We start from the raw sequence: 56,916 nt of genomic DNA, 5'->3' as shown, positions 1-56,916 counted from the left end.
TTAAAAGTCATGTGCTCTACCGACTGAGCTAGTGAACCATGTTTAAATGGCTGGGATGGCAGGATTCGAACCTACGCGTAACGGAGTCAAAGTCCGTTGCCTTACCGCTTGGCGACATCCCACTGTGCCTAAGTTGCCTTAGTACTTTTTAGTTTTAAAATAAATGGTGCGCCATCACGGGTTCGAACCGGGGACACCCTGATTAAGAGTCAGGTGCTCTACCAACTGAGCTAATAGCGCATATATGGAGCAGGTAGTGGGAATCGAACCCACCTTGCCAGCTTGGAAGGCTGGAGTATTACCGATATACGATACCTGCATATTATCTTGTATTTTTTAAATGGAGCGCGAGACGGGACTCGAACCCGCAACTTCCACCTTGGCAAGGTGGCACTCTACCATTGAGTCACTCACGCGTCTTAATGGTGCAGATGAAGGGAGTCGAACCCCCACGCCGTAGGCGCTAGATCCTAAGTCTAGTGCGTCTGCCAATTCCGCCACATCTGCATTTGGTGGCTCACCCGGGAATCGAACCCGGGACACCATGATTAAAAGTCATGTGCTCTACCGACTGAGCTAGTGAACCGAATATAATTGGCTGGGATGGCAGGATTCGAACCTACGCATAACGGAGTCAAAGTCCGTTGCCTTACCGCTTGGCGACATCCCAAGATGGGGTGAACGATGGGACTCGAACCCACGACAACCAGTGCCACAAACTGGCGCTCTACCAACTGAACTACGTTCACCACATGGTGCGTTTTAAGGGATTCGAACCCCTGGCCCACGCCTTAGAAGGGCGTTGCTCTATCCAGCTGAGCTAAAAACGCATATGTTAGACAAACTTACGTTTGTAATGGAGCAGGTAGTGGGAATCGAACCCACCTTGCCAGCTTGGAAGGCTGGAGTATTACCGATATACGATACCTGCATACTATATTATTTTATCAAAAACCATTTTTAAATGGTCGGGGTGACAGGGATCGAACCTGCGACCTCAACGTCCCAAACGTCGCGCGCTCCCAGCTGCGCCACACCCCGGTTTAAATGGTGCGTTTTAAGGGATTCGAACCCCTGGCCCACGCCTTAGAAGGGCGTTGCTCTATCCAGCTGAGCTAAAAACGCATACTGTCTTGTTACAAGACCTTTATCATTATAAACCTTTATTAAGTTTATGTCAAGTTTTTGTTTTTCAGAACGTTTATTATTTTAAACTTTCTTTCGAACTTTGTCAAGACTTTTTTCAAACGTCTCTGCCGCAAAGCCTCTGCTTGAATATCTTGAAATGGAGCAGGTAGTGGGAATCGAACCCACCTTGCCAGCTTGGAAGGCTGGAGTATTACCGATATACGATACCTGCATATTGAAGATTAATCATTCAAGATTAATGGTCGGGGTGACAGGGATCGAACCTGCGACCTCAACGTCCCAAACGTCGCGCGCTCCCAGCTGCGCCACACCCCGTTGTACTCTCTTCAATATCTTTTATTTTGTTGCTGTACTCATCAGCGACAAGATTTATTCTACAATATCATTTACGTTTCGTCAACACTTTTTTTTAATTTTTTTTATAAACTTTTCTACCCCTAGTAATAATGCCACTTTCACCAGTGTTTTTTTCTGATATTTGATAAAAATCCTCTCTGTTTTAATAAAAAATATTCTAAAAATATCTTATAAAATACATTATTTATTGTTAATTTTAAGATAATAGGTTTTAGATTTATTGAAAAATTATCAATATTATTTTCTAGTTCAAATTATCAATACAACTTAAAAATATAATTCTTTATCTTACAAAAATACAAATAAAAAGAGTACATTCTTAAAATGCACTCCTTCTTATTCTATCCTTTAATTTCCTTTAGATATGTATCAATTTCACCTTCATCATTAATGTCAATCATTCCAACATATCTTCCTCTTAATCTTGGAAGAGATACGCTTCCTGGATTCATAAGTATAAGATTATCAGTTTTCTCTATTCCCTGCTCATGTGTATGACCAAATAAAACTATATCTGCTCCAAGCTCACACCCTCTATAATATATATTATTTATTGTGCTCTTCACTCCATATAAATCTCCATGAGTATAGAATATCTTTCTTCCATTTAACTCTAATATACCTTCCTTAGGATATTTTGCTGAAAAGTCACAGTTTCCTGCTACAGCATATACCTCCCCACTAAATCCTTCTTTAAGAAGTTCTACATCATCAATATTATCTCCTAAGTGAATTAATATATCAGCATCCTTTATAGCATCCTTTGCTAAATTTATGTATCTTTTAACTCTATGTGTATCACTTACAACTGCAATTAACATTTTATAGTCCCCCTGTTTACAATAATATATTATTAACTTTACTATTAAACTAATTTAATAATTATATCTTTTACTTGTTTTAGAGCTTCTCCTCTATGGCTGATTTTATTTTTAGCCTCTGCACTTAACTCTCCAAATGTTTCATTTAAAGGCTCATAAAAGAATAATGGATCATATCCAAATCCTCCTTCTCCTTGTAACTCTTCTATAATTCTTCCCTTAACTTCACCTCTAGCTGTATAATAATCTCCATTTTCATCAAATATAGCTACTTGGCATACAAATTTAGCACCTCTTTTTTCTTCAGGTACATCTTTTAATTCTTTTAAAAGCTTTTTATTATTTTCAGAATCATTCCCATGCTCCCCTGCATATCTAGCAGAATAAACTCCAGGAGCACCATTTAAATAATCTACCATAAGCCCAGAATCATCTGACAAAACTATAAAATTCTTATCTCCTCTATTAATTAAAAACTCTCTAATTTCTTTAGCTTTTTTCTTTGCATTTTCTTCAAACGTAGCTCCATCTTCAACAACATCAATATTTATATTTTCATCTTTTAAAGATTTAACTTCAATATTTACATCCTTTAATATTTCTTTTATTTCCTTGATCTTCTTTTGATTATTACTTGCTAAAATGAGTTTTTTCATTGATATCTTCCTCCATTGACTGTTTATTTATAGTTATTAATTAACTATAAATAACTTATACTATTTCATTTTTATTTTATGAACTTGCTGATTTACTACTATTACAATTTTAATAAGTACATATTTAAGAAAATATAACTTTTAAAGAATTAATTATAAATTTACTATACTCTTTTCAGTAATATATAATACAAATAACTTGTCCTATATCCTAAAATCTTGTGTTTATAATTCCACTTTCATGTAGTTATTATTATTTCTATGCACTTTTTTAACTATTTCCTCATATTAATGAATAAGATGAGAATTTTATGAGAGGTGTATACATTGAGATATATTGGACCATTTTTTAGAATGAATAGTCTTTCTCAAAATGAAATAAGCGGCCAGCTTTTTTACTTATCAAAAGAATCAGTAAAAACACTAGTCCTTAACTCAAAATGTGGTCTACTTGCACAAATTAGAAGTTCAAAAAAATCTTCTATAAATGATATTAGCATACTAAATAACTTTTCTCCACTATTATGCTTATATAGAAAAGCTTCACCTATGTTCATCCACAGCAAAACAAGTCATGGATTTGATGAATCATCTTTTAGGAAAGAAATCAACCCATCAACTAATGCTTTTATGACACTTTGTCTTCTCGAATTGAGTAATTACTATTCAAACTATTCTAATGATAACCGTAATGTAATTTCACTAGAAAAACCTTACTTGTATCTAGCAAAGGAGCAACTCCAGTTCTATTCTGAAAATTTAAGAAATGATGAAGGTCTTTTCGTAAGTAAAAAGAATACTTCTGAAGCAAATTCAAAGGGTTATTCATTAATAAATAAAGATGATAAATTCAAATTTTCTGATCAAGCTTTTATGATGGATGCTTATTTTCTATACTCATATTTGAATAAAAACGATACTGAAAGCATTGAATATTCTAAGTTTGCAAATGAAATATTAAGTTTGTTTATAGATTATAAAGATGAATTATACAACTTATCATTTGCTGAAAATATTCAAATCTTATTAGCATTAAATATATATTATAAATATTCAAAAAATCATGCTGCAAAGGAACTTATAATTGATTTAGGAGACTTTTTAATAAACAAGTTTGATGAGAAAGATTATTATATTGATAATTTAGATGATTGTGCTCTATTTTCTATATGTCTTATAGAATCTTATAAACATACAGGAATTATTTCATTCAAAGATAGCTATAGAGACGTAAGCGAAAAATTATTAAGCTTATATAATTCCGATAAAAATATGTTCGTAAAAATTTCTGATAAAAAAGAAATTAAATACTCGTGTTTAGAAATAAATCTATATCTCTTATGTCTTTTAGTATATTCATATGAGGAAGATAAAACTAACGAATTAAAACCAGTCCTTTCTGCATTCTATAGAAAATTCTATGTAAACAGTGGCCTCTTAGCAAGCTGGCCAGATGCACCTACTTTAGATGAAGTAGAAAGATATAAAAACTTAAGTCTTCGAGCTGATGATATGCTTGAAGAAACTTATTTTAGAATGCCTATGCTTCCTACTCCAAAGAGTTCAGGAATCGCATCAATATTTATAAAAAACCTTACTTATTCAAAGAAAAAAGATACATTTACAGCAAGCAAACTTTCTTTTGATAGCAACAAAAATATGTTTAGCTTTTATTTAATAATTTATCTTTTAAAAGATAAAATCAAAAAGATTATGGGCTTTGGATTACCTGGTACAAAAAAATATTCAAATAATCAAGAAACAAATATTGAAAACCGTAAAACTCCTAATAATAACTCAAACAATAATAATTCTGATAATATATTAAAATTAGATAATAACATTAATAAAAATTTAAAACATGATAAAAAAGTTTTTTCAAACAATTTAGATAATCCAAAAAAACTCGATATAGATGAAAATAATATATCTTCTATAGAACTTACCCAAGTAGATGAAATTCCCGTTACAGAAGTTATACCTGTTAATGAAAAAATCAAATTAAATGCTTCTCTTCCTAAAACCGAAAAAAATCAAAAATCAAAAAAATCAAAGAACAAATAACTTTAAAAATTATTATTTAGTATGAGAAACTTTTTCATATACAAAAATTTAAAACTAATTATAACTGAAGACCCGGATTAAATACTATCCTGGTCTTTTATTTGTTGAATCAATTAAGTATTTTTACTCTATGTTGCTAAAATCAATATTCCCATTACCATCAAAGTTAATAGATGTAATCTTATTCGATAATGCTATATTTTCATTTTGAAAACATAAAGGAAGTATATTGTAGTTATTAAATAAACTTTCTTCTAATGGATAATAGCTTTTATTACTATCCTCAGCTCTTATTTTATCTAATATTTTTTTATCTGTATCATTAAAATATTTTTCAAAATTAGTATAGAATTTTTCTCTATCAGAATATATTGCACTACTACTCATAAGTATCATGTCATATTTCTTTGTAAAATAATAATCACTGAATTCTTCATCTGATGCAAGATTATACTTTACTGTAATTTCTGTATTCTTTGCAAACCATTCTTTTATAGTTCTGCATAATATACGATTTAATTTATCATCCTTAGCAATTATAGTTAATACTTGAGGTCTTGACCAACTACCTTCTTTATTAGAATTAACTTTTCTTATCTGAATAACATTTAAATTCTCCTTATCTTCTCTAAAGTAACATCCTTCTGCTAAATCAAATTCACTGCTATTTAGATTTTGATACTCTCCTATAGATTTATATATATTATTATATATTTCTCTTCTTCCCTGCATAGGAATACTCCCATCATTATTAATAATAAGATATACTCCTAAAGGTTTTGGAATAGTAATAAGGTTATTTTCATCCTTAAGCTTATTTAATTCACTTGATGGAGGATTTATAACTATATCACGTCCACCAATCTCATATGAAGCCATAGATTGTTCTGTACTTGAATCCTTAATTATATTTATAACATCTAATTTAGCATTACTATTATCATTTTTTCTAAGTGTAATATTTTCACTTCCTACACTTTCAATTTTATAATCTCCAGAATATATCAATGAATCATAATTCCTTTTTATATCTCTCCATAATATAAGATACTTTCTTATTCTGTATTGAGGTTTTGTAAGCTCCTCTAAGAATTTATCATCCCTTTGGTTAAGCCTTATAATTATTGAATTATCTTGTGCTTTTATTGCAACACTTTTATCAAAAGTATTTTTACCATTTTTATAATCTCTAGCTCCATATACATTCAAAATTGAAGTTATATTTTCGTCCTTTTCTTCTTTTATAAGCTGCCTAAAATATTCAATAATATCCTCTGCAGTTATTTTAGAATTGTTACTCCAATAAATATCATCTCTTATTTTAAATTCATATTGAATCCCATCTGGGCTTACTGTATATTCACTTGCTAATGATGGAACAATTTCACCTTTTGCATTTTTACAGACTAATCCTTTACTAGTAGCGCATATTATATCTGTATCATAACTATTGAGATTAGATATAGTAGTTAAGTCATCTGGTATATCCTCAACCCCATATGTTATACTTTTTGCAACATTAGTACTTGATACATTACTATCATTTTTATCAATAAAATTCACGCCTAAAATTATTACAATTATAAATATAAATAGAACTATAAAATATTTTTTTATAAATTTGCGCACTCTTACTCACCTTTTCACCCATATTTTCAACATTACTTTTTATTAAATTTGTAATATACTTTATATGAAAAGTATTAACACATTAATTAAAAGTTAATCACAATCAGCCAAAAATCATTCACAACTTTTGATTAATTTTTCACATCCCATGTATAGTAAATTTTATTTTGTATATAATTAATAACTGTTAGCATGGATGTGTTATAATTGAATTATCTTTTTGAGGAGGTTTTTTAATGCATTACTTAGCAGGCGCCTTTATAATAGTTTCAATATTATTTATGTGCGTATTTATGTTTATTGGAATATGGAGTTTTATTGTATTCTTAAAGTCATATCGTCAAACACGATATCAAAATTACATATTAGAAAAGATAAGTCAAAAGTTAAATTCTATTGCTAATTCCATGCCTAAAAAAGAAGATAGTGAGGATAAATATGCTTATCTTACAGGCGAAGAAGACTTTGAATTTACTGAAGACAATGATGATAGATTAAGCAATGTAACAAATATTAATAAACAGCATTAAAATAACTGTATAAAAAATTTAATGCAGGTATTTCAATTTCAAAAGATACAATACAAAACACTAAAACAAATAAGTAGTGTCCTCAAAATAACATGATATTTCTTATGAATACCATATTATTTTGAGGACATCTAGCTATATATTAAAATTATAATATTTCCTATAATACCTATAATAATAGTAACTGTTGCTCTTCATATTAGATTGAATATGCCCAATAGGTGTTCTTTTTCCAAATAAGAATACTTATTCCCACCTTATAATTTTTAACAAAAAAACTAACAGCAACCAAAAATTCAATTACTGTTAGTTCTTATATATAAATTAATTATCTCTTTTCAACTTCTTGTCTAACTAATTTATTAACGATTCCTGGGTTTGCTTGGCCTTTAGCTGCTTTCATAACCTGACCTACTGCAAATCCTAAGATTCTTTCTTTACCAGCTTTAAATTGTTCTATTACTTGAGGATTTTCATCTAAAACTTTATTAACCATTTCAAGGATTGCTCCTTCATCATTGTTAACTTTTAATCCTCTTTCTTCAATTATAGTTTTAGGTGATTTTCCGCTTTCAAACATAGCTTCTAATACTTGCTTACCTATTGCTGATGATATAGTACCATCTTTAATAACTTCTATTAATTCAGCTATATCTTTTGGAGTAAATTTAAGTTCTTCAATCCAAGTGTTATCAATCTTCATAAGTCTTGATACATCACCCATGATCCAGTTTGATGCTGCCTTTGGATCTCCTGAAATCTTAGCTGCTTCATCAAAGAAATCTGCCATAGAAGTAGTTAAAGTTAATACATGAGCATCATACTTAGGTAATCCATATTCATTTCTGAATCTATTTTCCTTTTCATGTGGAAGTTCTGGAATTGTCTTTCTTATTTCTTCTATCCATTCATCAGAAACATTTAAAGTAACTAAGTCACCTTCTGGGAAGTATCTATAGTCATTAGCTTCTTCTTTGCTTCTCATAACTACAGTTAAATTGTTTGCTTCATCCCATTTTCTAGTTTCAACAAACATTTCTTCCCCTTCAGTTACAGCTTTTACTTGTCTTTCAAATTCATAATCTAAAACTTTTTCTACTGATTTAAATGAGTTAACATTTTTAATTTCAGTTCTTACTCCAAGTTTTTCAGTTCCCTTTTCTCTAACTGAAATATTAACGTCACATCTTAATGAACCTTCTTCCATCTTACAGTCTGAAATTCCAGCTGCTGATAGTATGCTCTTAAGTTTTGTTAAGTATAAAGTAACTTCTTCCTTAGTTCTTAAATCTGGTTTTGTTACAACTTCTATTAGTGGAACTCCAGCTCTGTTAAAATCTATTAATGCTCCTCTTTTAGTATGTAATATCTTAGCAGCATCATCTTCTATATGAATTCTTTCAATTCCTATTCTCTTGATTTCTCCACTTTCAAGTTCAATATCAACATATCCATTTCTGCAAAGTGGGAATTCATCCTGAGTTATTTGATAGTTTCTTGGACAGTCTGGGTAGAAATAGTTCTTTCTATCCATTCTTCCTATTCTAGTTATTTCACAATTTAAAGCTAAACCTGCTTTAATTCCTAATTCAACAACGTGTTTATTTAATTGTGGAAGTGAACCTGGAAGTCCTAAACAAACTGGACATACATGAGTATTCGCTTTTCCACCAAATTCAACAGCACAACCACAATACATTTTAGTATTAGTTAAAAGTTCTACGTGTGTTTCTAATCCAATGACTGATTCAAATTCCATTTGTTTTCACTCCTTCTCCCTATAAGTTTGGATGCATTTCATGCCAGTTAGTTGATTGTTCATAGCTGTAAGCTAAATTGAATAATGTATCTTCTTTAAAGTAGTTACCCATAATTTGAAGTCCTACTGGAAGTCCATCAGCTAAACCACATGGAAGTGAAATTGCTGGAATACCTGCAATATTAACTGGTACAGTATATATATCACCTAAGTACATTTCTAATGCATTATTTTTCTTTTCTCCTATTTTATAAGCTGGAGTTGGAGCTGTTGGTGATATTATTGCATCGAAATCTTTGAATATTTCTTCAAATTCACCTTTTATAAGATTTCTAACTTTTAATGCTTTCTTATAGTATGCATCATAGTATCCTGCTGATAATGCATATGTACCAAGCATTATTCTCTTCTTAACTTCTTTTCCGAATCCTTCGCTTCTTGATTTGAAGTATAAATCTACTGCATCTTCAACATCTTTAGCTCTTCTACCATATCTAACACCATCAAATCTAGCTAAGTTTGATGAAGCTTCTGCACATGCTACTAAGTAGTATGCTGATATAGCATAATCTGCAAGTGGAAGTGAAACTTCTTTAACTTCAGCACCATTTGCTTCAAATACTTTTAATGCATCATAAACTGCTTTTTTAACATTTTCATCTAATCCATCTTTAAAGAATTCACTAGGAATTGCTATTTTCTTTCCTTTGATATCTGTATTTAATGAATCAAAGTAATTTGGAACTTTAATATCAGCAGTTGTAGAATCTCTATGATCCATACCAGCAATTGCTTGAGTAAGCATAGCACAATCTTTAACATCTCTTCCTAAAGTACCAACTTGGTCAAGTGTAGAACCATATGCTACAACCCCACTTCTTGATACTCTTCCGTATGTTGGTTTAAGTCCAACTATACCACAAAATGAAGCTGGTTGTCTTACAGATCCACCTGTGTCTGTTCCAAGAGCTAATGGAACTTCATTAGCTGCAACAGCTGCTGCAGATCCACCTGATGATCCTCCTGGTACTCTATCTAAATCCCAAGGATTTCTTGTGATTTTGAATGCTGAATTTTCAGTTGATGAACCCATTGCAAATTCATCCATGTTTAATTTTCCTAAGATTACTCCACCTTCTGATTTAACAGCTTCTGAAACTGTAGCATCATATGGTGATATGTATCCTTCTAATATTTTAGATGCACAAGTGTTTTGCATTCCCTTAACACTTATATTATCTTTAACTCCTAGAGGAACTCCCCCTAATACTCCTAGGTCTTCTCCTCTGCTTAATTTTTCATCTAAAGCTTTAGCATCATTTAGTGCTTCTTCTTTAGCAACATATAAAAACGCATCAACTTTTGAATCTACGCTTTCAACTCTATCTAAATGAGCTTTTGTAACTTCTTCTACAGAAGCTTCTTTTTTAGCTATTAAATCTTTTAATTCATGAGCTTTATATTTTGAAAACTCCATTAATTTACCCTCCAATCAAGACTAGCCTTTAATGATAGCTGGTACTACAATATATTCTTCTAATGTATCCGGTGCATTTTTAGTTACATCTTCAAGTTTTAACGATGGAACTACTACATCTTCTCTAAACCTATTTTCAATATAATAAGGATTTACTATTATATCTTCATTTTCAGTATCTAATTCTCCAAGCTTTTCAACATAAGCTAGTATTTGATTTAAGTCTTCTGCTAAACCTTCTTTTTCACTTTCATCAAAGCTTAATCTTGATAGTTCAGCAACATAATCTACATCTTTAATGCTAACTGCCATATTAAAATCCTCCTTTTCATATTAAAACTATTTAAAACGCATTATTTTGCGATAATTAAACCTAATTTAAACATAATAAATTCTATCATAAAATTAACTTTTTTACTATTTTTCCATAAGCAAAGTTTACTCAGTTAACAGTTAACAGGTAACAGTTAACAGTTTAAGGTGAAAAATCCTATGGCTTTTTATTATATTATATATTATTCAATAAATTTTGCTACGCAAAATCCATAGTCATTAATTTCAAAATTTTACGTCAGTAAAATCATCCACATCTGTTAACTGCTAACCGTTAACTGACAACTGAAGAAATGCTGTTAACTGAAAACTGAAAATTCATCTTATATAATTTATCATAAAAAATAATAATACAATTGATATAGAAAAACTTACTGCTGAATAAAATATTCTTCTACGTCCTGTTTCATTAAAAAGAAATCTGAATGCTAAAATTGCCATTGTAATACATATTCCAAGTTGTATAGGCAAATATGAATTAAATATCTGGCCTACATAAAAGAATTGATATGTAGTTAAAAATGTGCAGATTATAATGATACTTGTTATAAATGCTGATACAAATGATAACAGATTTATTAACTTTTTCACTACATTACCCCCTTAATATTTCTTCAAATTCCTCTTCTGAAAGTACTTTTACTCCAAGTTCTTGAGCTTTTGTCAATTTAGAACCTGCCGCTTCTCCTGCTATTACATAATCAGTCTTTTTACTCACGCTTCCAGCAACCTTAGCTCCTAAGCTTTCAAGTTTTTCTTTTATTTCACTTCTTGAATAATTCTGAAGAGTTCCTGTAGCTACTACTGTTTTCCCCATAAATGGATTTTCAGTAACTTCTACTTCTTCAAATCTAGGATTAACTCCAAGTTCTAATAATTCATCTATTGTTTCCAAAACTTTTTCTTCCTTAAAGAAGGATACTACATCTTGAGCAACAACATCTCCAACATCAGGAACTTCTACTAATTCTTTAAACTTAGCATTTTTAAGACCTTCAATTGATTTAAATTTATTAACTATATCTTTTGCAGTTTTAACTCCTACGTTTGGAATTCCAAGTGCATATATAAACGAATGAAGTTCACAGTCCTTGCTCTTTTCGATAGCTTCTAAAAGATTTTGAGCTTTCTTAGGCCCGAATTTTTCTAACCCTACAAGTTCTTCTTCTTTTAATTTATATAAATCTGAAATAGATTTAATATTAAGTTTTTCAAATAGCTGTTCTGCTGTTCTTTCTGAAAATCCTGCAATATTCATAGCTTCTCTTGATGCATAGTGAACTATACTTTTAACCATTTGTGGCTTACATGATAATGTATTTTCACAGAAATAATGTGCTCCATCTACTATGATGTGACTTCCACACGCTGGACATTCTGTAGGTGGTACAATATCCTTAGCACCTTCTAATGTTTCAGGTACAGTTCCCATAATTTCTGGAATAACATCATTACTTCTTCTTACAAATACGTCCGCACCTATCTTAACGCCTTTTCTTTGAATATCATCCATATTGTTCAAAGTAGCTCTTTTAACTGTAACTCCTGCAAGTTCAACCGGTTCAAGTATAGCTGTTGGTGAAACTCTACCACTTCTTCCTACATTCCATTCTACATCTAAAAGTTTAGTAGTTGCTTCTTGAGCTTCAAACTTATATGCAATAGCCCATTTAGGGAACTTAATAGTATATCCCATAAGTTCTCTTGTTCTCATATCATCAATTGCAATTACAAGTCCATCAATATCATAATTTAAATTAAATCTAATATCTTTTATATAATCAATTTGTTCTTGTATTTCATCAATTGTTGTACATACTTTTAAGTAATCATCTACTGGGAATCCTTTCTCTTTTATGAATTCCATCATTTCTAAATATGATGTAAAAGGAGTTCCTTCTTTATATCCTATGTCATAAAAGAATGCTGAAAGATTTCTCCTAGCTGTTTCCTTTACGTTAAGATTTCTAAGAGCTCCAGCTGCTCCATTTCTTAAATTTTTAAGTGGAGTAGTTGCAGTTTCATTGTATTTATCAAATGCTTCTTGAGTCATTACAGCTTCTCCATGAATTTCAAACACATCATCATTTGAAACTTTAAGAGGAATAGATTTTATAGTCTTAACTTGAGCAGTTACATTTTCACCAATTGATCCTGTTCCTCTTGTGGCCGCACTTTCAAGTATACCTTCTCTATTATATGTTAAGTTTATAGTCAAACCATCAAATTTCTTTGTAAGCACATATTTAAGATCTGGAAGATTTTCTCCTCTTGCTCTAGCTTCATTCACAAACTTGATATTTCTGTTATGCCAATCAATAATTTCTTGAAGACTTTGAGCTTTATCTAAACTCCAAAGTCTTGCCTTATGTGTATATTTTTCGAACCCATCTAATACTACATCCCCTACTCTTTGAGTTGGTGAATAAGGAAGTACATATCCAGTTTCTTTTTCAAGTTCAACTAATTCATAGTATTCTGTATCATACTGTTTATCTGTAACAGATGGTTTATCTAAAGAGTAATACTCATAAGAATATCTATTTAGTTTTTCAACTAAGTCCTCAATTCTTTCTTTTTTATCCACAATAATCTCTCCTCAAATTCATTATAGCATTTTAAGCTTTGCAAAAGATAATAATAGTATTTTTACACCCTGCTTATCAAAAGCAATTGTAAGCTTTTTATCATTTCCCGAATCCTGAACTGAAACTATAGTACCTACACCAAACTTATCATGTTTAACTTTTCTACCCATAGTAGCTTCAGCTGCAGTAATATACTCTCCACTACCAGTTGAAACATGAGCAGCTGCTGCATTTATTCCATTTACTCCAGAGCCCATAACACCTTCTCTACTTCTTGAAAGTCCACTTCCTGAAACTGTTCTATTCATACTATTTCTAAGACTATGAGGGTTGTTATATGAACTTTTATTAATAAAACCTTCTCTACTCTTCATTCCAGCTTTTTCTACAGCAACATATTCTTTAAGCTCTGGTTTTATTTCATTAATAAAATCTGATTGTGGATACGCTACAGTTCTACCAAATACTCTTCTTACTTCTGCTGAAGTCATAAATAAGGTTTCCTTAGCTCTTGTTATACCAACATAACATAATCTTCTTGACTCTTCCATTTCAGATTCCTTTTCAAATGATGCACTTCCAGGGAATATACCATTTTCCATTCCCACCATAAATACTACTGGAAATTCAAGCCCCTTTGCACTATGAACAGTCATAAGTACAACTGCATCATCCTCTTCTTCCATCTTATCTGTATCTTGAACTAAAGATACTTTTTCAAGATATGCAGATAATGATTTATCTTCACTACTCTTTTCAAAATCAACAGAATCTGAAACTAATTCTTTTAAGTTTTCAATTCTACTCTTATCTTCTATTTCATTAGATTTCTTAAGAGCATCCATATATCCTGTATCTTCTAGAATAGTTTCTATAAGCATAGATACAGGTGTTGTCTCACTAATTTCCATAAAGTTTTCCATAAGCTGAACAAATGGTTCTATACATGTAACATTTCTTTTAGTTAATGTAGGTATACTTCTTATTTCTGAAAGTGCATCCCACATATTTAATTCAAAGCTTTCTGCAAATTCCTGAACTTTAGCTACAGTTGCATCTCCTATACTTCTCTTAGGAACATTAATTATTCTTTTTAAACTTATATCATCTTGAGGATTTACTATAAGCTTTAAGTAAGCAAGAATATCTTTTATTTCTTTTCTATCATAGAATTTTGTTCCTCCTACGATTTTATAAGGTATTCCCTTTCTTCTAAAACTTTCTTCAAAAATTCTTGACTGTGCATTTGTTCTGTAAAGGACAGCAAAATCACTATATTTCTTATTTTCATTTCTTTTTATATCTACAATCTGCTTTCCTACAAAGTCACCTTCATCAGAATCAGAATAAGCTCTATATATTTTAATTTTACTTCCAGATTCCTGTTCTGTTCTAAGAACTTTATTTTTTCTATTAGCATTATTTACTATAACTTCATTAGCAGCATTTAATATATTTCCTTTAGATCTGTAATTCTGCTCAAGTTTAATAACTTTCGCTTCTGGATAATCTTTTTCAAAGTCCAATATATTTTTAATATCTGCGCCTCTCCATTGATATATGCATTGATCATCATCCCCTACAACACAGATATTTTTATATTTTGAAGCAAGTAGCTTTACAAGTTCGTACTGTGCCCCATTTGTATCTTGATACTCATCTACCATTATGTATTTAAATTTTCTCTGATAGAATTCTAATGTTTCAGGATTATTTTTAAATAATTCTACTGTTTTAAAAATTAAATCATCAAAATCTAAAGCATTATTTTCCTTAAGTCTCCTTTGATACATTTCATATACATCTGCAATTTTATTTTCTCTAAAATTAGACTCATTTTCTAATTTAAAGCTTCGTGCACTCTGCATTCTATCTTTTGCTTTACCTATTTTACCCATGATTTCTTGTTCTGTTATATCTTTATCATTAATATTTAAAGCTTTCATACATTCTTTAATTAATGTTTTTGCATCTGATGTATCATATATAGTAAAGCTTGATTTATAGCCTATTTTATCTATTTCTCTTCTTAGTATTCTTACACAAGTTGAATGGAAAGTTGATATCCACATGCTTTCAGCCTGTTCACCAATAAGCGCTTTAACTCTATCTTTCATTTCTTTAGCTGCTTTATTAGTAAATGTTATTGCCAAAATGTTATACGGTGCAATTTCCAAGTCTTCTATCATATGTGCTATTCTATGAGTCAAAACTCTAGTTTTACCTGAGCCTGCTCCTGCTAAAATTAGTACTTGACCATCAATGGTAGTTGCCCCTTCGTACTGTTCTTTATTAAGTAATTTTCTCAAATCCATATTACTTTTCCTCCTTTCCCAATCCTTAAATATTATATCATATATGAATATATTGCAATCTTAAGACACTATAAGCTGCAACATAAATTCATTTAAAATTTCTATTATTTTTCATAAGACTACTTATAATATTGCCTATATAAATAGATATAATTCAATCTTTAAAACCTATAAATAAATTTATCTAATACTAAAAAATGAATAATATTATTCATACTACATTTTTTGTTGAATAATATTATTCACTTTCTAGTTTTTTATGTATTAAACATAATTTTTATGTGAAATAAATTTTGATAAAAATTTTTTTATAAATAATCCTTAAACTTTTATTAATTTTTCAATTTTAAACATTTTCATTTTTTATAAACAAAAAAACGCAACCCTTGGGGCTAGGTTGCGCTTTAGCAATAAGCAATAAGCAATAAATAAAAAGGGGGCTATATATTCCTTTTATTTATCCTTGCAAAATAATTATAGGATATTATGTTCAATAATGCAAGTCATTTATAGAAAAAATTTAATTTTTTGCAATAAAATGAATGTTTTTATTGCAAAATTAAATAACATTCGTTAATAACTCTTTAAAAGTGCAATTTCCTCTTCTGAAAGTTCTCTATATTCGCCTTCTTCTAAATCTGGATCTAAAGTTAAGCCTCCAAACTCTTCTCTCTTAAGATATACTACAGATTTGTTAACTGCTTCAAACATCCTCTTAACTTGATGGAACTTTCCTTCTTGAATTGTAATTCTAACTTCTGAGCCTTCATCACTTGCAGATATTATATCAAGTTTTGCTTCCATACACTTGTATCCATCATCTAAAGTTATTCCATTTTTAAATGCTTCAACGTCTTTTTCAGTAACCTTCTTATCTATTTTTGCATAATAAACCTTATCTACATGCCATTTAGGTGATATTAATCTATGATTTAATTCACCATCATTAGTTAATAAAAGAAGACCAACTGTATCTTTATCTAATCTCCCAACTGGGAATGGATTAAATACTTGATGATCTATATATAATAAATCAATAACTGTTTCATCTCTGTTATCATGAGTTGCAGATATAACCCCACTTGGTTTATTCATCATTAAATATATGTATTTACGATATAGTATTTCTTCACCATTTATCTTTATAACTGATTTTTCTGGATCAACAGACATACCATTATCTTTTACAACTACTCCATCAACTTCAATTAAGCCTTTTTTTACAAATGATTTTACATCCTTACGGCTTCCATATCCTAAATTAGAAATAATTTTATCTAATCTTTCCACTATTATTCACTTCACTTTCCTAAGTTTATCTTAATTTCTTCTTCATATATAGTATCTGATATTTAGTAATAAAGTAAATATTATTTATAAAATTTACTTGCTTTTAAATATAATTAATTATTCACATATACAAAAAAAAATAATCTTACTTTTTATACAATTATTATTTTACTTTTTTTATTATTGATTAAAAACGAAAAAACTGAAATCATATTTAATGATTTCAGCCTCTATTTTAATTATTATTTACCCTTATAATTATATTATGGTTATAAAGCTAGTCCCTATTATAATTTAATATAATTCCCACAAATATAAATTATCTAACTTTATTAATTACTTATAGTAAAAATACTTTTAGTTCCCCTATTTAACTACGTACTTTACTTTGATAATATCCCATAACCTTAGGAACATAATTTTGAGTTTCTAATGGCATTTTATAAAGATCACTAACAGAACTTACCCCTCTTCTCTGCATAGTTCCTGGACCTCCATTATAAGCCATAAGAGCCATTTGAATATTTCCATTATATTTATCCAAATATTCTTTTAAAAGCTTAGTCCCGCCATTTATATTCTGCTCAACATCATATGCATTAGTTATCCCTAAATAACTAAAATTACCAGGCATTATCTGCATAAGTCCAGCTGCTCCAGCACTAGAAGTACATGTTGAATCAAAATCTGATTCCTGTTTTATAATCGCATAAATTAAATTTTCATCAACTCCATATTCCTTTGATGCCTTATTAACAGCAGAATAAATTCTTTCAAGTTCACTTTTACTTGTATTACTTGGAGTATAATCTATACTTGGTGTAGGAATAGTGTAATTAACACTTAATCTATTCACTGCTAAAGGTATATCAAGCAGATTTTGACCTGCTAAATACTTCTGTTGAATTTGTTTTACAGCCTGCATACTACTTACTACATTTGCTAATTCACTTAAATCATTATCAACAGATTCTTGTAAATTATCCTGACTATTTTCAGCTGTACCTACTACTGTGTCTACTGAACCATTCTGGCTACTTTCCTTAACAGAATTCTTTGCTTTTTCTAAATAATTCTGCATTATTGCTTGAAATGCAAAGTTCACTTCATCACTTGATGTATAACTAGAACTTGTTATTGAATCATTTGTCAGCTGTCCATTTCCCATCATAGACATAGCTAAAAGCTGTTCCATTGACATTGATCCTAATCCGTCTATAGGCATTGTGACTAATCCCCTTCCCAAAAATTCATCCTTAGTTATTTTCGGTTATATTTAATTTTTCTTTAACTTCAAAGGTTATTTGTGCATAGTCTTCATAATTTACTTTTCTGTAATAGCTCTTTGCCAATGCTAAAATCTTATACTTCCCAGCTGTAAATGGTATAAAACTATAGAATTTCTTTCTACTATATACTTGAACTCTTCTCCAAGTATTATTTTCCATCAAATAAAATTCATAACATACATCTTTTCCACCTCTACTCTTCATTTCTATAGTAAATTCTTCATTTACTACCGGTTCTAAAGTATTAGGAATAATTTTTGTATTTATAACAGGAAGTGCTTCATTTACATAAATATTTACTTGCTTCTTTGAATCATATTCTTTATTACATTTAATATTTTTAGCATAAACTTCAATTGTATATTTACCAGCTATTTTAGGAGTAAACCTTAATTTTCTATTATTAGAAAACTCAGTTTCTTCTATAGCATGGCCATTAATCTTAGTTTCATATCTTACTAAAACTTCAGGAGTATTTTGAATTATACATTCAAATTCTATAGTATCACCTATAAGATAATTTTCCTGACATGGAAGTATTATATAATCTATTTCTCCCGGCATATATTCAAGACATTTTAAATACACTATAGTATTAGCATCATATTCTTTATCTGAATATTTGTCCTTAACATATATTTCAACTTCATAATCTCCAGTTTCCCTTGGAGTAAAATCAATAAAATTATGCTTACTATATTTTATCTTCTTTATTTCGGAAGTACCTTTTTTTACTGTAAATGAATATAAAAGCCTAGTACCACCTTCAGCATCTACCATTATGTTGACTGGTTCATTAATAATTATCCTCTTTTCTTTATCAACAACCACATCTAATATCTTTATAGGTTTTTTTCCTCTTTTTTCAACTGTAAATGCAATCTTATTTTTATCTTCATATTCACCATCATAATCAAAATTCTTAACAAGCAGAATTATCTCATACTCTCCTGCTTCAATAGGATTCCACATAAATATAGGTGATTCAATATAATCCGTATCAATTTCGATAGGTCCCTTTACTTTATATCTATATAAAAGCTTATTTCCACCCTCTACTTCAGATGTAAATTTAATATCTGTTTCAGTGGCTTGTGGTGAATTTAAATTTGCAACAAAACTATTTATTTTTATATCTTTATATGGCTTAACATCATATACTACAATTGCCCTATCATCATATTCCTTATCGGATAAGACAGTCTTTACAAGACATAACATTCTATATTCACCTTGTTGCTCTTCTGTATATTCAACTTCATTCTTAGTTGAATAATCCTGCAAACATGTTGATCTTCCATTTTTATTTATCTTATAAAATTTAAATAGTTGTATAAGATTTTCTTCATTATTCTGCTTTTCCTCAAAGTTTGTATCAATTATAAATTTAAGTTTATTCCCTGCTATCAATTCATCATTAACACATCTTATATTGGTTATTTGAAGCTTTTCTCGTTCTTTAACATTTATATTTACTATTTTATAGTCATCAAAATTTTCAGTTGAATCAATTTTTTTACATTGAACTAGAAATTCTTTTTTCCCACTATCATTTGCAGTATATTTTAATTGATTACTACTTTCATAATCTCTTATAATAGACCACTCTTTTCCTTTTTTAATATAGAATCTATATAAATACTTTCCTGGTTTAGATGTTTTTACATTTATAGTGCATTTATCTCCAACTATCATTTCCTGAATATCAAGTTCTATTTCATCTATAATATGATTATCAATACTTTTCAAAAGAGGCTCTTTGTCTTTATAAGCTTTTTCCTTATTTTCCTCTGCTATATTCATTACATTCACATCAACCTTTTTCTTTGATTCAGTATCTTTTTCATCGGTTAAAACTTTTATATTATAATTTGATAAATCAACAGCTTCTTTTGAAACAGCTACTTCATCTTTTGCTCGTGAGAGTTCTCTAATTAACTCTTTTTTTTCATCTTCTGTTACATTTGCTGCTTCAAAAAACAAACTACTATTATCATATTTTTCATTTTCAATGTAATTCTTGAAATTATTTATAATATCATCTTTTGGAGTTGTACTATTATGTTCATTATTTTTCAATTCGTCATTGATAGTTTTATTATTCACGATATTCTTATCCATATCATCTATAACCTTTCTTTTGACTATTAAATAATCCTCTTTAGCTAAATAGTCTATTGGTCTTAACTTATTTTCTGCCCTGGCTTGCACCATCAATATGTAATCTCCATCCTCATTAGGAACCCAGATACACTCACTCTTTGGTGAAAATTCTTGAATTGCAGTCCAGACACCGCCTTTGCCGACAATAAATTTATATTCTAAATCTACGTCATTGTCAGCTTTTGCTATTATCTTTATATCCGTACCAACAGATTGTGGCTTTTGTTTATCAAAAATAATTTCCATATCCTTTAGCTGAAGTCCCTTCACAAAGCCTGCCCCCTCTCATTCATAACATAACCTAATACCATAATTATCATAATTATATTATACTCAGTTACCATTTTTTGTAAATACTTTCAACTACTCTTACTAAAATTATATCATATCTGCCTTAAGCATATAATATATATATTATTTTAAGATAAACTTTTTTAAAAAAATAACAACGAATTTAATAATTTCCAAAACCTATTTTTATCCTGTTATCTATATAAAAGCCCAATAAAAAAGAAGCAATTATTACCTTATGCTTCTAAATTGAAATTATATTCTATTAATTTTTGTAAATTACACTGAAGTCTAAGATCATCTTCCTTAGTCCTTTTCTTAGGATTTGATGTTCTTCCTCCACTTCTTCTAATTTTCTGCGATAAATGTCTTTCTTCTAGCATTCTTTCTATATTGCTTTCATTATAAATATATCCTTTTGGATTTATTACACTACACTTTTTCGATAAACATATAGCTGCAACTCCATAATCCTGTGATACAATTATATCTCCTGCTTTTGCTTGATTTATTACATACATATCTACACTTTGAAATCCACTATCTACTGTTTTTACAATACTATAATCACTTTGTATAAAATGATTATAATCACAATATACTATTACTTCTATTGAATATTTTTTTGCTATATTTTCAATAATGGAGATACCCGGACAGGCATCTCCATCAATTATAATTTTCATATGAATTAAAGTCTCTTTTCTAATTCAGCCTTCATATCTTCATATCCTGGCTTTCCTAAAAGAGCAAACATGTTCTTCTTGTATGCTTCAACACCTGGTTGGTTAAATGGATTTACTCCTAAAAGATATCCACTGATTCCACATGCCTTTTCAAAGAAGTATACCATGTATCCAAAGTAGTAAGGAGAAATTTCTGGTACATTTAATACCATGTTAGGAACTCCACCATCGTTATGAGCTAAAACAGTTCCGTGGAATGCTTGCTTATTAACTAAGTCCATAGTTTTTCCAGTTAAGAAGTTTAATCCATCTAAGTTTTCAGCATCTTCTTCGATTTCTATTTCATATTTTGGTTTTTCGATGTTAACAACTGTTTCGAATAAAATTCTTCTTCCTTCTTGGATATATTGTCCCATTGAGTGAAGATCAGTTGTGAAGTCAACAGCAGCTGGGAATAATCCTTTATTGTCTTTTCCTTCTGATTCACCATATAATTGCTTCCACCATTCGTTAAAGTAATGTAATGATGGTTCATAGTTAACTAATACTTCTATTACTTTTCCTTTATTGTATAAAGCATTTCTTACTGCAGCATATTTGTAAGCATCATTTTCTTTTAATGATGGATTTGAGTACGCTTCTCTTGCATCCGCAGCTCCTTGCATCATTTCATCTATGTTAATTCCAGCAGCAGCTATTGGTAATAAACCAACTGCAGTTAATACTGAGAATCTTCCTCCAACATCATCAGGAACTACAAAAGTTTCATATCCTTCTGCATCAGCTAAAGTCTTTAATGCTCCCTTAGCTTTATCAGTTGTAGCATATATTCTCTTTCTAGCTTCATCAACACCATATTTCTTTTCTAAGTATGATTTTAGAATTCTAAATGCAATAGCAGGTTCAGTAGTAGTACCTGATTTAGATATAATATTTAAACTTACATCTTTTCCTTCAATAGCTTGTAATAATTCAGCCATGTATGTTGAACTTATGTTATTTCCTACATAAAAAATTTTAGGTGCTTTTCTCTTATCATTGTCTAAAGAATTATGGAAATTGTTTGTTAACATTTCTATAGCAGCTCTAGCTCCTAGGTATGATCCACCTATTCCTATAACTACTAATACTTCTGAATCAGATTGAATTTTTTCAGCAGCTTTCTTAATTCTAGCAAATTCTTCTTTGTCATAATTAACAGGAAGATCAATCCATCCTAAAAAGTCATTTCCTGCACCAGTTCCATTATGTAATGTATCATGGGCACATTTAACCATATCTTCCATATAGTCTATTTCGCTTGTAGCTAAATAAGGTGCAACTTTTGATAAGTCTAATGATATAGCTTTGTTCATTTTATAATTCCCTCCATATACAATAAAAAATATTCCTCATTGTTTTATTATAGCATAAATAATCTTATTATTGACTATGCTTTACATTTTTATTATTTATAAAAATTTACTTTACTTATTTATAATATAAAACTTATTAAAATTAATGTAAATATTATCATTAATATTATACCAAAAAAGAGAACTAAATTATTAGTTCTCTTTTTCTTTAAATAGAATATTATCAAATTAATTTATTAATATGAACCTCTCTATTTATCTAGCTTTTATGCTTCTTTGCTTATCTAAGTTATAAGTCATTTCACATAAAATTTATATAATGTTTCAAATCTTTTGTAAGAATATATAAATCTGAGATTACATATATCTGCATCTACATCCACATCTTCTATTTCTCTTATTTATATAATCGATAACTTCTTGTTTTGCTCTTTCATATCCTGCTTTATCTCCATCCTCAAAGCCACATTTATATCCTTCTCTATATCCTTCCTTATATCCTTTTTCATATCTGTGATTGCACTTTTCTTTCTTTCCATCATCAAAGCCCTCTGAATAACCTTCTTCCATTCCACCAAGGAAGCATTCATCACATTTATTTTTATTAAAATCATTTTTATTATATTTATTACTATAATATTTATCATCATATGATGAAGAGTAGTAATGACTAATATCATCAATATCTTCTATATCAGAAATATCATCTTCATCATAACTTTCACAATCACATTCATCATAGTCTTCTGATTCTTCATACTCATAATAATCATCTGGGTCATGACTCATTCTACTACTGATTTCAGAAAATTCATGTCTAGAGTCGTTATGGTCATCATAAGAATCATAATCACTTTCGTAATCATAAGAATGATTTTTTTTGCTCATATCTTCTTCATAATACATTTCATCATCATAACGTCTCTTATCATTATTTATTTTATTTTCACGGCTCATATTTCTTTTATCGTTTTTCATGCTCTATTCCCCTCCGTAATTAACCATAGTTTATTTTTAGAACAATTAGATGCTCTACGGCAAAAGCATATGCTATATGCTTACAAACTTAATAATTACCTGATACTATACTATGCAGTAAATTAACATTTGTTATTGATTTATTATATAATTTCATTTAGCTATTCCTTTAATAAATTGGTAATTTAAATAGAAAGAAACCGCATAAATAAAAATAATTATTTATACGGCTTTAATCTATAAAAATATTCTTAAATATACTTTCTCTTTTTTATACAGCATGAAAAATATCATATCAATTAATTCATAAGATTTATTAGAAGTTCTTCTTCTTTGAAAGCATCAGCACTTTCAAATGTTTCATATAGAGATTCCATATTATCATCTGAATGTTCTATATCTTTAGAATACATACGCATTACTTCAGCCTGATCCTCTTTAGTAAATACTCCATTATTTATACCCCATCTATGTACTCCTAATTCTTTTATCATAAGATAGCTTACTACTGCCATTTTCACTTTTGCAGATACATCATAATCAAATACTGCTTTCATAAAATATCTAAATATAAAGTAAACAATCAAATGTTCATATTCATAAAAATTATCCACATAATAAGAATCAAAATTTCTATGTTTATCCACATAATCTTCACAATTTGTTTCTTTCCCAAACAAATACTTTGATACATCATTTAAAATATGAGGCCATCTTTCATTTATATGATCTAAATTCTTGTAAACCATAAAATATTTCTTCATATTAATATATTTACGTTCATAATTATTTTTATATTTATCTAATTCCTCAATATATTTATCAATAAATTCTTTATCACAATATTTTTCACATACACCTGCTATTTCATCAATCTTATTATCATCAATTTTTTTCTGAATCTCCTGTGAAAAACTTAAAATAATAGCAATTCTATTCTTAAGTTCTATAGAACGATTTTGTATTATTTGCATTATTACTTTCCTTGATTTAGTAAGCTGCATAAAAATATCAAAACTAATATCATTATATGCAGGAACCATTCCATCATCTTCACTAGTTTCAAATTGTGTTATCTCAGATGTTCCAAGTATTATTCTTGCTGCTTCAGGACATGATAATGAAAGTCCTACTTCTCTTATACTTCCAAACTCTTCAGTATATCTTGGATATTGCTGGCATGTATAGCATAAAGCATCTTCTCCAAGCTCACTATAAATGTCACACATCTTATTCTTATTTAAAAATGCACAGTTATTTCCCTTAAGTCTAAAAATAGGCTCATCTTCTTCATCTAAATATATTTCATTTTTTAATCTTTCTCCAAATTCTCCTTCTACTTTTTTGTAAATATCATATGTATCCTCATCAATTACTATTTCCCATCCTGCACAACATGTATCTTCACATTCTGATGCTATACATTTAAATTTTTTAAAATAATCTGGTACTCTTGTTTTCATATTTTTTACCTCTTAATGTGTATTTTTATATAAATTTTCAATATAAATAACTATTGCACTTGATACAAATTCAGCAGTTCCTTTTCCTCCTACATTATTAATATTATTTCTCATTTCATCATCTGTAACATACATTTGGCCAAGACCAGAAAGAATTTGTTTTGTGCATTATTAACTATTTTTTCTTCAAATAAATTCAAGTTTAATATAATCACTTATCTAGTTTATTATATAGTGAATTTAGCCTTTATAAAATAAAAGTTTATCAATAGTAATTCTAGGACGCCACCAATCTCTTGCCTTTTTAAATTCTTTGTAATCATTGTACCATTCCCACGAAATATCAAAACCACCATCATCATTTTGAATTTTTTCAAGAACCTTCTTCTCTAAGTCAATCAATTCCTAATAATATTTTTTATTTCATTCTTACTAAGAAGTTCATAACTTAGCAAAAAACATTTTAGCGAATCTCCACTAATATCTTCATTCTCCTCAAGAAATAAAAATGCATTACGCACAATATCTTCATAATAAGACTTATTTTCACCGAAACAAATTAAAAAAGTAGCTAGAGATACTGTAGGATTATATCCGTTTATTCCATCACTATCTTTCTTTTCCCACCAAACTGCATGAGGATAATCTTTATTACTTTCTATTGCAAAGAGCCATCGTTTTTGCTGCTCATCAAATGAATCATGTGACTCTAAATATTTAACTATTTCTTGTACTATTTTATTACTTTTATCTAACGCATTTATTCTATACAAAGTAATAATTGCATCATTTGTAGCAATTGGATTAGAGTTAATATTCCAGTTATCAGCTTCCAAACCATGCCCAAATCCACCATCTGAATTCTGATATTTTTTAAGTTCTTCTATTATACTTTGCTTTGAACCGAATCAATTATTCTCATTTCTACATGAATAGAATCTAAATACATACGATTATATAAATTCGCATCATCTGCCTTTCCACTTGTTACTGGAATTAGGCCTTTTGGTCCTGGCCATGGACTTTTTACTTCGTCGTTCATAACTCCTCCTATGTTGTACATTATAAATAAATTAATGATTATATATACTATTAGGGCAATAATAAAGAGAATAAAACTACATGCAATAACTACAATTCTTATTTTTAATCATTTTCTTTGATTAAAGAAATAATTTTCTTACTTAAGAAATCGTTTACAAAAGTAGTGAAATATAAATCTTTTTTACAAGCAGTCTTCTCTATGCCTATTACTGATTTTATCGCAAATTTAATAGAAATAAAAGTTATTTGTGTTTTAAATATAAAATCTTCTCCACACAAAACAATAAAATCCAATACAAAATCTTTCTGCATCAGATTAGTAAATAACTGGAATTAGCAAACTGTATAAATATTTTTAAATTTTGACTTACTTTTGGGCATAGAAAAAGGCCTTGCCAAGCTAATTTTCATTAGCTTGACAAAGCCTTGTATTTGTGTCGTCTGAAACCGCATGAATACGTCATTATTTACTTAAGTTATTTTTCTTATTCGAATTCTATAGTAGCTGGTGGTTTTCCAGTGCAGTCATAGAATACTCTATTTACACCTTTAACTTCATTTACTATTCTAGTAGTTACTTTTCCAAGCACTTCCCATGGTAAATCAGCAGATTCAGCTGTCATGAAATCACTTGTAGTTACTGCTCTTAAAGCAATTGCATAGTCATAAGTTCTTCCATCACCCATAACACCAACTGATCTCATATTAGTTAATGCTGCAAAGTATTGACCAATTTCTTTATCTAAACCTGCATTTGCTATTTCTTCACGATAAATAGCATCCGCATCTTGAACTATTCTTACTTTTTCAGCTGTTACATCACCAATTATTCTTATTCCAAGTCCTGGTCCTGGGAATGGTTGTCTGTAAACTAATTTTTCAGGTATTCCAAGTTCAAGACCTGCTTTTCTAACTTCATCTTTAAATAACAATCTTAATGGTTCGATTATTTCCTTAAAATCAACGTAATCAGGAAGTCCTCCAACATTATGGTGAGATTTAATTACTGCTGACTTTCCAAGACCACTTTCTATTACATCTGGATAAATTGTTCCTTGTACTAAGTAATCAACAGCACCTATTTTCTTAGCTTCTTCTTCAAATACTCTTATAAATTCTTCACCAATTATTTTTCTCTTAGTTTCAGGATCTTCTACTCCTGCTAATTTTTCATAAAATCTTTCTTGCGCATTCACTCTGATAAAGTTTAAGTCATAATGGCCATTTGGTCCAAATACTTCTTCAACTTCATCTCCTTCATTCTTACGAAGTAAACCATGATCTACAAATACACATGTTAATTGCTTTCCTACTGCTTTTGAAAGTAAAACTGCAGCTACAGATGAATCAACTCCACCTGATAATGCACATAATACTTTACCATTTCCAACTTTTTCTCTAATTTCTTCAATTGTTTTTTCAACAAATGAATCCATTTTCCAATCTCCAGCACATTTACATACATTATATACAAAGTTTGAAAGCATCTTTGTTCCTTCTTGTGTATGCATAACTTCTGGATGGAATTGAACTGCATATAAATTCTTATCTTCACATTCCATTGCCGCTACAGGACATACTGGTGTCTTTCCTATAATTTTAAATCCTTCTGGTGTCTTTTCAATATAGTCTGTATGACTCATCCAACATATTGTTGAAGGTGAAACACCTTCGAACAGTTTAGAATTAACATCTATATCTACTTCAGTTTTTCCATATTCACTTACAGGAGCAGTAGCAACTTTTCCACCTAGCATGTGACTCATAAGCTGAGAACCATAGCATATTCCTAAAACCGGAATTCCAAGTTCAAACAATTCTTTATCACAAAGTGGAGAATCTTCACCATATACACTATTAGGTCCACCTGTGAAAATTATTCCTTTTGGATTCATTTCTTTTATTTTTTCAATGCTTATTGTATAAGGATGTACTTCACAATATACATTACATTCCCTTACTCTTCTTGCAATTAACTGATTATATTGACCCCCAAAGTCAATTACTAATACTAATTCTTTTTTCATAGTTTCCTCCCAAAATGTTCTTTATTGCCCCATACTATAGTTTGGTGCTTCTTTAGTTATATTTATGTCATGTGGATGACTTTCTTTATACCCTGCTGCTGTTTGAACTACAAACCTTCCTTTTTCATATAATTCATCAAAATTTCTTGCTCCACAGTATCCCATACCAGATTTTAATCCTCCGATTAATTGGAATATAGTATCTGCAACAAATCCTTTGTATGCAACTCTTCCTTCAACACCTTCTGGAACAAGCTTTTTATTTCCTTCTTGGAAATATCTATCCTTAGAACCAGATTCCATGGCCGCTAAAGATCCCATTCCTCTATATACTTTATAGTTTCTTCCTTGATATATTTCAATTGCACCTGGTGCTTCATCACATCCAGCAAGTAAAGAACCAAGCATTACTGTTGATGCACCTGCAGCTAATGCTTTAACTATATCTCCTGAATATTTTAATCCTCCATCTGCAATTACAGGAATACCATATTTTCTTCCTATTTCAGCACAATCCATAACAGCTGTTAATTGAGGTACACCAATACCAGCAACTACTCTTGTAGTACAAATTGATCCAGGTCCAATACCAACCTTAACACAGTCTGCTCCAGCTTTTATTAAATCTTCTACAGCCTCTGCAGTTGCAACATTACCAGCTATAACTTGAAGTTCTGGGTATACTTCTTTTATTTTTCTTACAGCATCTAAAACACCTTGTGAATGGCCATGTGCAGTATCAAGTACAATAACATCAACTTGAGCCTTTACTAAAGCTTCAATTCTTTCCATCATATTACCAGTAACACCAACACCAGCTCCACATAATAATCTGCCTTTTTCATCCTTAGCTGCATTAGGGAATCTTCTTACCTTTTCAATATCCTTCATTGTAATTAATCCCTTTAAGTACCCTTCTTCATCTACTAAAGGTAATTTTTCAATTTTATGTTTCTTTAATATCTCCTTAGCTTCTTCAACTGTTGTACCTTCTTTTGCAGTTATTAAATTTTCCTTTGTCATTACTTCTGAGATTTTCTTTTGATAATCTGTTTCAAATATTATATCTCTGTTTGTAATAATTCCTACTAATTTTCCGTCTTTAGTAACTGGAACCCCTGAAATTCTGTATTGAGACATTAGATTTTCTGCATCTTGAATTAAATGGTCTTGAGATAAAAATATTGGATCTGTAATTACTCCATTTTCTTGTCTCTTTACCTTATCAACTTCTTTAGCTTGTGCTTCAATTGACATATTCTTATGTATAATTCCAATTCCGCCTTCTCTAGCCATTGCTATAGCCATCTTAGACTCAGTAACTGTATCCATTCCTGCACTCATTAATGGTATGTTTAACTTAATTTTTTTAGTTAATTGTGTTTTTGTACTTACTTCTTTGGGTAATACTTCTGACTTATTAGGTACTAATAGTACATCATCATAAGTGTATGCTGTCTTAATAATTTTTGCCATTTCAATTCCCCCTGTTTTTGAATTATTTATTTCTTTTCTAATGTTTTTTGAATTATTTTAATTCATTTCCAATTTATTTTTTTGTATAAAAAAAGCACACTAACCCTCAAGTGATGTTAATGTGCAAATAAAGTAAAGAAACTTTATTTTGTAATTAATACCACTCATAGTCGGAAATTATTGGTTTCCGGTAGATACTCCTTGCCATATCCAAGGTATATATGAGCATTTATGTGCTTCCGTTTTGAATTAAATTCATTATAATGTATGTTAAAACCAAAGTCAATAAAAATGACATTAAAATTGCATTTAATTTTATATTTTAATTAATTTATTGTAACAGGTAATTTTTTTGATTTTTTTTACAATATTTTTTTATTTTGTCATATATTCTTCTAACATTCTTATTCATTATCATGAATCATTATGTCTTTATACTTAATTAAATTTTATTATTTTATGGTTGCTTAGATTGTGGTATATCTCCAGAAGCACCACCTTCTAAATTAGTGAAAACTCCCGTTTCAGGATTAATAGAAAACTCCTCACCACTAACTATTCTATAGCAATCTTGTATAGACATATTATCAGATAATTTATCTGTCTCCTTATCTACATCTTCAAAATATTTTGTTACTTTGGAATTGCCTTTTGCATCACTAACTTTCTCTGTTTCTTTAATTGGGCTATTCGCCTTCATATTATAAGATTCAACTGCCATTACTACCTTCCTGCTTTGCTCCACAACCTTAAGTTTTTTTGCTTCACTCATATAATTAGTAAACTTAGGTAATAAAATTGAAGCCATCATACCAATAATAGCTATTACAGCAATCAATTCAATCAACGTAAATCCCTTTTTCTTTTTATCTCTTGATCTCTTTAAATAAATTAGATTACCCTTACGTATATATTGTTTTTGAGCTTTATTATTTCTCATGATACTTTGTATCACTTAAACACTTCCTTTCATTATTAATAGAAATGAATTCTTTAAGATTCTAGCCCAAAAACGAAATTCATATACATTTATTTCCATATAATTAAATAAGCATTTTTTGTTATTTATATATATCCACTTAAAAATTTTAATAAAAAAGACTATGTCTCTCAGTTTTACCTGATTAACATAGTCTTATAATTATACTTTATCTATAAAAGTATACTCTTCTTTATTTTAGTACATTCCGTCCATTCCCATTCCTGGAGCACCTGGTGCTGCTGGTTCTTTTGCTGGAATATCAGCTACTGCTGCTTCAGTAGTTAAGAATGTTGATGCAACTGATGCTGCATTTTGAAGTGCTGATCTTGTAACCTTAGTTGGGTCAACTATACCAGCTTTAATCATATTCTTGTACTCATCATGTAATGCATCATATCCAACACCTGGTTCGCTATTTCTAACTTTTTCTATGATTACAGAACCTTCAACCCCTGCATTTACAGCAATTTGTCTTACTGGTTCTTCAAGAGCTTTAGCAATTATGTTGATACCAACTTGACTGTCTTGAACATCTGAAGTTAATTTAGCAACTTCATTTATAACATTAACATATGCAGTACCACCACCTGCTACTATACCTTCTTCAACAGCAGCTTTTGTAGCGTTTAAAGCATCTTCTATTCTTAATTTCTTTTCTTTTAATTCAGTTTCAGTAGCAGCACCTACTTTTATAACTGCTACACCACCAGCAAGTTTTGCAAGTCTTTCTTGTAATTTTTCTTTATCAAATTCTGAAGTAGTTTCTTCAATTTGAGCTCTTATTTGGTTAACTCTTTCTTTAATAGCTGTAGAATCACCTTTACCATTTACTATAACTGTATTTTCTTTACTTACCTTTACGCTATCTGCAGTACCAAGCATATCAACAGTTACTTCTTTTAATTCTCTTCCTAATTCTTCAGATACTACTGTACCTCCAGTAAGAATTGCAATATCTTGTAACATTTCTTTTCTTCTATCACCAAAGCCTGGTGCTTTAACAGCTACACAAGTAAATGTTCCTCTGATTTTATTAACTACTAAAGTAGCCATTGCTTCTCCTTCAATATCGTCAGCAATGATTAATAATTTCTTGCCTGATTGAACAATTTGTTCAAGTAATGGTAATATTTCTTGAATGTTAGAAATTTTCTTATCTGTAATTAAGATATATGGATTATCTAAAATAGCTTCCATTTTTTCAGTATCTGTAGCCATATAAGGTGATACATATCCTCTATCAAATTGCATACCTTCAACTACATCTAATTCAGTACCCATTGATTTTGATTCTTCAATTGTAATAACTCCTTCGTTACCTACCTTTTCCATAGCATCTGCAATTAACTTACCAACTTCTTCATCAGCTGCAGAAATTGAAGCAACTCTTGCTATATCTTCTTTACCTTCAACTGGTTTAGAAATCTTCTTAATTTCTTCAACTGCTTTATCAACAGCTATCTTAATACCATTTCTTAAAAGGATTGGATTTGCACCTGCAGTAACATTCTTTAATCCTTCTCTTATAATTGCTTGTGCTAATAATGTAGCAGTTGTTGTACCATCTCCAGCAACATCATTAGTTTTAGTAGCAACTTCTTTTACTAATTGAGCTCCCATATTTTCATATGGATCTTCTAATTCAATTTCTCTAGCAATTGAAACACCATCATTAGTTATTAATGGAGCTCCAAATTTCTTATCTAATACAACGTTTCTTCCTTTAGGTCCTAAAGTAACCTTAACTGTATCTGCTAATTTATTCACACCAATTTGCATTGATTTTCTTGCGTCTTCTCCAAACTTTAACATCTTAGCCATTTAAAACACACTCCTCATATCAATTTTTTATATAATCAAATCTTAAAATTCTAAAATTAATCTTTAAGTTGAAATTATTCAACTATTGCTAATATATCTTCTTGTTTTAATATTGTATATTCTTCTCCGTCTACTTTTACTTCAGTTCCAGCATACTTTGAATATAATACTTTATCTCCTACTTTAACTTCCATAGCAACTCTAGCACCATCTACCATAGCTCCTGGTCCTACTGCTACAACTTCTGCTTCTTGTGGTCTTTCCTTAGCACTGCCTGTTAAGACTATTCCGCTTTTAGTCTTCTCTTCTGCCTCTAATTTTTTAATTACTACTCTTTCACCAAGTGGTTTAATATTCATGAAAAAACCCTCCTTAAAAATATATATTAATTTATAATTATTTCTTATTCTTGTTAGCACTCACTACCATCGAGTGCTAATATAATTATAATATCCTTTATATCCATATAATTCAAGCATTACATCTAATATTATAACCTATTTAAAAGCAAATATTAGTGTTTATATAAAATTATATTTAAATTGCTCATTTTTTCTTGAATTATCTAAAAATTTCATACAAACACTTAAGCTTTATCAAAACATTATTAATTTATCAATGCATTTTTTTACTATTTTTTATAAAAGTTATTAATAAATTATCTGTTTCATTATTAACATTTATACCTAATAATAAATAAAAAAGTGCAATTATAAATAAAAACTAATACTTTTTATTTATATAAAGCACTTTTTAATGATAATCAAATTCTAATTTTATGGATTAATATCAGCATATCATAATATGTTATCTTTCCATATTAATATCATTATATTCGTCTAAAGTTTTATCTGATAATACTGTTTTCTTTGTTCCAGTGGAATTTATTTTATTAAATGAAACTTTAGCTTTATTAGGCGATGTTACATTTCCTGCTCCATTTATACATCCACCATCACAAATCATTCCTTCTATGAAGTTTCCATTAAGCCTTCCTGCTTTAGCTATAACCATAGTTTTTTTTATTCCTACCTTGCCAGATACTTTTACTGGTTTAAATTCTATCTTTATATTTTTTTCTTCTATATAATTCTCAATAGCAGCTGTAAGTCCTCCACCTAATGCAAAACCTCTTCCAAAAATAGAAGCATCATCTACAACATCATCTTCACATTTTGACGGATCAATATTAAATGCATCTAAAAGCGCTAGAAGCTCTTCAAATGTAAGAACATAATCTACTGAATTACTTAATCCCTTTTTCATAGCCTCACTCTTTTTAGCTGTACATGGCCCTATAAACACTACCTTAGCATTGCTATCAATCTTCCTTATATATCTCCCTGTAGCAACCATAGGAGATACTGTTCTCGATATTCTCTCCTTTTGATCTGGTATCATCTTTTCTATATATTCAACAAATCCAGGACAGCATGAATTTGTCATATATTTATCTCCACGTTTCATTCTATCAACAAATTCGTTTGCTTCATGAATTGTAACTGCATCTGCTCCACAAGCAACTTCAATCATATCTTTAAATCCCAGTTTCTTTATAGAATTTTTAATCTGTCCAAAACTTATACTTCCTCCAAACTGCCCCGTTATTGCTGGTGCTACTATTGCATAAATATCAGATTTTTCAACAAGCCTATTCACTACTTTTACTATCTGGCTCTTATCTTCTATAGCTCCAAAAGGGCATTTAGCCATACATGATCCACAATTAATACATTTTGATTCATTTATTTCTGAAGATAAATCTATTTTACTAAAACTTATAGCCCCCGTAGGACATGATTTTTTACATGGTCTCATATCATCTACTATAGCATCATAAGGGCATGCCTCACTGCACAAACCACATTCCTTACACTTATTTGGATTAATATAAGCTCGTCCATTCACATATGTTATAGCACCAAACCTACATACACTCTGACATTTATGAGCTATACAGTTTCTACATGCATCAGTCACTTCAAATTTTTTAGTAGGACATCTATCACAAGCAGCTTTTATAACATACATAATCTGTTTTTCTTCTGAAATATCATTTAGTTCATCATCATTTAAATTAGGAGCATATCCTGTAGCAAGTTTTACTCTTTCTAAAACCACATGTCTTTCATGATCAACCGTATCTCTATATTCTGGTACATTTCCCGGTATTATTTCAAAGGGGATTTTTTTTAATTCATCTAATGTAATTTTATTTTCTTTAGCTAAATTAGCAATTTTAGTAAGTACATTATGCTTAAGATCTAGAAGACGATTTTCTAATTTAAACATTATGGTCACCCCTATATTTCCTAAATATTTACATTTCATATTTATTATAACACATAGAATTAACTCTCGTGTATTAAATTTCATTAGTTTCAAGTTTATGATTTTTTACATTTAATTTTTTATATGATATAATTAACTTATCTAAGGAGCTAATAAAATATAAAAGGAGGATTTTATGACAGAAAAACATGTATGCGAATTATGCAATAGAAATGTTTCTATAATAACTAAGCATCATTTAATCCCTTTACAAAAAGGTGGAAAAAAGTTTAACACAATTCATCTATGTACTAGCTGTCATACTGCTATCCATTCATTATTTACAAATCGTGAATTAGCATCACGTTTTAACTCATTAGAACTCTTGAAAAGAGACCAAAAAATAATTAAATTTCTAAAATTTATAGAAAATATTCCAGGGGATTCCCCTGTAGAAATAAAAAAATCACGTCGTGTTCGTAAAAGTAGCTAAAACTCAATTGAAATAAAAAGGATGTTGTACTATGCAACATCCTTTTCTATTTTTCATAGTTTATTTATTATATATTAATCAATGGTACTTAACGGCCTTCATTAAGTACATCATAACGAAAATCTATTCCTCAACTTTAATTTTATTTTCTCTAGCATAATAGAATAAATATTGTTGTGCAAATCCTGATAGCTTCCCAAATTTATTTCTTGCAAATATTCTAATCTTATTTAACGATGCATCCTCTGCTCCATAGAAATAAATCATTGCACGTTTTACCCATACATCCACTGGAAATGCAGAATATTTTTCCATAGAAAATAACATTATGCAATCTGCTACCTTAGCTCCTACACCTTTAAATTCTTGTAATGCTTTATGGCATTCATCATCACTTAAACTTTTTATGTAATCAAGATCATACTTTTTATATTCTTCTTTTTCCTCTTCTGATCCACTTTCATTGACCTTTATACTCTTATATACATTCCCTATTGTATCAACTATATATTTACTTCTAAATGACGCTCCTGTTTCTTGTATTTCTTCTAATGATGCATCTTTAATTTGTTCTACTGTTGGAAATGCATAATAAGTTTCACCCTTATATTCTATTTTTCTTCCCCATTTAGCAGATATCTTATTAATAGTTTTCATTATTGAAGGAATACTATTTCGTGCTGATACTATAAAGCTTATTAAAATTTCAAATGGATCTTGATTTAAAATTCTAATTCCTGGTCCAAATTCAACACTATTCTTTAGTAAATCATCTTTAGCAAGTTCTTCTTTAATCTCAGAATAATTTCTTTCAAGATCAAAATACTTTATCCATATATTCCTTACATCATCTTCATTTGAATTATAAATTATTATGTTATCTCCCTCTTCCTTAAGTTCAATAACTCTTTCAAAAGCAACAGTAATATAATTAGTATCACTTATTTTATGAAATCTAAAACATTGCCCACATTCAAAAGTCTGCTTTAATTTAAAATTCTTAACTCCTTCAATTACTATATTTTCTTTATTCACTTGTATATTTCTATAATCCATTTAATTACCCACCTTTGCACATAATTAATAATATTTATCTTTTAAAAGTCTTTCTCTTAAATTATTGCACAAATTCTATATTTATACCATTTTTTATTTTTTATAAACTATATTATGTAAAATCATAGATATCTATACTTCTACAATCTTTCGGCAATGGTAACGGATCTGCAAATTCAATTATCTCATTAGCTATATCGATATCATCTGTAGCAATAATATTATTTGTGGCTATTTTTTCTTTTTGTTAACCTTAGTTTTTCTTTTTTTAGACTCTAAAATAATCTTTTTCTTCCGATTCAACCTTATCTTTTGCCAAATTAGTATTAGTTATGTCTATAATTATATACGGATGAAAAATAAAAATACCAAAGCTTTAAATAAAAACTCAAAAAATTTGCCACAAAACATTTAAGTTCTGTGACAAATTTAAGAGAAGTATTATTAAATATGGCATTGACTAATATACTATTTTGAATAATCGTAGAATCCTTTTCCGCTCTTTCTACCTAACCATCCAGCTCTAACATATTTTCTTAAAAGACTGCTAGCTCTGTATTTGTTATCTCCTGTTTCATTATATAAAACATCCATGATAGCTAAACATACATCTAATCCAATAAGATCACCTAAAGCTAAAGGTCCCATTGGGTGGTTAGCTCCAAGTTTCATAGCTGCATCGATATCTTCAACTTTAGCAACACCTTCTTGTAATATGAAAGTAGCTTCGTTAATCATTGGGATTAATATTCTATTTACAACAAATCCTGGTGCTTCAGCAACTTCTACTGGAGTCTTACCAATTTCTTCAGACATTTCTTTAACAGCATCAAAAGTTTCTTGAGAAGTAGCAGCTCCTCTGATAACTTCTACTAATTTCATAACTGGAGCTGGGTTAAAGAAGTGCATTCCGATAACTTTATCAGGTCTCTTTGTAGCAGATGCTACTTCAGTTATTGATAATGATGAAGTATTTGAAGCTAAAATTGTTTCTGGTTTACAGATTTCATCTAATTCTGCAAATATTTCTTTTTTAATTTTCATGTTTTCAACAGCAGCTTCAACTACTAAATCGCAGTCAGCAGCTAATTTCATATCAGTAGTTCCTGAAATTCTTGAAAGTATAGCTTCTTTATCAGCTTCTGTTATTTTTTCTTTAGCAACTAATTTTGATAAAGATTTGTTGATTCCAGCTAATCCTCTTTCAACAAATTCATCTTTAATATCTCTAACTATTACTTCGCATCCTTTAGCTGCAAATGCTTGAACAATTCCAGCACCCATAGTTCCTGCACCAAGTACAAATACTTTTTTCATGGAAAATTCCTCCTAAAATATATTATAAATTTTATTTAATATATCACTATGCCTGATATTGTTCTCTTATATCAGGCATAATTTATGTCATACTATTATTAATTAAGCTTCTACTATTTCTTTAGCTTGAGCAATTAATTCAGGCAATACTTTCTTTATATCACCAACAATAGCATAGTCAGCAACTTTCATGATTGGAGCTGTTTCATCTTTGTTTATAGCAATAATCATGTCAGAATCCTGCATACCAGCAACATGTTGTATAGCTCCTGAAATACCACATGCAATATAGATTGAAGGTTTAACAGTCTTACCAGTTTGACCAACTTGGTATGCATTGTCTATCCATCCTTTTTCTACTGCAGCTCTTGAACCAGCAACTGTTCCACCTAAAACTTTAGCTAATTCTTCTAATTGTTCGAAGTTTTCTTTAGATCCAACTCCTCTACCACCAGCAACTATAACTTTAGCTTCAGAGATATCTATTATATCCTTAACAGTCTTAACTGTTTCTATAACTTTAGTTCTAACATCAGCATCAGTTAATTTAACGTCAACTTTTTCTACTTTGCAGTTAGCTCCATCACTTTCAACTTTAGCAAAAACTCCTGGTCTTACTGTAGCCATTTGTGGTCTATGTTCTGGGCAAGCTATTGTAGCCATTAAGTTACCACCAAATGCTGGTCTTGTAGCTAATAAGTTACCAGTTTCAACTTCAACATCAATTGAAGTACAGTCAGCTGTAAGTCCTGTGTTTAATCTTGCTGCTACTCTAGGACCTAAATCTCTTCCGATAAAAGTAGCACCAACAAATAATATTCCTGGTTTTCTTTCATTTACTAAGTCACAGATAACTTTTGTATAAGCATCTGTTGTATAATGTTCTAATAATCTATCATCAGCAACTAAAACTTCGTCAGCACCGTGTTCTGCTAATGTTTGAGACAATCCTTCTATATTGCTTCCTAATAATAAAGCTGTTAATTTAACTCCTAGTTTGTCAGCTTGTCTTCTACCTTCTCCAAGTAGTTCTAAAGATACTTTTTGTAATTTGCCTTCTCTTTGTTCAGCAAAAACCCAAACGCCATTGTAATCTGCTATATTCATAATTACTTAACCTCCTATTATCCTAGATGTAGTGTTTTTCTTTTAATTTTCCTAAAACGTATGTTACTGCGTCTTTAGGTTCTTGTTTAACTAATTCACCTTCACCTTTAAGTTCTTTAGTCATTGACTTCTTAACTTTTGTTGGTGAACCCTTAAGTCCTAATTCTTCAACAGGTACATCTATATCTGCTGCTCCCATAACTTTGATTTGATCATCGTTAGTTTCAAAAATCTTTGCAACATGCATGTATCTTGGGCTATTTAATTCTTCAATTGCAGTTAATAGACATGGAGTCTTAACTTCAACAACTTGATGTCCATCTTCTAATGCTCTGTTTATTATTAAAGTATCTCCTTCAACTTTTACATCTTGTACATATGTTACTTGTGGGATATCTAAATGTTCTGCTATTTCTGGTCCAACTTGCGCAGTATCTCCATCAATAGCTTGTCTACCAGCAAATACTAAATCAGCATTTAAAGTTTTAATAACTCCAGCTATTGCCTTTGAAGTTGCTAATGTATCAGCTCCTCCAAGTGCTCTATCTGTTAATAGGATAGCTTCATCAGCTCCCATACATAATGCTTCTCTAAGTGCAGCTTTAGCCATTGGAAGACCCATGCTTACAACTGTTACTTTAGCACCTGTAGCTTCCTTTATTTTTAATGCACCTTCTAATGCATGCTTATCTTCTGGATTAATGATTGATGGAACACCATCTCTTATTAATGTACCAGTCTTTGGATCTATTTTTACAGCTGTTGTATCTGGAACTTGTTTTACACAAACTACTATATTCATTTAAAAGTCCTCCTATCTTAAAATGCTTCCTGCGATAACCATCTTTTGAACTTCTGAAGTTCCTTCATAGATTTCAGTTATCTTAGCATCTCTCATCATTCTTTCTACTGGATATTCCTTAGTATATCCATATCCACCAAATAATTGTACAGCCTTAGTTGTAACTTCCATTGCAACTTCAGCAGCAAATAATTTAGCTCTTGCAGCATCAATTGAGTATGGTTCACCAGCTTGCTTCTTGCAAGCAGCTTTATAAACTAAGTGTTTTGCAGCTTGAATTTTAACGTCCATTTCAGCAATATACCATTGTAAACCTTGTTGAGCTGAAAGTGGTCTCTTAAATTGTTTTCTTTCTTTTACATATGCAACTGCTTCATCGAAAGCACCTTCTGCAATACCTAAAGCTTGAGCCGCAATACCGATTCTTCCTCCATCAAGAGTCTTCATTGCAATTGCAAATCCCTTACCTTCTTTGCCGATTAAGTTTTCTTTTGGAACAATACAATCTTCCATGATTAATTCTGTTGTAGAAGATGCTCTAATACCCATCTTGTTTTCTAACTTACCGATTGAGAATCCTGGGAATGATTTTTCAACTATAAATGCTGAAATTCCTTTAGTTCCCATTGATTTATCTGTCATAGCAAATATTATGAAAGTTTCAGCAACTCCACCATTTGTTATGAATATCTTAGAACCATTTAATACATAATGGTCACCTTCTAATCTTGCAGTTGTTTGTTGTCCTGCTGCATCTGTACCAGCACCTGGTTCAGTTAAACCAAAAGCACCAATTTTCTTACCTGCACATAAGTCTGGTAAATATTTAGCCTTTTGATCTGGAGTACCATGTTCGTTGATTACTGAAGCACAAAGTGAAGTATGTGCTGAAAGTATAACACCTGTTGTTGCACAAACTTTTGATAATTCTTCTACAGCTAATATGTAAGAAAGAACATCTCCGCCAGCTCCTCCTACTTCTTTAGAAAATGGAATTCCCATCATTCCAAGTTCACCCATTTTCTTTACATTTTCCATTGGAAATCTTTCAGTTTCATCAATTTCAGCTGCAATTGGTTTAACTTCATTTACTGCAAAGTCTCTAACCATTTGTTGTACTAATTCTTGTTCTCTAGTTAACTTAAAATTCATTAAATTACCCTCCCTGTTAATTAAACCTTTTTAACCTAAACTTATTTATAAATCGCAAATTAATTTGTGTTTATAAACTATCTATTATTAAAATGTTTTTCTTTTCTTCTTTCTAAGAAAGCAGTCATACCTTCTGTTTGATCTTCTGTAGCAAAGCATTTTCCAAAATCTTCAGCTTCTATAGCAACGGCTTTATCTATAGCTTCTTGAGTTCCTCTGTTTATAGCATCTTTTGCAAGTTTTACTGCTACTGGAGCATTTTCAATTATTTTAGAAGCTATTTTCTTTGCTTCATCCATAAGATTTTCTAAAGGAACTACTTTATTTACTAAGCCAATTCTATAAGCTTCGTCAGCTTTTATATTAGATGCTGTATAAATCATTTCTTTGGCTTTTCCTAGCCCAACTATTCTTGCTAATCTTTGAGTTCCACCAAATCCAGGAGTAATTCCAAGACCTACTTCAGGTTGTCCAAATATAGCTTTATCAGACGCAATTCTTATATCACATGCCATAGAAATTTCACATCCGCCACCAAGTGCAAATCCTTGAATAGCAGCAATTACTGGCTTATTTAAGTTTTCTAATCTTAAGAATACTTTATTTCCTAAAGCTCCAAATTCTTGTCCTTGTGCTTCATTTAAATCCTTCATTTCAGAAATGTCAGCACCAGCAACAAAAGATTTTTCTCCAGCACCAGTTAAGATAACAGCATATATGTTATTATCATTTTCTAAATCTTCTAATACTACATCTAAATCCTTTAATGTTTGAGAATTTAAAGCATTTAATGCTTTTGGTCTGTTAATTGTAACAATAGCTAAATGTCTTTCTTTTTCAAGAATTACATTTTCTAATTCCATAGTAAATCCCCCTTGAACTTGATTAATTTTATATTTTTATAATTTTCTAAATATTCTATATAAAATTTTTTACGTGTTTCTTGTTAATAATATAACAAGCAATTACAAAATAAATCGGAGCCTCCGCTCCTTGAATAAATTATAGTACTTTGTTAATTTTTTTGCAATAATTTTTTCCATTTTTAAGTATTTTTTTTAATTTTAGATTTTTTTTAAAATTATTCAATTTTATTGATATTTTATATAAAAAAAATGATTTACGTAAATTATTTTTAATTTACGTAAACCACTCTTAAAAATAATATTATATTTGATTATCTTGATCGTTTAATAAATAGATAAGCGTAAGTAAACTTTCACTTAAATGAACATTTTCTACTTTCACATAATCTGGCACCACTAAATCTACTGGAGCAAAGTTCCATATTCCTCTTACTCCACCTTTAATAAGAGTATCAGCAACAGTTTGAGCATTCTTTCTTGGTACACAAATTATTCCTATTTCTATTTTCTCTTTTTCAACTGTTTCCTGCATTTCATCAATGTCTTTAATTTCAACATCTCTTATTTTCATCCCTATTAATTTAGGATTTGCATCAAATATAGCTGATATCTTAAATCCTAAATTATCAAAACGTGAATAGTTTGATACCGCTTGACCTATGTTACCTGCACCAACTAATGCTGCCTTATATCCTCTATCTAATCCAAGTATAGATTTTATCTGATTATAAAGTTCAGTAACGTTATATCCATATCCTTGCTGTCCAAAGTCTCCAAAGCAATTTAAATCTTGACGAATTTGTGATGCAGTAAATCCTATCTTTTCTCCTAATTCTTTCGAAGAAATTCTGTCAACATCATTATGCATAAGTTCACCAAGATATCGATAATACTTTGGCAATCTCTTTATTACGGCCATAGATATATTTTTGTTCTTCTCCATTCTTATTCTCCTTATTAATTTAATCTATTTTTTAACAATGCCTCTCATTTAAGCCTATAAATTCAAACTATTATACCTTATTGTTTAAAAACATCTTTCCCTAATAGTTTTTCCCATATATCACCCATATTAATTTACGTTTGATATATTTATATCTATAATATTACACAAATTACTCGCTTTATATAATAACATACTTTTATATTTTAATGTCAAGTACATTACATATAGCTAAAATAAATTTAAATGCTCTAAAAGAATTTTAATCCCAATAAATATTAATATTATTCCACCTAATATGCCTGCCTTGTTTTTTAAAAATTCTCCTATTACTTCTCCTAAATATACAGCTATTATGCTTAAAACAAAAGTTACTGCTCCAATTATCAATATAGATAGCCATATATTTATATTTAAAAATGCTAAACTAACACCTACAGCAAGTGCATCAATACTTGTAGCTATAGCTAAAATTAAAAACTTTTTATTTGTATGACCATCAATCTCATCATCTTCTTCCCCCTTTATTGACTCTATGAGCATTTTTCCACCTATTATACTTAGCAATATAAATGCAATCCAGTGATCTATATTTTCAATGTATTTAGTAAACCTAATACCTAAAAGCCATCCTATAAGTGGCATTAAAGCCTGAAACCCTCCAAAATAAATTCCTGACTTTAAAGCTAATACTTTTTTTTCTTGTTGTTTTCCTTTTAATCCAATAGTAATTGATACTGCAAATGCATCCATGGCAAGACCTATTGCAGTAAGAACTAATGATACAATAGACATTTTCTTCCTCCTCAATTAATATCTTCTTTGGTTTTCTAATTAGGTGTTTATAGTCTAATATGTATTTATCGAGATATTGTGTAAATAATAGGATTATCATACTTTTCAACATATATACTTCCCAGAATTATTGAAATTAATTATTTTTTCATAATGATTTTATAGATGTGTATTTTTTATTTTATTTCTATAAATACAAAAACTTGCCGAACTATATATTCAATATTCAGCAAGTTTAATTTAAATTGATAATATATTTATTGTTATTTTAATGCTCTCATAGAATTTAATACTGCAATTAAAGTTACTCCTACATCAGCAAATACAGCTCCCCACATTGAGGATTTACCAAATGTTATTAGAATTAATACTAAAGTCTTTATTCCTAATGCAAATGATATATTTTGCCATAGTATTTTATTAGTTTTTCTTGCAGTCATTATCCCATCAGCTAGTGAAATAGGGTTATCTCTCATTAAGACAACATCTGCTGCTTCTATAGCTGCATCTGATCCTATGCCACCCATAGCTACTCCTATGTCTGCTCTTGCAAGTACTGGAGCATCATTTATACCGTCACCTACAAACGCTAATTTTTTATTTTTGTTATGTTGTGAAATGAGTTTTTCCACATTTGTAACCTTATCTATTGGTAAAAGTTCTGAATATACTTCATCTATTCCAAGCTGTGCTGCTACTTTTTCAGCAACTTTTTTATTGTCCCCAGTAAGCATAACAACTTTCTTAACACCAATTTCTTTAAGTTTTTTAATTGCTAACTTAGAATCTTGTTTAATTTCGTCTTCAATAATTATATTTCCTGAATACTTTCCATTAATAGCTACATACACTGTAGTTCCAACAGTATCTACTTCATTACACTTTATTTCGTGCTTTTTCATAAGTTTATAGTTGCCAATCAAAGCTTCTCTATTATCTATAACAGCCTTTATTCCATATCCTGATAATTCTTCATAGTCTTTAATTTCATTTTTATCTATTTCTTTTCCATATTCTCTAACTATAGATTGAGCTATAGGGTGATTTGAAAAACTTTCTCCAATTGCTGCAATTTTAAGAAGTTCTTCTCTTGATATACCTTGTGCATTTATTTCAGTAACCTTAAAGTTTCCTTTTGTTAAAGTTCCTGTTTTATCAAATACAACTGTATCTATATCTTTCATAGCTTCAAGATAATTTCCACCCTTCACTAAAATTCCCTTCTTAGATGCAGCTCCAATACCTGCAAATAATCCTAAAGGCACAGAAACAACTAATGCACATGGACAAGATACAACTAAAAATGATAATGATCTATATAGCCACGTAGAAAAATTTGCATCTTTGAATATAAATGGAGGTACCACCGCTAATACAATAGCTAATAAAACAACTACTGGTGTGTAATATCTACAGAATTTTGTAATAAACTTTTCTGTTTCAGCTTTTCTACTTCCTGCATTCTCAACCATATCTAAAATTCTAGAGATAGCTGATTCACCAAAAGTCTTTGTTACTTTCATTTTAATAACAGAATTTAAATTAATGCTTCCAGATAATATTTCAACATTTTCTTCCACTTCTCTAGGCATTGATTCTCCAGTTAATGCAGAAGTGTCTATAGAGCCTGTTCCATCAATTATAATTCCATCTAAAGGTACTCTTTCACCTGGTTTTAATACAAGTATATCATCTATTTTTACACTTTCAGGTTTTACTCTTATTTCTCCATCTTTAGTAAGCAAATTAGCATATTCTGCTCTAACATTCATAAGAGATGTTATTGACTTTCTTGAAGTATTAACAGCATATCCTTGGAATAGTTCTCCTATTTCATAGAATATCATAACAGCAACAGCTTCTGGATATTGTTTAATTGCTATTGCTCCAATTGTGGCTATACTCATAAGAAAATTTTCATCAAAAATCTGACCTCTTCTTAAATTCTTTAAAGCAGTTAACAGTACTTTTCCTCCTACAAGTAAATAACTTATAATAAATAGTACCCATACCTGTGCAATTGAATGTTCAACTGCAATTGCTATTAAATATAATACTGTTCCAGTTATAAATAATATATTTTCTTTTATAATTCCTAAAATTCCTGATTTTTCATTAACTTTTTCCTCATGCTCTTCTTCTGAACAGTTACATACTCCATCATGACAATGAACATGTTTTTCTCCATCTTCACTTACTACAACATCTGGTTCAAGTTCACTTACTATTTTTTTTACTTTTTCTACAATCTCCGCTTTATTTGCAGAATTATTTCTCTCAATAGTAAGTTTTCCTAGAGAAAAATTAATATTAGCTTCTTTAACTTCTGAAAGATTATTTACTCTCTTCTCTATTTTATTTGCGCAGTTTGCACAATCAAGACCTTCCAGTGATAATTTAAATTTTGTTGACTTATCAGTTGCATTGTATGTTTCTTGTGAATTTTTTATATATTCTTTTACATTTACATCTGGTTCAAGTTGCTTTACTATTTCAGTAATTTTATTAATTAAATCCTGTTTATTTAATCCATCTTTCATGGTTACGTTCATTCTTCCTAACGAAAAATTAACGTTAGCCTCTTCTACTTCATCAAGTTTATTAACTTTCTGCTCTATCTTATTTGCACAGTTCGCACAATCAAGACCTTCTAAAGATAGCTTAAATTCTTTTTTCATTTTAACTCTCCTTTCCATATCCAAATTATTATATATTTTTATATGTGTTACTCAATAATGTGCTTAAAGCCTTCATTAAATATATGTTTAATATGCTCATCTTCTAAAGAATAATAAACAACCTTTCCTACTCTTTTAAACTTAACAAGTCTAGAGGCTTTTAATGTTCTAAGTTGATGTGATACTGCTGACTGACTTATTCCAAGTACTGCTGCTAAATCACATACACACATTTCTGACTCAAATAATGCACATAATATTTTAACTCTAGTAGAATCACCAAATGCTTTAAATAATTCAGCTAAATCATATAAAACTTCATCTTCAGGTAATTTTTCAGACACCATGGATACAACATCTTCATGTATAATATTAACATTACAATTTTCTATATTATTATCAATAATTTTCATGTGTTTCCCCTCCTAACAATACATGAGCATATGTTCATATGTTTACTTGTATTATATTCCTTTTTCTATCATTTAACAACTATTTTTAAATTATTTTTCATTTAACTTTTTATCATATAACCTAACTAATCACATAAAACAAAAGATACTGTTATTTCTAACAGTATCTTTTATGAATCTAATTATTTTTTATAATGCTATTTTCTCTCTATTTGATTTAAATTCATTTGCAAATATACAATTTAAAATCATGTTAATAATACTATCACATACATAATATGAATATGCAAGATCATTTTCGCAATTAAGAGTTCCATCATATTGTTTTTGTAAATGTACTATAAATTCTCTCACATTATCTGATGTAATTGTTGTATCTATTACAGGCTTAGGCTTATATTCCTTAGCCAATTTTGCAAGCTTCTGTTCGTATAACATATGATGCTTTACTGCTTTTGTACTTTTAAATTCCCACCTATAATAATGTGGTGCACAAAAAAAATCGCACAAAAAATGACATATTACTCCTAATTGTTCAGAAAACTTACCAACAGTCATTTTATAATATACATCTTCTAATCTTAATGCTGATAATTGCTCAATATTTTCAATTACAAAATCTATAGTTTCACTATAATAGTGTTTCATTCTTTTATATTTGATAGTACAATCTGGTTTCATATTCCCCCATATAAATTTTTTTTTATTTATTAAGTAAATACTTTTACTATTTGCATACTTTAAAATGTTTTCACCTAAAACCTTGTGAGTATTTATCATCAAACTAAACCACATCCTCTTAATTTATTCGAAATTCGAAATAAATTTAACACCTTTTTATGTCTTTATATTAATACTCAAAATTATTAATTACAACTTATAACTCAAAAAATTAATTTTATTATAGTAATCTTAATAATTATGTAATTTTTCTAAATACAATAATTCTTTTATGATTACATAAATTAATTATGTACACTTAAGTATAATATTACTCTTTCATTTCAATATTTTTAAGAGAACATATTATTCTACATAATTATGATCTATATGAAAATTATAATTACATAACTCTTCTCATATAGATCATTTTATATACTAATTTATAAAAATCTATTAAATTTATCATTTTCGCTTAACTTATTTAAAAGATGCTTTATTTCCTGGTCCTTATTTTTATCCATTACTAGTATTACATCACCTGCATCCACTACAACTAAGTCTTTTATTCCAAAGCCAATAATTAGATTTTTATCTCCAAATATAGAACAATTCTCACAATCATCCACATATACATTATTGGATATATTATTATTTTTCTGTGTCTTTAGCAATCTGCTTAATGCTCCAAAACTTCCCATATCATCCCATTCAAAATCACATTTTAAAACATAAGCTTTTCTAGTTTTTTGCATAATCCCAAAATCAATAGAAATTCCATCTATTAATTCATACTGCTCCTTAATTATTTCTTCCTCATTTTCTTGACCTAGATTTTTATATATTTCCATTAACGGTTTGTATAATTTAGGCAGATACTTTTCTATTTCTCGAAGTATAACATCTGCTCTGAATATAAACATTCCTGAATTCCATAAATATGTCCCTTTAATCAAAAAATCTTTAGCTACTTCTAAATTAGGTTTTTCAGTGAATCTTGCTACCTTATAAGTAGGGACATTTCCTACAGTTCTCTCCCCCATTTCAATATAACCATAACCTGTTTCTGGCCTGTTAGGTTCAATTCCTAAAGTAACAATACATCTTCTCCTATTTGCAAGCTCTATTGCTTGTGATAATGTATCCACATAATCTTTTTCTCCTTTAATATAGTGGTCTGATGGTAGTACTACCATTACTGCATTAGCATCTTGTTTAAGAAGCTTTATTGCAGATAAACCTATACAAGTAGCAGTTTCTTTATTGGCAGGTTCAACAAAAATCTTTTGTTCACTAATATGCTCTAGTTCATTCTTTACTTTTTCCTTATAGTCAGTATTAGTTACTACATAAATATTTTCCTTTTCTATTATTGGTAATATTCTCTCAACTGTATTTACTAAAAAACTTTTATCGTTAATCAATTTTAAAAATTGTTTTGGCTCTGCGACTCTTGATAGAGGATATAGTCTGCTACCTTTTCCCCCAGCTAAAATAAGCCCGTATATCACATCTTTTCAACTCCATGTAATGCTTTGTTATTTCATTATATGTATAAAATTTATTTTATGTGATAGTAGTGTTTATGCTTAAAAATATAAAAACTAATTATTTTTTCTTTGAATAATATTCATCAACATTGCTACATAATATAAACAAAATAATTAAATAGTTAATGAATTTAGTGGTCTTCAAAAATGAATAAAAAATACTTTCACCACTAAAATGTTATATATATTAATTCAAATAAAATAAAAAGTATTGTCTGAAAAACTAACTCTTTTCCAGACAATACTTTATCTAATACTATTTATTTAATTGAACTACATTCCCATTTTTTCCACAGCACTTTTTATATTTCTTACCGCTTCCACATGGGCATGGATCATTTCTTCCAACTAATTTTTCACTTTTTGCAGTAGTATCTATTGCTTTTTTATCATTAAATGACTCACCTTTAAATCTCCAAAGTCTTATTTTGTTCACAAACTTATTCATCATATTTGCTGCAACAAATCTTACCTCTTCATTTTCAATATTAATAAGTTCAATCATTTTATCTACTGCTTCTTTAGGTTCGTTTTCTTGAACATCTAATACTAAATCTTCCATCATAGCAATTGTCATATCTTTATCTACACTAAACATAGAAGTGAATTCCTTATAGAATGACTTACCTGCTTTACTTTCAAATACCCAGTTTGCTCCAAACATGCTCATTAATTCTTCTTTAGATATACGTGCATATTCTTTAACATCTTCTTTTTCAATATCTTTTAGAACTTCTTCATAATCTGCAATTTCATTATGTATAAATAATCCACTTTGTTCTCTAAATTCATTATAATAATATGATGCTTCTCTAAGCATATCTTCTGTATTCTTTGAATCTATATCACTATAATATTTCTTTAATAATTCTATAGCTTTACTTATTTCAAGTATACCATAAGCATTATTCATACCTCTGTATGCATTGATTACTTCCGAATTATTTTTTATTGTACGTCTATATTCAATATTATTTTTCTTATCTATTATTTCTTGAACTATTGTAGGCATTAAAAATAATGATTTCTCATCTTTTAATACTGGAAATAGCATACCTTGTTGTATGAAATAAGCGCTTTTTTCTGCTTCTTCTTCATCAATATCAGCAAATGATTTTACACCTTTTTTGTTTATATAAGATTTCAATATAGAATATCTTTCTTCGTCGAATAATTCAACTCTTTTTTCTATAAGTTCACTATATTCATCTTTTAATTTTTCTATTAACTTATCTTTATTTAAACCAGAGATTTTGCTTACTCCTAGATTTCTTGCTATATTGTATATTTCATCCTTTGATAAACACTCAACAAGTTCTCCTAAATCAAAGGAATACACCCTCTTACTTAACTTCTTTTCAAGCTTAATTGCTTCTTTTTCAAACTCATCTTCAACACTTTTACAATCTTCACATAACCACATTTTAGTGTCTGAGTTGTAATATAGTGCTTCTTTGTCACACTTACTACAAATACGTATTTCTTTATCTTTAGTTACTTTATCAATTTCAATAACATTTTCTGTTGTTTTATTTTCCTTCAAATGATTTATCTCCTTTTCCGTTTTAATTCCTTATTCCCATAATCCAGATAAATTCAATTTTATATTTTGTTTAACATTAAGTCAATAAATAGAATAATTCTTATATTATTCAAATAAAATATTAATTTAATTATTTAATAAAATCTAATATTTTATCTTTATTTTTAATAACAATATCATATCCGTCCCTATATATTTGTCTTAACTTTTCTTTATCCTTCTCAAACCTACCTATATCCATCCTAACATTTGGTCTTATAATTAATGCTTTTCCACTCTTTTCAAGTTCATCACAGTAATCAAGCTGTTTATTGTATTCTGCATATCTATTCTTTAACACTTCTGCAAGCTTAGGATATTTCTTTCTATAAAATTTGTATCCAAGTTCATTAGATTTAGACTGCTTCTTTCTATAATCTTCATTTCTTGTAAGAACAATTATATTCTTTTCGTTTCCATCTTTAATTGATTTCTTTATAGGAATAGAATCTTTAAGTCCTCCATCTGCATATAGTTGCCCTTTTATTTCACAGAAAGGAAATGCAAATGGTATTGCACAACTGGCTCTTAGAATTGAATTTTTCTCATCTAATGCATCCTTATCAAAATATTCTACTTCTCCACTTTTAATATTAAAAGCACCTACTAACATTTTAGCTTCATTATTGTAAAAAGTATCATAGTCAAACGCACAAAGTTTGTTTGGAATTTCATCAAATGAAAAATCCAAATCCATTATAGATTTACATCTTAAAAGATTTCCGTATCCTATATACCTCTTATTGTGAAGAAATCTCTCCATTATCTCTAGATTTCTTCCTCTTTGCTTAGAAATATATGAATATCCATTAGTTGCCCCTGCAGAAACTCCAATAACATATTTAATCTCAGCTCCAATATCTAATAATCCATCAAGAACACCAGCAGTAAATAACCCTCTAAATGCTCCACCCTCTAATACAAGTCCTGCCATAATAAGCACCTCCAAAAAATTTAACGTTTATATTATAGCTTATTTGATAATATTATTCACATTTTTTGTAAATTCAATCCATTTAAGTATATAATTACGTTATATTGCTATAGGAGCACCCTATGAAAAAAACTGTATGTATTTTGGATTAAGGCGTGATAATAACAAGTTAACAAAATATAGATTAAGCAAGGATAGAATATATAAAATTATCACCAAATTCCTCTACTGGTATTTTAAATTCTGGTATTCCTGCTACGTATGGAGCAATTTGGTATTGATTAAAAAAGACAACAATATTATTGCCACTTATATAAAATCCTTGATTATCAAGTATTCCTTTAAAGTTTTCTGGAGAATAAAAATATTTATCAGGATCCTTTCTTATTTCTTCTCTTATATCTTTATTAATAATTTCTTTATAATCAAACCCTTCTAAAAATAAATCTTTTAAATTTATAATTTTTTCATTTATTCTATCTATGGTATAACCGGTTCTGGTTGTACTACCATGAGCTCCTCCTAAATATTCATAATAATCATTATATAAGCTTATAATATTATCATTATACTTTGTAACTATATAAAATGATTTTATTTCATAAGGAAAAGTAGGTCTTTCATTTATATTTGCAAATTGACTTTTTAAATAATTTTCAGTTTCAAAAACATTTTTCATAATTTTAACTTCTATGTTATTATTTATATATTCTATACTATTTCTATTTTTTCCTCTAATAAATAAAGGTAATTTTATATTTTCCTTTAAATATTGTAAATTTTTATTTATATTCTTTTCGCTAATATCAATTTTTTCAACAATTGACTTTTGACTACTTTTACACATGTATTGTGGACAAAGCAAAAAAGCAACAATACTTATCCACATTATTCCTATAATCCTTATTATCACTTTAATTACAGTACTTTTCATTACGTATATTTTTTTACCATTTTCCATCAAATATCCACACTTTTCTACTGCAAATTTTTTGTATATTAACACATTTATAACATGTTATCCACACCCCCTTGTGGATAATGTTAATAAGTTGTACTTTATATTTATTATGCTATACTTTTTAAACTTTTATTCAGTATTACAGCTCTCCTAATCCTGTATTGTTTTTTATTTACTATTCTAATTTAACTTTCAAGCAATGTAATATATAATAAATTTATAAACATTTAGGAGGAAAAAATATGTTTAAAAGAAATTTACTTCTTATACTATCATTACTGATAATAACTATTTTCAGTGGTTCTTTTATCATGGATTCTAAAGTTTACACATTAAACACTAATGAATCTAATAACATTAGTGCTGAAAATTCTGATACAGGTGATGAAATAAAAGATAATTCTTATAATAATACAGACACAGAAGATGAATTTAATTATTCGAAAAACTATAATGATAATTCTTCAATTACTCTAGTCAACGATAATAGGGGTATCCCAGTACTATACTATCATTCAGTTAATGATAGTGTTGATAATGAAGTAACTATTTCCCCATCACTTTTAAAAAAAGAACTTGAATATATAAAAAATCAAGGTTACACTACTCTTTCACTAAAAGAGGTAGAAAATTATATACTTAATAATCAGCCTATTCCAGAAAAAAGTATATTGATAACCTTTGATGATGGATATATGGACAATTACTACAATGCTTATCCAATATTAAAAGAACTTAATATGAAAGCTACAATCTTCTGCATTACTTCTGAGCTAGATGGTTCCTACTATTTATCAGAAGATGCAATAAAAGAAATGTCTAAAAATAATATAGATATAGAAAGCCACACATTAAATCACCCTCATTTAAATTCACTCACTTATGATGAACAATTAAAAGAACTTACTGAATCTAAAGCTAAGCTAGAAAATATTACTGGAAACAAAATAACAGCTATTGCCTTTCCTTTTGGTGATTATAATGAAGATTCTATAAAAGCAGCTAAAAACTCTGGATATACTCTTGCCTTTACTACAAACAAGGGGTTTGCTAGCAGAGATAATAACCCATTAGAATTAGATAGAATTTATGTAAGTTCATATTATGATATGGATACATTTATTTCAAATTTAGAAAAAACACAAAAATAAATCAACAGTTAACAGCTATAATTTCTTTATTTTTTATAGCTGTTAACTGTTGATTTTTAATTATTAGACGAATTATATTCAGGCATTTTTTGCTGACTCCCAGAATTATTTATTACTATTGGTATTTTATTTTCTGATATTACTTTATTTGTTTCAGGAAGAGATCCATATTCTACTGATTTTCCTGTTACAGTAATAAGAGTCTTTTTACTCTTATCAATCATATTATTATCAGCTGCATATTGAAAAACTCTAGCCATATAATCATCAATATTATCATTTTCAACATTTATACTTTTAATAAGATTTTGTCCTTTTTCAGTTGGAGAATATGCATATATTACTTTATTAAACTTATTAATATGAATTTTAATAGTTGATGTAGTATCTATTAAAATTATACTGTCAGTTCTTCTAAATTCAACTACAGTTGCACATGCAATAAATAATAAGACCACAATAGTTATGGCAATTGGTATCTTCAATTTGCTCATTATAGTACACTGTTTTCCTTCACACACATTCCCTAGATATGCCTTATTATTAGTTTTTATTTTTAAGAATTCACCTGATGCTGTAATTATATAAGCAAATTTTCCAATGACCTTTATTGCAATTCCTTTTTGTACTGGATATTTTTTATTTACAATGCTAACAGCATTATCCTTACTTTTTAATTTTATTTTTAAATGGTCTTGTATACATTTATAATCAGGATTACTTAAGATAATATAATATGCTATTATGTATTCGTTCCAATCTTCTATATTATTTCTTCCTATTCTAGTTGCTATACTTAGTTCCTTTACAGGAACTTTTCTTCTTCTCACTAATTTTTCATTTAACTTTTCATCCTCTAAAAGATAATATGCTATGTTTAAAATAATATTTCGCTTCTCTTCATCTAACTTTTGACTAATTAAATCTTTAAAAATAACATTATATGATGATAATTCTGCTAAAAATTGTGATATTTCTCTAGTATAATCAATCTTAGAATTTTTACCCAAAAGCGTCATTGATGGAACTGATGCAAATACATATTTATTTTTATTAAAATTAGAGCCCTCCATGCAATTATATTCCCCCTTTATTGATACCAAACCTTGTTATCAAAACCGAACAATTTTCATACTATATATTATAACATAGAAATTTACTTAGCTATAAAAGTTATTTATCTTAAATGTAGTTTAAAATCAATTTTTCGGAGATTGTATTCATGAAAAGTAAAATTATATACGTAGATTTCATAAAAAAACGTAGAATAAGTCGTATCCACTTTCATATAAACAAAATAAAAAATTATTTTTTCCACAAGCAAAATTCAAATAATACATTTAATTATGCAATTACAAAATCAAATAATATAAGCTATATTGTAAACAAAAATTTTTAAGTGCAGTCTTTTTGCAGCATATCCTTTTACTTTAATAATATATAAATTTTAATATATGTTAATCCAATCATCTTATGATAAAATATATTAAACGATTATATAATATTAGAGGTGATTCTTATGAGAATTGGAATGGGATATGATGTACATAGATTAGTTGAAGGTAGAAAATTAATTATTGGCGGAGTTGAAATTCCATTTGAAAAAGGCCTTTTGGGACATTCTGATGCAGATGTGCTTCTTCATGCAATAATGGATTCTCTTCTTGGAGCTTGTGCTCTTGGAGATATAGGAAAACATTTTCCTGATACAGATGATAAATTCAAAGGAATATCAAGTATACGCTTATTGGAAGAAACCGGAAGATTAATTTTTAATAAAGGCTTTTCAATTAATAATATTGATGCAACAATAATTGCTCAAAAGCCAAAAATGCTTCCTCATATTGAAACTATGCGTTCTAATATAGCATCAGCACTAAATATTGATATTGATCAAATTAATATTAAAGCTACAACTGAAGAGGGACTCGGCTTTACTGGTGAAATGCTTGGTGTTTCTGCACAAAGTATAGCTTCTGTAATATAAAAAAGTGCCTAAGGCACTTTTTTATATTTATAAATTATTATACTATTAAATAACTTCGCTTAATCTTTTTAATAAGGTATCTCTAAATACTTCTCCTTTGGTAGAATTACTTAACGCATTTTGACACACGTTTTTCCACGTTTCAAGTTTCATCCCTATTCTATTTTCAAGTTCTTCTTGAGTATTTGTTAATAATGCTGATGATACTACAAAGTCACCCAATTCCTCTGGAGTTTTAAATAATTTAATATAAAGAAATTCCTTATTATCTCCCATCCATTTCTTATTAAATTCCCTAACAAATTTACGTAACTCTATTTCTGCTTTGTCCGCAGATATATCCCATAATTTATCTAAAAATTTATATTCTTTTTTCATATCCAAAGCCACTTCCTTAGTGATAGCTTTTGATTTTTCACCATCTTCAATAATTTTTTCAACGCTTATCCTTGGAATTTTAGTTATTAGTTTGTCTCTTCCATTTATCCATTTGTAAAATGCTTCTTGTAAGAAAGAGTATCTAATATATCCAATCAAACTCCTAATATTAGGAAAATATCCCCACATATTATTAATTCCATTATTTTTACTAAATATTAAAGTATGATAGTATAAGCATTTATCTGTTGGTGGCTTTTGCATAAAAATATGTCCTCTAATTGTACTATTTTCGTCAATAACGTTTTCCCAATAAGTAAAAGAATTATAATTTTCCTTCATTAGAATCACCTTCCTCACATTGATACTATATAATGTAATGTAATATAAATTTATATTTATCTTTATATGATAATTATAAATCATTATATATTTTTTTCCATATTAAATTGAACAAATACTAATATATTTAACATTATGCTGTATCTACGCATAATTTACTAAAACTTTATAATTTTTTTAATACCATAATATTAAAATTGATATTTATAAATTCTTAACTTATAATAATTATGCATTATATTTCTCCCAAATTACTGGAATTTATATTGCTAATTTGAAAATTTAGACAACCTTTTAAAAGTATTATATTATTTTTTAAATTATAAATTTTTTATGTAAAGTAAGGAGGATAAAATATTGCTCTTATGTGAAATATGTAATGCGCCAGCTGATATACATCACATTGTTCATAGAAGTGAAGGCGGATTTGATATAGAAATAAATTACAAATATTTATGCCCTGAACACCATCGCGGTAAATATGGACCACATCATTCAAAAGAAACAGATCTTAGATATAAAATAGATCTTCAAAATAAATTATACGAAATACTAACTAAAGACTACTACTACTTCAAAGAATTATCCAAAACATTAAATATTCAAAACAATACCCTAAAACGAATAACAAAAGACCTCAAACTCTATAAAGAAGGCTACAAAAAATCAGATATCATCTTTAGAATAATGGGAAACAAATTCTATACAGAAGAAATGCTAGTAAACCTAACATTAGATAACCTAATAAAAAATATGCACCTATAAAAAAGTCAGCTATGCTGACACCAAGAACCTAAAAATTAAGTATTAATAAAAACCTAGGTCAATAATTTAACTAAAATTCTAATTTAACAAAATAATATGCACCTATAAAAAAGTCAGCTATGCTGACACCAAGAACCTAAAAATTAAGTATTAATAAAAACCTAGGTCAA

Annotated in this window: 50 protein-coding genes, 14 tRNA genes and 1 riboswitch; of the genes, 6 read left to right on the top strand and 58 right to left on the bottom strand. The window is 29.0% G+C overall.

Going from position 1 to position 56,916, the window contains the following annotated elements; all coding sequences use genetic code 11:
- Positions 1–47: 47 nt before the first annotated feature.
- From HF850_RS08720 to HF850_RS08645, 16 genes are all read right to left on the bottom strand, one after another.
- Positions 48–122, bottom strand: a tRNA-Gln gene (locus HF850_RS08720).
- Positions 123–164: 42 nt separating this feature from the next.
- A tRNA-Lys gene (locus tag HF850_RS08715) sits at positions 165–240 on the bottom strand.
- Between the two features lie 5 nt (positions 241–245).
- A tRNA-Gly gene (locus HF850_RS08710) sits at positions 246–319 on the bottom strand.
- A gap of 22 nt (positions 320–341) precedes the next feature.
- Positions 342–416: transfer RNA gene (locus HF850_RS08705), tRNA-Gly, on the bottom strand.
- Between the two features lie 7 nt (positions 417–423).
- A tRNA-Leu gene (locus HF850_RS08700) sits at positions 424–507 on the bottom strand.
- A gap of 3 nt (positions 508–510) precedes the next feature.
- Positions 511–586: transfer RNA gene (locus tag HF850_RS08695), tRNA-Lys, on the bottom strand.
- Positions 587–595: 9 nt separating this feature from the next.
- Positions 596–670 (bottom strand) — tRNA-Gln (locus tag HF850_RS08690).
- Between the two features lie 3 nt (positions 671–673).
- Positions 674–749 (bottom strand) — tRNA-His (locus HF850_RS08685).
- Between the two features lie 4 nt (positions 750–753).
- Positions 754–830 (bottom strand) — tRNA-Arg (locus HF850_RS08680).
- A gap of 27 nt (positions 831–857) precedes the next feature.
- Positions 858–931, bottom strand: a tRNA-Gly gene (locus HF850_RS08675).
- Positions 932–965: 34 nt separating this feature from the next.
- Positions 966–1,041, bottom strand: a tRNA-Pro gene (locus tag HF850_RS08670).
- A gap of 7 nt (positions 1,042–1,048) precedes the next feature.
- Positions 1,049–1,125, bottom strand: a tRNA-Arg gene (locus HF850_RS08665).
- Between the two features lie 161 nt (positions 1,126–1,286).
- A tRNA-Gly gene (locus HF850_RS08660) sits at positions 1,287–1,360 on the bottom strand.
- A gap of 28 nt (positions 1,361–1,388) precedes the next feature.
- A tRNA-Pro gene (locus tag HF850_RS08655) sits at positions 1,389–1,464 on the bottom strand.
- Between the two features lie 383 nt (positions 1,465–1,847).
- Entirely contained in the window at positions 1,848–2,327 is a 480-nt protein-coding gene (locus HF850_RS08650; protein WP_169105050.1) for a metallophosphoesterase, read from the bottom strand.
- A 44-nt stretch (positions 2,328–2,371) separates the two neighbouring features.
- On the bottom strand, positions 2,372–2,983 hold the full coding sequence (locus HF850_RS08645; protein WP_169105049.1) for an XTP/dITP diphosphatase: 612 nt from the start codon (positions 2,981–2,983) through the stop codon (positions 2,372–2,374).
- Between the two features lie 327 nt (positions 2,984–3,310).
- On the opposite strand from HF850_RS08645, the gene HF850_RS08640 reads away from it, so the two are divergent.
- Positions 3,311–5,047, top strand: coding sequence for a hypothetical protein (locus HF850_RS08640; protein ID WP_169105048.1), 1,737 nt, complete (start codon positions 3,311–3,313; stop codon positions 5,045–5,047).
- 123 nt (positions 5,048–5,170) lie between these two features.
- Here HF850_RS08640 and HF850_RS08635 read toward each other — a convergent pair whose 3' ends face one another.
- A complete protein-coding gene (locus HF850_RS08635; RefSeq protein WP_169105053.1) occupies positions 5,171–6,664 on the bottom strand; it encodes an ABC transporter substrate-binding protein in 1,494 nt (497 codons plus the stop codon).
- Positions 6,665–6,912: 248 nt separating this feature from the next.
- Here HF850_RS08635 and HF850_RS08630 point away from each other — a divergent pair, with 248 nt between their 5' ends.
- On the top strand, positions 6,913–7,206 hold the full coding sequence (locus HF850_RS08630; RefSeq protein ID WP_169105047.1) for a hypothetical protein: 294 nt from the start codon (positions 6,913–6,915) through the stop codon (positions 7,204–7,206).
- A gap of 328 nt (positions 7,207–7,534) precedes the next feature.
- Here the strand turns inward: HF850_RS08630 and gatB are convergent, their stop codons facing one another.
- The 24 genes from gatB to HF850_RS08510 form a co-directional block, all read right to left on the bottom strand.
- On the bottom strand, positions 7,535–8,965 hold the full coding sequence (gatB, locus tag HF850_RS08625; protein ID WP_169105046.1) for an Asp-tRNA(Asn)/Glu-tRNA(Gln) amidotransferase subunit GatB: 1,431 nt from the start codon (positions 8,963–8,965) through the stop codon (positions 7,535–7,537).
- A 19-nt stretch (positions 8,966–8,984) separates the two neighbouring features.
- Positions 8,985–10,442: an Asp-tRNA(Asn)/Glu-tRNA(Gln) amidotransferase subunit GatA gene (gene gatA, locus HF850_RS08620; protein WP_169105045.1), complete on the bottom strand. Its 1,458-nt coding sequence runs from the start codon at positions 10,440–10,442 to the stop codon at positions 8,985–8,987.
- Positions 10,443–10,463: 21 nt separating this feature from the next.
- A complete protein-coding gene (gene gatC / locus HF850_RS08615; RefSeq protein WP_169105044.1) occupies positions 10,464–10,754 on the bottom strand; it encodes an Asp-tRNA(Asn)/Glu-tRNA(Gln) amidotransferase subunit GatC in 291 nt (96 codons plus the stop codon).
- 339 nt (positions 10,755–11,093) lie between these two features.
- On the bottom strand, positions 11,094–11,366 hold the full coding sequence (locus HF850_RS08610) for a hypothetical protein (RefSeq protein WP_169105043.1): 273 nt from the start codon (positions 11,364–11,366) through the stop codon (positions 11,094–11,096).
- Positions 11,367–11,370: 4 nt separating this feature from the next.
- On the bottom strand, positions 11,371–13,365 hold the full coding sequence (gene ligA, locus HF850_RS08605; RefSeq protein WP_347564419.1) for an NAD-dependent DNA ligase LigA: 1,995 nt from the start codon (positions 13,363–13,365) through the stop codon (positions 11,371–11,373).
- An 18-nt stretch (positions 13,366–13,383) separates the two neighbouring features.
- Positions 13,384–15,678 carry a DNA helicase PcrA gene (gene pcrA, locus HF850_RS08600; protein WP_169105041.1) on the bottom strand — a complete coding sequence of 765 codons (2,295 nt, stop codon included), beginning with the start codon at positions 15,676–15,678 and terminating at the stop codon, positions 13,384–13,386.
- Positions 15,679–16,251: 573 nt separating this feature from the next.
- Positions 16,252–16,968 (bottom strand): pseudouridine synthase, encoded by a 717-nt coding sequence (locus tag HF850_RS08595; protein ID WP_169105040.1) that lies wholly within the window; start codon positions 16,966–16,968, stop codon positions 16,252–16,254.
- Between the two features lie 370 nt (positions 16,969–17,338).
- Entirely contained in the window at positions 17,339–18,193 is an 855-nt protein-coding gene (locus tag HF850_RS08590; RefSeq protein WP_169105039.1) for a lytic transglycosylase domain-containing protein, read from the bottom strand.
- Between the two features lie 31 nt (positions 18,194–18,224).
- Complete coding sequence (locus HF850_RS08585; RefSeq protein WP_169105038.1) at positions 18,225–20,690, bottom strand: triple tyrosine motif-containing protein; 2,466 nt, start codon at positions 20,688–20,690, stop codon at positions 18,225–18,227.
- 257 nt (positions 20,691–20,947) lie between these two features.
- On the bottom strand, positions 20,948–21,397 hold the full coding sequence (locus HF850_RS08580) for a YaiI/YqxD family protein (RefSeq protein ID WP_169105037.1): 450 nt from the start codon (positions 21,395–21,397) through the stop codon (positions 20,948–20,950).
- Positions 21,398–21,402: 5 nt separating this feature from the next.
- Positions 21,403–22,752 carry a glucose-6-phosphate isomerase gene (locus HF850_RS08575; RefSeq protein WP_169105036.1) on the bottom strand — a complete coding sequence of 450 codons (1,350 nt, stop codon included), beginning with the start codon at positions 22,750–22,752 and terminating at the stop codon, positions 21,403–21,405.
- A gap of 357 nt (positions 22,753–23,109) precedes the next feature.
- Positions 23,110–23,730, bottom strand: coding sequence for a hypothetical protein (locus tag HF850_RS08570; protein ID WP_169105035.1), 621 nt, complete (start codon positions 23,728–23,730; stop codon positions 23,110–23,112).
- Between the two features lie 299 nt (positions 23,731–24,029).
- Complete coding sequence (gene fliB / locus HF850_RS08565) at positions 24,030–25,193, bottom strand: flagellin lysine-N-methylase (protein WP_169105034.1); 1,164 nt, start codon at positions 25,191–25,193, stop codon at positions 24,030–24,032.
- Between the two features lie 12 nt (positions 25,194–25,205).
- A complete protein-coding gene (locus tag HF850_RS08560) occupies positions 25,206–25,349 on the bottom strand; it encodes a TipAS antibiotic-recognition domain-containing protein (protein ID WP_347564418.1) in 144 nt (47 codons plus the stop codon).
- Between the two features lie 84 nt (positions 25,350–25,433).
- Positions 25,434–25,595, bottom strand: coding sequence for a hypothetical protein (locus HF850_RS08555; RefSeq protein ID WP_169105032.1), 162 nt, complete (start codon positions 25,593–25,595; stop codon positions 25,434–25,436).
- On the bottom strand, positions 25,592–26,029 hold the full coding sequence (locus tag HF850_RS08550; protein WP_169105031.1) for a hypothetical protein: 438 nt from the start codon (positions 26,027–26,029) through the stop codon (positions 25,592–25,594). The genes HF850_RS08555 and HF850_RS08550 overlap by 4 nt, the downstream gene beginning before the upstream one ends.
- Positions 26,030–26,079: 50 nt before the next feature.
- A complete protein-coding gene (locus tag HF850_RS08545; RefSeq protein ID WP_243159445.1) occupies positions 26,080–26,235 on the bottom strand; it encodes a hypothetical protein in 156 nt (51 codons plus the stop codon).
- A 104-nt stretch (positions 26,236–26,339) separates the two neighbouring features.
- On the bottom strand, positions 26,340–26,549 hold the full coding sequence (locus HF850_RS08540) for a hypothetical protein (protein ID WP_169105030.1): 210 nt from the start codon (positions 26,547–26,549) through the stop codon (positions 26,340–26,342).
- A gap of 173 nt (positions 26,550–26,722) precedes the next feature.
- On the bottom strand, positions 26,723–28,264 hold the full coding sequence (gene guaA, locus HF850_RS08535; protein ID WP_169105029.1) for a glutamine-hydrolyzing GMP synthase: 1,542 nt from the start codon (positions 28,262–28,264) through the stop codon (positions 26,723–26,725).
- Positions 28,265–28,285: 21 nt separating this feature from the next.
- Positions 28,286–29,740 (bottom strand): IMP dehydrogenase, encoded by a 1,455-nt coding sequence (guaB, locus tag HF850_RS08530; protein WP_169105028.1) that lies wholly within the window; start codon positions 29,738–29,740, stop codon positions 28,286–28,288.
- 147 nt (positions 29,741–29,887) lie between these two features.
- Positions 29,888–29,985: riboswitch (purine riboswitch) on the bottom strand.
- Positions 29,986–30,197: 212 nt separating this feature from the next.
- Positions 30,198–30,680 carry a type II secretion system protein gene (locus HF850_RS08525; protein WP_169105027.1) on the bottom strand — a complete coding sequence of 161 codons (483 nt, stop codon included), beginning with the start codon at positions 30,678–30,680 and terminating at the stop codon, positions 30,198–30,200.
- Between the two features lie 237 nt (positions 30,681–30,917).
- Positions 30,918–32,543 carry a chaperonin GroEL gene (gene groL / locus HF850_RS08520; protein WP_169105026.1) on the bottom strand — a complete coding sequence of 542 codons (1,626 nt, stop codon included), beginning with the start codon at positions 32,541–32,543 and terminating at the stop codon, positions 30,918–30,920.
- A 74-nt stretch (positions 32,544–32,617) separates the two neighbouring features.
- Positions 32,618–32,902 (bottom strand): co-chaperone GroES, encoded by a 285-nt coding sequence (gene groES / locus HF850_RS08515; protein ID WP_169105025.1) that lies wholly within the window; start codon positions 32,900–32,902, stop codon positions 32,618–32,620.
- A gap of 448 nt (positions 32,903–33,350) precedes the next feature.
- Positions 33,351–34,835, bottom strand: a complete 1,485-nt coding sequence (locus HF850_RS08510) for a 4Fe-4S dicluster domain-containing protein (RefSeq protein WP_169105024.1) — start codon at positions 34,833–34,835, stop codon at positions 33,351–33,353.
- A gap of 175 nt (positions 34,836–35,010) precedes the next feature.
- On the opposite strand from HF850_RS08510, the gene HF850_RS08505 reads away from it, so the two are divergent.
- Positions 35,011–35,307 carry an HNH endonuclease gene (locus HF850_RS08505; RefSeq protein ID WP_169105023.1) on the top strand — a complete coding sequence of 99 codons (297 nt, stop codon included), beginning with the start codon at positions 35,011–35,013 and terminating at the stop codon, positions 35,305–35,307.
- Positions 35,308–35,430: 123 nt separating this feature from the next.
- Here the strand turns inward: HF850_RS08505 and HF850_RS08500 are convergent, their stop codons facing one another.
- The 15 genes from HF850_RS08500 to HF850_RS08430 form a co-directional block, all read right to left on the bottom strand.
- Entirely contained in the window at positions 35,431–36,363 is a 933-nt protein-coding gene (locus tag HF850_RS08500) for a DNA-3-methyladenine glycosylase 2 family protein (protein ID WP_169105022.1), read from the bottom strand.
- A 468-nt stretch (positions 36,364–36,831) separates the two neighbouring features.
- Positions 36,832–37,680 carry a 3-hydroxybutyryl-CoA dehydrogenase gene (locus HF850_RS08495; protein ID WP_169105021.1) on the bottom strand — a complete coding sequence of 283 codons (849 nt, stop codon included), beginning with the start codon at positions 37,678–37,680 and terminating at the stop codon, positions 36,832–36,834.
- Between the two features lie 102 nt (positions 37,681–37,782).
- On the bottom strand, positions 37,783–38,787 hold the full coding sequence (locus tag HF850_RS08490; RefSeq protein WP_169105020.1) for an electron transfer flavoprotein subunit alpha/FixB family protein: 1,005 nt from the start codon (positions 38,785–38,787) through the stop codon (positions 37,783–37,785).
- 22 nt (positions 38,788–38,809) lie between these two features.
- Positions 38,810–39,589: an electron transfer flavoprotein subunit beta/FixA family protein gene (locus HF850_RS08485; RefSeq protein ID WP_169105019.1), complete on the bottom strand. Its 780-nt coding sequence runs from the start codon at positions 39,587–39,589 to the stop codon at positions 38,810–38,812.
- A gap of 12 nt (positions 39,590–39,601) precedes the next feature.
- Complete coding sequence (locus tag HF850_RS08480; protein ID WP_169105018.1) at positions 39,602–40,741, bottom strand: acyl-CoA dehydrogenase; 1,140 nt, start codon at positions 40,739–40,741, stop codon at positions 39,602–39,604.
- A 77-nt stretch (positions 40,742–40,818) separates the two neighbouring features.
- Complete coding sequence (locus HF850_RS08475) at positions 40,819–41,604, bottom strand: short-chain-enoyl-CoA hydratase (RefSeq protein WP_169105017.1); 786 nt, start codon at positions 41,602–41,604, stop codon at positions 40,819–40,821.
- Between the two features lie 304 nt (positions 41,605–41,908).
- Entirely contained in the window at positions 41,909–42,550 is a 642-nt protein-coding gene (locus HF850_RS08470) for a redox-sensing transcriptional repressor Rex (RefSeq protein ID WP_169105016.1), read from the bottom strand.
- Between the two features lie 231 nt (positions 42,551–42,781).
- Complete coding sequence (locus HF850_RS08465) at positions 42,782–43,345, bottom strand: manganese efflux pump MntP family protein (protein WP_169105015.1); 564 nt, start codon at positions 43,343–43,345, stop codon at positions 42,782–42,784.
- A gap of 263 nt (positions 43,346–43,608) precedes the next feature.
- Positions 43,609–46,023 carry a heavy metal translocating P-type ATPase gene (locus HF850_RS08460; RefSeq protein ID WP_169105014.1) on the bottom strand — a complete coding sequence of 805 codons (2,415 nt, stop codon included), beginning with the start codon at positions 46,021–46,023 and terminating at the stop codon, positions 43,609–43,611.
- 47 nt (positions 46,024–46,070) lie between these two features.
- Positions 46,071–46,436, bottom strand: coding sequence for a metalloregulator ArsR/SmtB family transcription factor (locus HF850_RS08455; protein ID WP_169105013.1), 366 nt, complete (start codon positions 46,434–46,436; stop codon positions 46,071–46,073).
- A 189-nt stretch (positions 46,437–46,625) separates the two neighbouring features.
- A complete protein-coding gene (locus HF850_RS08450; RefSeq protein WP_169105052.1) occupies positions 46,626–47,216 on the bottom strand; it encodes a zinc dependent phospholipase C family protein in 591 nt (196 codons plus the stop codon).
- Positions 47,217–47,539: 323 nt separating this feature from the next.
- Positions 47,540–48,607 (bottom strand): mannose-1-phosphate guanylyltransferase, encoded by a 1,068-nt coding sequence (locus HF850_RS08445; protein WP_169105012.1) that lies wholly within the window; start codon positions 48,605–48,607, stop codon positions 47,540–47,542.
- Positions 48,608–48,902: 295 nt separating this feature from the next.
- Positions 48,903–50,189, bottom strand: coding sequence for an SEC-C metal-binding domain-containing protein (locus HF850_RS16035; RefSeq protein WP_279285836.1), 1,287 nt, complete (start codon positions 50,187–50,189; stop codon positions 48,903–48,905).
- A 130-nt stretch (positions 50,190–50,319) separates the two neighbouring features.
- The gene (locus HF850_RS08435) at positions 50,320–51,162 is read right to left on the bottom strand and encodes a patatin family protein (RefSeq protein WP_169105011.1); all 843 of its coding nucleotides are present in this window, start codon (positions 51,160–51,162) and stop codon (positions 50,320–50,322) included.
- A gap of 184 nt (positions 51,163–51,346) precedes the next feature.
- Complete coding sequence (locus HF850_RS08430) at positions 51,347–52,168, bottom strand: DUF3298 and DUF4163 domain-containing protein (RefSeq protein ID WP_169105010.1); 822 nt, start codon at positions 52,166–52,168, stop codon at positions 51,347–51,349.
- A 197-nt stretch (positions 52,169–52,365) separates the two neighbouring features.
- On the opposite strand from HF850_RS08430, the gene HF850_RS08425 reads away from it, so the two are divergent.
- Complete coding sequence (locus HF850_RS08425) at positions 52,366–53,274, top strand: polysaccharide deacetylase family protein (RefSeq protein ID WP_169105009.1); 909 nt, start codon at positions 52,366–52,368, stop codon at positions 53,272–53,274.
- A gap of 56 nt (positions 53,275–53,330) precedes the next feature.
- On the opposite strand, the gene HF850_RS08420 is transcribed toward HF850_RS08425, so the two are convergent.
- The gene (locus HF850_RS08420; protein WP_169105008.1) at positions 53,331–54,347 is read right to left on the bottom strand and encodes an anti-sigma factor domain-containing protein; all 1,017 of its coding nucleotides are present in this window, start codon (positions 54,345–54,347) and stop codon (positions 53,331–53,333) included.
- 446 nt (positions 54,348–54,793) lie between these two features.
- On the opposite strand from HF850_RS08420, the gene ispF reads away from it, so the two are divergent.
- Positions 54,794–55,261 (top strand): 2-C-methyl-D-erythritol 2,4-cyclodiphosphate synthase, encoded by a 468-nt coding sequence (gene ispF / locus HF850_RS08415; protein WP_169105007.1) that lies wholly within the window; start codon positions 54,794–54,796, stop codon positions 55,259–55,261.
- A 45-nt stretch (positions 55,262–55,306) separates the two neighbouring features.
- Here the strand turns inward: ispF and HF850_RS08410 are convergent, their stop codons facing one another.
- A complete protein-coding gene (locus HF850_RS08410; RefSeq protein WP_169105006.1) occupies positions 55,307–55,981 on the bottom strand; it encodes a hypothetical protein in 675 nt (224 codons plus the stop codon).
- A gap of 357 nt (positions 55,982–56,338) precedes the next feature.
- Between HF850_RS08410 and HF850_RS08405 the strand changes: the two genes are divergently transcribed.
- Positions 56,339–56,746 (top strand): HNH endonuclease signature motif containing protein, encoded by a 408-nt coding sequence (locus tag HF850_RS08405; RefSeq protein ID WP_169105005.1) that lies wholly within the window; start codon positions 56,339–56,341, stop codon positions 56,744–56,746.
- Positions 56,747–56,916: the final 170 nt, after the last annotated feature.

The sequence above is a fragment of the Clostridium sp. SM-530-WT-3G genome, from assembly GCF_012843905.1.
In the GTDB taxonomy this organism is placed as follows: Bacteria; Bacillota; Clostridia; order Clostridiales; family Clostridiaceae; genus Clostridium.
This window is presented reverse-complemented; position numbering and strand designations above follow the sequence as displayed.

Bases quoted from the DNA above. Each gene is read 5' to 3' on its own strand.
- HF850_RS08650 (WP_169105050.1), bottom strand. From the start codon at position 2,327: ATGTTAATTGCAGTTGTAAGTGATACACATAGAGTTAAAAGATACATA.
- HF850_RS08645 (WP_169105049.1), bottom strand. From the start codon at position 2,983: ATGAAAAAACTCATTTTAGCAAGTAATAATCAAAAGAAGATCAAGGAA.
- HF850_RS08630 (WP_169105047.1), top strand. From the start codon at position 6,913: ATGCATTACTTAGCAGGCGCCTTTATAATAGTTTCAATATTATTTATG.
- gatB (WP_169105046.1), bottom strand. From the start codon at position 8,965: ATGGAATTTGAATCAGTCATTGGATTAGAAACACACGTAGAACTTTTA.
- gatA (WP_169105045.1), bottom strand. From the start codon at position 10,442: ATGGAGTTTTCAAAATATAAAGCTCATGAATTAAAAGATTTAATAGCT.
- gatC (WP_169105044.1), bottom strand. From the start codon at position 10,754: ATGGCAGTTAGCATTAAAGATGTAGATTATGTTGCTGAACTATCAAGA.
- pcrA (WP_169105041.1), bottom strand. From the start codon at position 15,678: ATGGATTTGAGAAAATTACTTAATAAAGAACAGTACGAAGGGGCAACT.
- HF850_RS08590 (WP_169105039.1), bottom strand. From the start codon at position 18,193: ATGCCTATAGACGGATTAGGATCAATGTCAATGGAACAGCTTTTAGCT.
- HF850_RS08580 (WP_169105037.1), bottom strand. From the start codon at position 21,397: ATGAAAATTATAATTGATGGAGATGCCTGTCCGGGTATCTCCATTATT.
- HF850_RS08575 (WP_169105036.1), bottom strand. From the start codon at position 22,752: ATGAACAAAGCTATATCATTAGACTTATCAAAAGTTGCACCTTATTTA.
- HF850_RS08570 (WP_169105035.1), bottom strand. From the start codon at position 23,730: ATGAAAAACGATAAAAGAAATATGAGCCGTGAAAATAAAATAAATAAT.
- fliB (WP_169105034.1), bottom strand. From the start codon at position 25,193: ATGAAAACAAGAGTACCAGATTATTTTAAAAAATTTAAATGTATAGCA.
- HF850_RS08545 (WP_243159445.1), bottom strand. From the start codon at position 26,235: ATGAACGACGAAGTAAAAAGTCCATGGCCAGGACCAAAAGGCCTAATT.
- HF850_RS08540 (WP_169105030.1), bottom strand. From the start codon at position 26,549: ATGCAGAAAGATTTTGTATTGGATTTTATTGTTTTGTGTGGAGAAGAT.
- guaA (WP_169105029.1), bottom strand. From the start codon at position 28,264: ATGAAAAAAGAATTAGTATTAGTAATTGACTTTGGGGGTCAATATAAT.
- guaB (WP_169105028.1), bottom strand. From the start codon at position 29,740: ATGGCAAAAATTATTAAGACAGCATACACTTATGATGATGTACTATTA.
- HF850_RS08525 (WP_169105027.1), bottom strand. From the start codon at position 30,680: ATGAGAAATAATAAAGCTCAAAAACAATATATACGTAAGGGTAATCTA.
- groL (WP_169105026.1), bottom strand. From the start codon at position 32,543: ATGGCTAAGATGTTAAAGTTTGGAGAAGACGCAAGAAAATCAATGCAA.
- groES (WP_169105025.1), bottom strand. From the start codon at position 32,902: ATGAATATTAAACCACTTGGTGAAAGAGTAGTAATTAAAAAATTAGAG.
- HF850_RS08510 (WP_169105024.1), bottom strand. From the start codon at position 34,835: ATGTTTAAATTAGAAAATCGTCTTCTAGATCTTAAGCATAATGTACTT.
- HF850_RS08505 (WP_169105023.1), top strand. From the start codon at position 35,011: ATGACAGAAAAACATGTATGCGAATTATGCAATAGAAATGTTTCTATA.
- HF850_RS08500 (WP_169105022.1), bottom strand. From the start codon at position 36,363: ATGGATTATAGAAATATACAAGTGAATAAAGAAAATATAGTAATTGAA.
- HF850_RS08495 (WP_169105021.1), bottom strand. From the start codon at position 37,680: ATGAAAAAAGTATTTGTACTTGGTGCAGGAACTATGGGTGCTGGAATT.
- HF850_RS08490 (WP_169105020.1), bottom strand. From the start codon at position 38,787: ATGAATATAGCAGATTACAATGGCGTTTGGGTTTTTGCTGAACAAAGA.
- HF850_RS08485 (WP_169105019.1), bottom strand. From the start codon at position 39,589: ATGAATATAGTAGTTTGTGTAAAACAAGTTCCAGATACAACAGCTGTA.
- HF850_RS08480 (WP_169105018.1), bottom strand. From the start codon at position 40,741: ATGAATTTTAAGTTAACTAGAGAACAAGAATTAGTACAACAAATGGTT.
- HF850_RS08475 (WP_169105017.1), bottom strand. From the start codon at position 41,604: ATGGAATTAGAAAATGTAATTCTTGAAAAAGAAAGACATTTAGCTATT.
- HF850_RS08470 (WP_169105016.1), bottom strand. From the start codon at position 42,550: ATGGAGAAGAACAAAAATATATCTATGGCCGTAATAAAGAGATTGCCA.
- HF850_RS08465 (WP_169105015.1), bottom strand. From the start codon at position 43,345: ATGTCTATTGTATCATTAGTTCTTACTGCAATAGGTCTTGCCATGGAT.
- HF850_RS08460 (WP_169105014.1), bottom strand. From the start codon at position 46,023: ATGAAAAAAGAATTTAAGCTATCTTTAGAAGGTCTTGATTGTGCGAAC.
- HF850_RS08455 (WP_169105013.1), bottom strand. From the start codon at position 46,436: ATGAAAATTATTGATAATAATATAGAAAATTGTAATGTTAATATTATA.
- HF850_RS08450 (WP_169105052.1), bottom strand. From the start codon at position 47,216: ATGATAAATACTCACAAGGTTTTAGGTGAAAACATTTTAAAGTATGCA.
- HF850_RS08435 (WP_169105011.1), bottom strand. From the start codon at position 51,162: ATGGCAGGACTTGTATTAGAGGGTGGAGCATTTAGAGGGTTATTTACT.
- HF850_RS08425 (WP_169105009.1), top strand. From the start codon at position 52,366: ATGTTTAAAAGAAATTTACTTCTTATACTATCATTACTGATAATAACT.
- HF850_RS08420 (WP_169105008.1), bottom strand. From the start codon at position 54,347: ATGGAGGGCTCTAATTTTAATAAAAATAAATATGTATTTGCATCAGTT.
- ispF (WP_169105007.1), top strand. From the start codon at position 54,794: ATGAGAATTGGAATGGGATATGATGTACATAGATTAGTTGAAGGTAGA.
- HF850_RS08410 (WP_169105006.1), bottom strand. From the start codon at position 55,981: ATGAAGGAAAATTATAATTCTTTTACTTATTGGGAAAACGTTATTGAC.